Below are 57671 nucleotides of genomic sequence, written 5' to 3' on the forward strand. Positions count from 1 at the left end.
CAGGCTTACAGCGGCTCAACCCTCGTCGCTGTCCTCGTCATCCCCGCCGTCGACCTTCATCCCCAACTCCTTGATCTTGCGCGTCAGGGTGTTGCGGCCCCAGCCCAGCAGCACGGCGGCGTCGCGGCGGCGGCCGGCGGTGTGCTTGAGGGCGGTCTCGATCATGATCCGCTCGAAGCTCGGCACCGCGCTGTCCAGCAGGCTCGACTGGCCGCGTGCCAGGGCCTGGTCGGCCCACTGGCGCAGGGCCTGCTCCCAGTTGGTCACCGGCGCCGAATCCTGCGGCAGGCTCAGCAGCTCCGGCGGCAGGTCGCTGATATGCACCTCGCGACCCGAAGCCATCACGGTGATCCAGCGGCAGGTGTTCTCCAGCTGACGCACGTTGCCGGGCCACGGCAGGTTCTTCAGGTATTCCTCGGTCTCGCTTTTCAGCAGCTTGGGCTCGACGGCCAGCTCCTGGGCGGCGCGGCTGAGGAAGTGCTTGGCCAGGGTCGGGATATCTTCGCGACGGTCCGACAGGCGCGGGATATGGATGCGGATCACGTTCAGGCGGTGGAACAGGTCCTCACGGAACTTGCCGGCGTGCACCAGGGTTTCCAGGTTCTGGTGGGTCGCGGCGATGATGCGCACATCGACCTTGACCGGCGTATGCCCGCCGACCCGGTAGAACTCGCCGTCGGCCAGCACCCGCAGCAGGCGGGTCTGGGTGTCGGCCGGCATGTCGCCGATCTCGTCGAGGAACAGGGTGCCGCCGTCGGCCTGTTCGAAGCGTCCGCGCCGCAGGTTGGCCGCGCCGGTGAAGGCGCCTTTTTCATGGCCGAACAGCTCGGACTCCATCAGGTCCTTGGGGATCGCCGCCATGTTCAGCGCGATGAACGGCGAAGCCGCGCGCGGGCTGTGGCGGTGCAGGGCGTGGGCCACCAGCTCTTTACCGGTACCGGACTCACCGTTGATCAGCACGGTGATGTTGGAGTGGCTGAGGCGACCGATGGCGCGAAATACCTCCTGCATCGCCGGCGCTTCACCGATGATTTCCGGGGTGCGGGCCAGCGCCGGGATCACTTCCAGGCCTTGCTGCTCCTGGGCGTGCTGGTTGGCGCGCTTGACCAGGGACACCGCTTCGTCGACATCGAACGGCTTGGGCAGGTACTCGAAGGCGCCGCCCTGGTAGGAAGCGACAGCGCTGTCCAGGTCGGAGTGCGCGGTCATGATGATCACCGGCAGGCGCGGGTGCTGCTCGCGGATCCGCGCCAGCAGGTCCAGGCCACTGGCACCCGGCATACGGATATCGGAGATGATCACGTCCGGTTGCTGGCGGGCCAGGCGACTCATCACACCATCGGCGCTATCGAAGCTCTGGGTGGTCATGCCTTCCTGTTGCAAGGCCTTCTCCAGAACCCAACGGATAGAACGGTCGTCATCGACGATCCACACGGTTTCACTACGGCTCATGTCGATGGGGCTCCTTGTTCCAGTGGCAGAAAGATCGAGAACGTGGTGTGGCCGGGATGGCTGTCACACTCGATCAGGCCCTGGTGCTGGCTGATGATGTTCTGGGTAATGGCCAGGCCCAGCCCGGTACCGTCCGGACGGCCGCTGACCATGGGGAAGAAGATGGTTTCCTGAAGTTCCGCGGGGATCCCCGGGCCGTTGTCGATGATCTCGATCTTGGTCACCAGGCGGTGGCGCACGTGGCCGATGGTGAACTGGCGCATGGTGCGGGTACGCAGGCAGATGCGCCCCAGGCGCAGCTCGTTCTGGCTGCTGATGGCCTGCATCGCATTGCGCACGATGTTGAGCACCGCCTGGATCATCTGTTCGCGGTCGATCAACACATCGGGAATGCTCGGGTCGTAGTCGCGCACCAGGGTGATGCAGCCCTGACTTTCGGCCTCCACCAGGCTGCTCACGCGCTCCAGCACCTCGTGCACGTTGCACAGGGCCAGCGACGGCAGCTTGTTGGAGCCGAGCATGCGGTCCACCAGGTTCCGCAGGCGGTCAGCCTCTTCGATGATGACGTTGGTGTAGTCCTTGAGGTTCTCGTCCGGCAGTTCGCGGGCCAGCAACTGGGCGGCGCCGCGAATCCCGCCGAGGGGGTTCTTGATCTCGTGGGCCAGGCCGCGCACCAGCATCTTGCTGGTTTCCTGCTTGGACAGCTGGGCCTCTTCCTTGGTGATCCGCAGCAGGCGGTCACGGGGGTGGACTTCCAGCAACAGCAGGGTGTCGCCATTGCTCAGGATCGGCGTCACGGCATAGTCCACGGTCAGGGTCTGGCCGGTCAGCGCGGTGAGCATGGCCTCGCGCTTGGTGAACGGGTGCGCCTGTTGCACCGCCTGGCGCAGGGAGCTCAGGGCTTCGGCCGACTCGGTGAACAGTTCGCTGATGAATTGCCCATGGCTGCGCTGGCCGCTGATAGCCAGCAACATCTCCGCCGCCGGGTTCATGTACTCAAGGCGCAGGTCGGCGTTGAGCAGGATGGTCGCGGTGGTCAGGTTGTCGAGTAGCAAACGGTGCAATTGATCGCTGATGGTCATTAGGACCTCTTTTGGAGCATGGCGCGCGCGTGGACAGAGCGCTGTCATCGGGAAAATGCAAAAACCAAACCAAGGCTCCGAAAAGAAGCGCCCGCGCCCTGAAACAGCCGTTTGAAGTGCTGTTTCGCAGTGTTTTGCCGGCTTGGCTGGGTACTTTCGAACCAAAATGGGCTGCGGATGAATGAAGGTGCAGCTTGATGCACCAATATAGTGCGATTTCTTTAGCGGTGCGCTAAAGAATGGCCAGGGTCAAAGGTGCAGAGCCAACGCAAAAAGGCCCGCTTGCGGGCGGGCCTGGAAGAATGCGGCGGATGGCGTATCAGTGGGCGGGCTGCGGGTCCTTGTCGATACCCTGCTGTGGCGTGATCGGCTCCTCGTTCGGCGGCGTGGCGTGGGGTTCCCGGGCCAGTTCGTCGGCGTCCGCCTGCTCGGCGGTGGACAGGTCGGCGGCGTTGTGGCCGATGCGCTTGAGCAGCAGGAGCATGCACACCAAGGACACCAGGGCGTAGCAGGCAGAGGCAATGGCCACGCCGACAATGCTCCCGGTGTTGTTGAGAATGCCCTGGGCCAGGACCGGCGTGGCACCGCCCACCAGCAGGGAGCAGAGCTGGTAGGAAATCGACAGGCCGCTGTAGCGCACCTTGGTCGGGAAGGCACGGGCCAGGATGCCGCCGACGGCGCCATAGAACATCGAGTGCGGCACGGTGGCCAGGCACATGCCGAGCACGGCGATCCAGTAGACGCCGGTTTCCACGGCGAAGAACATCGCCGGCATCAGGAAGAACTCCGGCAGCACCATCAGCACCACCGCCTTGCGCATGTCCATCCGGGAAACCAGCAGCGCGCCCAGGGGCTGGGTGATGAACTGCACCACCAGGGCGATGACGATCACGCTGAGAAAGCTGCTCTGGCTGTAGCCCAGTTCCTTGGTGGCCCAGGACAGGGCGAAGGTGCTCTTGAAGTAGGTGACATGGATGATCGGCAGCACGCCGGCCCCCAGCAGCACGATCTGCCAGTGGTTGCGCAGGACCTCCAGGATCGGCAGCTTGACGGTCTTTTTCTGCTGGATCAGGCGCTTCATGTCGTCCGACTCTTCGAGCTTGAGGCGAATCACCATGCCCACCAGGACCAGTGCCGCCGAGAGCAGGAACGGAATGCGCCAGCCCCACAGCAGGAAGTCCGGCGCGGGCAGGGCGCTGAGGCCGAAGAACACCAGGGTCGCCAGCAGGTTGCCGGCTGGCGAGCCCTGTTGGGCGAAGGCCGCGTAGAGGATGCCTTTGCCCTTGGGCGCGCTTTCGCTGGCGATGAGGATGGCGCCGCCCCATTCGCCGCCCACCGCGATACCCTGGATGATGCGCAGCAGCACCAGGGCAATCGGCGCCCAGATACCGATCTGCAGGTAGCTGGGCAGCAGGCCGATGCAGGTGGTGGCCACGCCCATCATGATCAGGGTGATCACCAGGGTGGTCTTGCGCCCGATCTTGTCGCCCAGGTGGCCGAAGATGATGCCGCCGATGGGGCGGGCGATGAAGCCGGCCCAGAGGGTCAGGAACGACAGCAGGGTGGCGGTGCCCGCCGGCAGGTCGGCGGGGAAGAACACCTTGCCGAAGACCAGCGCGGCGGCGATCCCGTAGGCGTAGAAGTCATACCATTCGATGGTGGTGCCGATGAACGAGGCGATTCCCGCCTTGCGGGCTTTCTTGTGCGCGGCAGCGTGCTGGGCGGCATTCATATTCAATTCCTGCAGTTGTTATTGTTATTTGCGCCGCGGGAGGTCGTCTGGCGACCGCTCCGGATACTCGTTGCACGAACAGGCGCATCACGCATTTGCAAGGTCCGACGGCACGGAGCCTATACAGGCAGGAATTAAAAAAATAATGATTAAATCTTATTGTGTGATACGGGATTTCGTATGGTCGCCGGCCCTCAAAGCCCCGGCGCCACGGGCTGTTGCAGGGCCTTGAGGACAGTCAGGAAACTCTCCGCGGCGGCCGATGGTTTGTCGGCATGACGGATGGCGTGGACCTCGGACAACGCCCCGTCGCCGCTGATTTCGCAGTAATGCACACCCTCCTTCCAGGTGCCGGCCAGGGTCTGCGGCACCAGGGCCACGCCCATTTCGTAGGCGACCATCGCCACCACCGTTTGCCACAGCCGGGTTTCGTGACGGATGCGCGGGCTGAAGCCGGCCGCCACGCAGCGGGCGATGATCAGATCGTGATAGTGCGGCGAGACGTTGCGCGGAAACAGGATGAAGTCGTCGTTGGCCAGTTGCGCCAGGTCGATGCGCGACTCGCCCGCCAGCCGGTGGCCCTGGGGCAGGCAGCAGAGGAAGGGTTCGGCGAGGACCGGCTCGCAGCGGATGCCCTCGGGAAAGTGGCTCCAGTGCACGAAGCCGATATCGATCTGCCCGCGTTGCAGCGCCTGGGCCTGTTCGGCGCTGTTCATCTCCATCAGCACGATCTCGGTGTCCGGGTGATCCTGCTCGAAGGTCCGCACCGCCTGCGGCAAGCCGCGATGCAGGATCGAGTTGACGAAACCGATGCTCAGCCGGCCGACGAAACCCTGGGCCGAGCGCAGGGTCAGGCGCCGCGCCTGCTCGGCCCGCAGCAGCAGGTAGCGGGCTTCGTCGAGCAGCACCTGGCCGGCGTTGGTCAGGCTCACCGACTTGTTGTTGCGGGTCAGCAACTGCACGTCCAGCTGGCTTTCGAGCTTCTTGATATCGAAGCTCAGGGCCGGCTGGGAGATGAACAGGCGAGCGGCGGCCCGGCCGAAATGCAGCTCTTCGGCGACCGCGACGAAGTAACGAAGCTGTTTGAGATCCATGCTGGCGTCCTCGCTTTACGATCTGTTTTTCTTATCGTAGTTGATTGATTTTGTATTAGATACTTATCGATGGCGACTCTAGTCTCGGGGCAAAAGAGCCTGGAGAGACGCCATGACTGCCTTGCCTGAACCCGCCCAAGACATCCTGAATATCCCCGATAGCCGGGGCTTGAACCTGTTCGACTGCGATGCCGGACTGGCAGCCCTGCTCAAGGTCTACCTGCCGCCGCAGCTGTTCGCCCAGTGGTTGCCGACCTTGCGCCAACTCGGTGGGCGGGCCGGTGGCGAGCTGGATGTGCTGGCGCTCTCGGCGGACAAGAACCCGCCGCAACTGCTGCCGCGCACCCGTCGTGGCGAAGACCTGCAGAGCATCCACAAGCACCCGGATTTCATCGCCCTGGAGCGCGCCGCGTATGCCGAGCTGGGCCTGGCCTCCATGAGCCATTGCGCCGAGCCGGTGCTGCCGCTGGTCAAGTACGCCCTGACCTTCCTCTTCGTGCAGGCCGAGTTCGGCCTGTGTTGCCCGGTGAGCATGACCGACTCGCTGACCCGCACCCTGCGCAAGTACGGTTCGCCGGAGTTGGTGGCGCGCTACCTGCCGTCCCTGGCTTCGCGGGATTTCGAGCGGTTGTTCCAGGGCGCGATGTTCATGACCGAACAGGCCGCCGGCTCCGACGTGTCGCGCACCGAAACCCGCGCGCGCCTGGAGAACGGCGAGTGGCGGCTGTTCGGCGACAAGTGGTTCTGCTCCAACCCGGACGCCGACCTGGCCATGGTCCTGGCCCGTCCGGAAGACGCTCCGGAGGGCATGAAAGGGGTCAGCCTGTTCCTGCTGCCCAAGCTCCGCCCCGATGGCTCGCGCAATGCCTATCGGATCCTGCGCCTGAAGGACAAGCTGGGCAGCCGCTCCATGGCCAGTGGCGAAATCAGTCTGGACGGCGCCAGCGCCTACCTGATCGGCGAGGTCGGTCGCGGCTTCCAGCAGATGGCCGACATGATCAACATGTCGCGTCTGTCCAACGGGGTGCGGGCCGCCGGGCTGATGCGCCGTGGGGTCAATGAGGCGCTTTATGTCGCCCGCCATCGCCGGGCCTTTGGCCGCCATCTGATCGAGATGCCGCTGATGCAGCGCCAGCTGCTGAAAATGATGCTGCCCGCCGAGGAGGCCCGGTCGATGTTCATGCAGATCGCCACGCTGCTGCCCAAGGCCGATGCCGGCGACGAGGCGGCGCGCAAGTGCGTGCGCATCCTCACGCCGCTGATCAAGTTCCGCGCCTGCCGCGATGCGCGGCGGGTCACCGGGGACGCCATGGAAGTACGCGGCGGGGTTGGCTACATCGAGGAGTGGAGCGACGCGCGGCTGGTGCGCGATGCCCACCTGGGCTCGATCTGGGAGGGCACCAGCAACATAGTCGCGCTGGATATTGCCCGCGCCGTGACCCGCGAGCAGGCCCTGGAGCCGCTGCGGCATTACCTCGCCGGGCTGCTCGCCGAGGCCGACCTGCCGGCGGCCAGCCAGCGCCTGTTCGAGACAGTCCTGCAACGCGCGGTCGCGGCCATCGAAAAGGTCGCGCAAGAGCGCCGCGACGATCAGGTGCGCCTGGCCGGCAGCGCCCTTTATCACAGCGCCACGGCGATCTTCATGGCCTGGGAAGCGAGCCGCCAGGCCCCCGATTACCGGCGCCTGGCCCTGGCCCATCTGCTGCTCCAGCACAAGCTGCTGCCCCGCGATCCGCTGCGTCCGGAGCCAGCGCTCGAACATGAGTTGCTGGCGCTCCTGGCCAATGAAGGCCCGTTGTCGAAAGCCGACGCGATGCAGCTGTTGCCGGCCTGAACGGCCCTGCCCATTTTTCAGAGAACTGCCATGAACCATTCAAAAGGGGCCCTGGACGGCCTGAAAGTGATCGACCTCAGCCGCGTGCTGGGCGGGCCCTACTGCTCCCAGGCCCTGGCCGACCACGGCGCCGAAGTGATCAAGCTGGAACCCTTGAGCGGCGACGAGACTCGCGGCTGGGGCCCGCCTTTCGAGGGCGCCGACGCGTCGTACTTCAGGGGCGTAAACCGCAACAAGCAGGGGATCGCCGTGGACCTGTCCCGGCCCGCGGGCATCAGGCTGCTGATGCGCCTGCTGGAAGATGCCGATGTGCTGATCGAGAACTTCAAGCCCGGCACCCTGGAGCGTTGGGGCATAGGTTATGCCGAGGTGCTGAGCCAGCGTTTCCCGGCACTGATCCACTGCGCGGTTTCCGGTTTTGGCAGCGACGGCCCCTTGGGTGGGCTGCCCGGCTACGACGCGGTGATCCAGGCGATGGCCGGGCTGATGAGCGTGAACGGCGAAGCCGACAGCGGCCCGCTGCGCATCGGCCTGCCGATCGTCGATATGGTCACCGGGCTCAATGCCCTGGCGGGGATTCTGCTGGCGCTCAACGAACGCCATCGCAGTGGCCTGGGGCAGTCCCTCGACATCACCCTGTACGACTGCGGCGTGTCCCTGCTGCACCCGCATCTGGCCAACTATTTCGCCGCCGGCAAGACCCCGCAGCGCACCGGCAACGCCCATCCGAATATCGCTCCCTACGACAGTTACCGCACCGGCACCGAGCCGATCTTCCTGGCGGTCGGCAACGACCGCCAGTTCGCCAAATTGTGCGAGCAGCTGGACGCCGGCGCCTTGCTGGACGACCCGCGCTTTGCCGACAACGGTTGCCGCTCGGTCAACCGCGAGGCGCTGAAACAGGCGCTGGAGGCGCGGCTGGCCGAGCACGACGGTACGTTCCTGGCGCAGCGCCTGATCCGCCTGGGCGTGCCCTGCGGCTCGATTGCCTCGATCGACAAGGTGGTCGAGCACCCGCATACCCGGCATCGCGGCCTGCTGGTGGAGATCGGCGACTACCGCGGCGTCGGCTCGCCGGTGAAGCTGTCGCGGACCCCGGCCAGCTATCGCAGTGCCCCGCCAGCGCTGGGGGCCAATACCCGCGAGGTGCTCGAGGGCCTGGGCCTCGACGACCAGACGATCGAAAACCTGTTCGAGCGCGGCATCGTCCGCGAGTGAAGGGCGGCGCCAGAGGCCCGGTCGGGTCGCTGGCGTGCTTCTCAGGTTCCTATCTGCATCAGGAGATTCCATGAGTCCCGAGTCCGTTAGCCCTCAACCCCTGGTCCTGCTGAAACAACCCGCGCCGGGCGTGGCGCTGCTGCGGCTGAACCGCCCGCAAGCGCTCAACGCGTTGAACATGGCGCTGCGCGAGGAGCTGGCCGAGCACTTTCGCCGCCTGGATGCCTGCCCCCAGACCCGGGTGGTGGTGCTCACCGGCGGCGATAGGGTGTTTGCCGCCGGCGCCGACCTCGGTGAGCTGGTGAACGCCAGCGCGCTGCAACTCTATGCCCGGCATGCCGAGCGCCACTGGCAAGCCATCTCGGCATGCCGCAAGCCGGTCATCGCCGCGGTCAACGGTTACGCCCTGGGCGGTGGCTGCGAGCTGGCGATGCATTGCGACCTGATAGTCGCCGGCCACTCGGCGCGTTTTGCCCAGCCTGAAATCAAGGTCGGGGTGATGCCGGGGGCGGGCGGCACCCAGCGCCTGCTGCGCGCGGTCGGCAAGTTCCAGGCGCTGCGCCTGTTGCTCACCGGTTGCCAGGTGCCGGCTGACGAGGCGCTGCGCCTGGGCCTGGTCAGCGAGGTGGTGGCGGACAGCGAGACCCTGCCGCGGGCCCTGGCCCTGGCTACCAGCATCGCCGGCATGCCGCCGCTGGCGGTGGCGCAGATCAAGGAGGTGGTGCTGGCCGGCATGGACCTGCCGCTGGAGCAGGCGCTGGTGCTGGAGCGCAAGGCGTTCCAGCTGCTGTTCGGCTCCCATGACCAGCGCGAAGGCATGCAGGCCTTTCTTGAGAAACGCAAACCGGAGTACCAGGGGAAATGACCACGCAACCATTGCAGCGCATCGGTCTGGTCGGCACCGGAGCCATGGGCCGGGGCATCGCCCAGGTCATGGCCATGGCCGGGCTCAAGGTGTTTTTGTTCGATGCGCGCCCGGGTGCCGCGGGCACGGCCCGGGAACAGCTGGCGACGATCTTCGCCCAGCAGATCGAGAAGGCCCGCATTACCCCGCAGGACGCCACGGCGGCCATGCTCAACCTGGAAGTGGTCGACAGCCTGCAAGCGCTACATGACTGCCAGCTGGTGATCGAGGCGATAGTCGAGGACCTGGAGGCTAAGCAACAGCTGTTTCGGCAACTGGAGGATGTACTGGCGCCGAGCGCGATCCTGGCCAGCAATACCTCGTCGCTGTCGATCACCGCGATTGCCTCGGTGTGCCGTCATCCGGAGCGCGTCGCCGGGTTGCATTTTTTCAATCCGGTGCCGCGGATGCGCATTGTCGAGGTGATCGACGGCCTCGCCACCAGCGTCGGCGCCCGCTTGCAGGCACTGGTACGCGCCATCGGCTACTACCCGGCGCGGGCCAAGGATTCTCCCGGCTTTATCGTCAATCATGCCGGGCGGGCCTTTGGCACCGAGGCGCTGCGCATCCTCAGCGAGGGCGTGGCCCCGGCGTGGCGGATCGATGCGCTGCTGCGCGACAGCGCCGGTTTCGCCATGGGGCCGTTCGAGCTGCTCGACCTGATCGGCCTGGATGTCAGCGTGCCGGTGATGGAGTCGGTCTACCGGCAGTTCTATGAGGAGCCGCGTTATCGGCCGCACCCCGTGCTGCGGCTGATGCAGGCGGGTGGGCGCCTGGGGCGCAAGAGCGGGCAGGGCTTCTACCTCTACGACGAGCCCGGCGATACGCGGCGCCCGCCACAGGCGGTGCCCCATTGCGCGGCGCTGCCGCCGGTGTGGATCGCCGCCGACGACGAGGTCGGCCGGCTGCGCCTGCTGGACCTGCTCGAACGCCTGGGGGCCAAGGTCGAGAACGGCCTGCGACCTTCCTCTTCGGCCTTGTGCCTGGTGGCGCCGCTGGGCGATGACGCCAGCGAAGCGGCCTTGCGCCATGCCACAGACCCGTCGCGCACGGTGGCGATCGATACCCTGACCACGCTCGACAGCCAGCGCTGCCTGATGCTCAACCCGGCAACCCGCGAAGACATGCAGCACGCCGCCCACGCGCTGTTCAGCGCCGACGGCGGCACGGTGACGCTGATCCGCGACAGCTGCGGCTTCATCGTCCAGCGCACCCTGGCGTCGATCGTCAACCTGGCCTGCGATATCGCCCAGCAGGGCATCGCCTCGGTGGCCGATATCGACGCGGCGGTGCGCCTGGGTCTCGGCTACCCGCTGGGGCCGCTGGAGTGGGGCGACCAACTGGGCCCCGAGCGCCTGCTGCAGATCCTCGAGCGCATGCACGCGCTCACTGGCGATCCGCGTTATCGCCCCAGCGGCTGGTTGCGCCGTCGGGCCCTGCTGGGCCTGTCCCTGCGCCAGCCGGAAAACCCGATGCCGGCCTGAGGCCTGCCGATCCCTACCTCTGCGAGAGTCTTTTCATGCTTGATGCCTATATCTACAGCGGCTTGCGAACCCCCTTCGGCCGTCATGGCGGCAGCCTCGCCAGCGTGCGTCCGGACGATCTGGTGGGGCCCTTGCTGGTGCGTTTGCTGGAAACCTCGGGGCTACCGGCCGAGGCGCTGGAAGAGGTGATCCTCGGTTGTACCAACCAGGCCGGCGAGGACAGCCGCAACCTGGCGCGCAATGCCTTGCTCAGCGCCGGGCTGCCTTGGCGCGTGCCGGGGCAGACGGTCAACCGCCTGTGCGCCAGCGGCCTGTCGGCGGTGATCGATGCGGCCCGGGCGATCACCTGCGGCGAAGGCCGGCTGTACCTGGCCGGCGGCGTCGAAAGCATGTCCCGGGCGCCCTTCATCATGGCCAAGGCCGAGAGTGCCTACAGCCGGACCCTGGAGGTGGCCGACAGCACCATTGGCGCGCGCTTCGCCAACCCGCGGCTGGTGGAGCGCTACGGCAACCACAGCATGCCCGAGACTGGCGACAACCTGGCCCGCCGGTTTGCCATCAGCCGCGAGGACGCCGACCGCTTCGCCGCCGCATCCCAGGCGCGTTACCAGGCGGCCTTGCTGGCCGGGGTGCTGGACGACGAAATCATGGCCGTCGAGGTGCCGATCGGGCGCAAGGGCCAGTCCTTGACCGTGTGTGATGACGAACATCCGCGGCCCGGCTCCGACCTGGCGGCCCTGTCGCGATTGCCGACGCTGTTCGCCGAGGGCGTGGTGACCGCCGGCAACGCTTCGGGGATCAACGATGGCGCGGCGGTGTTGCTGCTCGGCAGTCGTGAGATCGGCATGGAGCATGGGGTCGCGCCCATGGCGCGGATCCTCTCGTCGGCCTCGGTCGGCGTGGAGCCGCAGTTCATGGGCATCGGCCCGCACAGGGCGATTCTGCTGGCGCTGCAGCGGGCCCGCATCGGCCTGGAGCAGCTCGACCTGATCGAGATCAACGAGGCATTCGCGCCGCAGGTGCTGGCCTGCCTCAAGGCCCTGAACCTGGATTTCGACGATCCGCGGGTCAACCCCAATGGTGGCGCCATCGCCATCGGCCACCCGCTGGGCGCGTCCGGGGCCCGGCTGGTGTTGAGCGCCTGCCGCAGCCTGCAACGCAACAACCAGCGTTACGCCGTGGTCAGCCTGTGCGTGGGCGTTGGCCAGGGCGTGGCCATGGTGATCGAGCGCGCCTGAGCCATTCAGGCCGCTCATCCTCGAAGGGGCGCATTCGACGCTCCTCGGTCGGTTCGGAGAGCTTCATGAATAACAATAAGAACGTAAAAGCCCTGCTCTTGGGTGCCCTGGTGGGCAGTGATGTTGCGCAGGTCCTGGCCGAGGGGTTTGTGCCAGACAGCAAAGCCAGCGTGATGGCCCGCAACTTCTACATGAATCGGGATTTTCGCGACGGCGCCGGGCGCTCGAAGGCCGATGAGTGGGCCCAGGGTTTCCTGTTCGACTACCGCTCCGGCTACACCGCCGGGACCTTCGGTTTCGGCCTGGATGCCCTGGGCAAGCTGGGCCTCAAGCTGGACTCCAGCCCCGACCGCAGTGGCACCGGCCTGTTGCCGGTGCAGAGCGACGGGCGCGCGCCGGACAGCTATTCGCGGCTCGGCCTGACGGCCAAGGTGCGGGTTTCCCGCAGCGAACTGAAAGTCGGCAGCCTGGTTCCCAGGCTGCCGATCCTGCAACCGAATTTCGGGCGGCTGTTCCCCCAGGCGTTCGAAGGCGGCCTGCTCACCTCCAGCGACATAACCGGCCTGACCCTGAACCTCGGGCGGCTGGAGGAAGTCAGCCAGCGCAACGAGTCGGGCACCAGTGATCTGGCGTTGTTCAACCGCGATAGGCGATTTGCCGCGGCGGCCACGGCGGGGCATTTCGACCTGGCCGGACTGGATTACCAGCTCGCCCCGGGCTGGATCGCCAGCTATCACTACGGTGAACTGGACAAGGTCTATCGCCAGCATTTCTTCGGCCTGAAAAGCCAGCGCCGCCTGGGCATCGGCACCCTGGAAAGCGACTTGCGGCTGGCCCTCAGCCAGGACGTCGGGCAGGCCCGGGGCGGCGAGATCGACAACCGCGCGCTGAACGGCCTGTTCACCTATCGCCTGCCCACGGGTCATGCCTTCGGCCTCGGTTATCAGCGCATGAGCGGCAGCAGTGCCTATCCCTACCTGGCGGGGACCGATCCTTACCTGACCAACTTTGGCCAATACAACGATTTCGCCAGCGCCAAGGAAGTCTCCTGGCAGTTGCGTTACGACTACGATTTCGCCGCCGCGGGGCTGCCCGGCCTGACGTTCATGACCCGTTACTTCAACGGTCGTGACGCGGCCCTGGCGAACGGCGAGAGCGGACGCGAATGGGAGCGCAACCTCGATATCCAGTACGTGCTGCAAAGCGGCCCGCTGAAGGACCTCGGCCTGCGCTGGCGCAACGCGACCTATCGTTCCAGCTTCAGCCGCGATGTCGATGAAAACCGCCTGTACCTGACCTACAGCATCGCGCTGTTCTAGTCGGCTGTTGGCTCGGGGGGCCGTTGGCGAATCAACGCCTGATTTGCGGCGGCATCCGCTGCGGCGCTGCTCTACAGTGCACAGACATTCCCCTCTGCTGCTGGAGACGGCCATGGACAACGCCCCCTTGCTGTTCCAACTGCCTGACGACGACACCCTGTACCGCGCCCTGCTCGAACGCGACCCGGCCTATGACGGCTTTGCTTTCGTCGGGGTCAAGAGCACGGGAGTGTTCTGTCGGCTGACTTGCGCGGCGCGCAAGCCCAAGCGCGAAAACACGGTGTTCTTCAGTTCGATCAAAGCCTGTGTCGAGGCCGGTTTTCGCGCCTGCCTGCGCTGCCGTCCGCTGGAGCAGACAGGTGCCCAGGAGCCCCTGGTCAAACAGCTGCTGGCCTTGCTGGAAAACAATGCCGACAAGCGCTGGTATGAAGGCGACCTGGTCGAACTCGGTTTCGACCCTTCCACGGTGCGCCGGGCCTTCAAGCGCCACTTTGGCGTGACCTTCCTGGAAATGGCCCGGCTGCGGCGGATCGGCGACGGCATGCAGCAACTGGCGGGCGGCGCCAGCGTGATCGATGCGCAGATCAGCGCCAGTTTCGATTCCGACAGCGGCTTTCGCAGTGCCTTCACCCGGCTGCTCGGCCAGCCGCCGTCGAACCTGCGGGGTTGCGAACTGCTCAAGGCCGATTGGCTGCAAACCCCGATCGGCGTGATGCTGGCGGTGGCCGATGCACAGGCCCTGCATCTGCTGGAGTTCTTCGACCGCCCGGCCTTGGCCACTGAGCTGAAGCGCCTGCAAGGGAACACCGGCTCGACCATCGGCTTCGGACGTTTTGCCCCCATCGACCAGATCGAGAGCGAGTTGCGGCGATTTTTCGCCGGGGAGTCGGCAAGCTTTGCCACACCCCTGGCGCTGAATGCTTCGGCCTTTACCCGCACGGTGTGGCAGGCCCTCAGGGCGATACCGCCAGGCGTTACCCGCAGTTACGTCGAGGTGGCGAGCAGCATAGGTTCGGCCTCCGCCGTGCGGGCCGTGGCCCGGGCCAATGGCGCCAACCAGATCGCCATAGTGATTGCCTGTCACCGGGTGATAGGTTCCGACGGCTCGCTCACCGGTTATGGCGGCGGGCTGTGGCGCAAACGCTGGTTGCTCGAACATGAGCGGCGCCTGTATTCGCAGCTTCAGGCGCGACACAACCTCAGGGCTGACGAACCCGTTGCAGGGTGAAGGTCAACGGCGGGCTTTGCTGGATCACCCGCTCGCCATCGAGCACCTGCACTGCCAGGCGATGCTCGCCGCGATCGATGTTCACCAGTTGCAGGCTCGGCACATTGCCGGGTTGGCCATAGGCTTGGTCGTCCAGCAGCAGGCGCAGGCGATGCTCGTTGTGCAGGGGCGGTTGCAGGCGGACCTCGACCTTGAAGCTGCCGTTATTGGCCCGCACCACACCGCCATCCGCTACGCCACTCAGCTCCAGGGTGGTGTAGGCCGGTGAGCGGGTGGGTGGCGTTTGTACTGGATCGACGCCGGGCGGCATGAGCGGCCTGGGCGCCTCGATGCGGTTCAGCGGCGCCAGCTCGACGGCCTGGCCGGGCACACCGGCCGGCGGCTGGTCGCTGTAGGCGGTGTTGCCGTGGGCGTCGGTGTAGCGATAGATCTGCGCGGCGGCCGGCAGGGCGGCCAGCAACAGCAGGTAGAGACAGTGCACACGCATGGTGGCTTTCCTGGGAGCTTGGGTCGGCGGCTTCAACGATGAAACTGCCTCCAGCATAGAGCCGCGGACCGGGCCCAGGTTCGCCGCTTCAACCTTTGAACACACAAAGCTCGGCGGTGGCACGGATCAGCGCCAGTTGGCGCAGTGGTGCCCGATCACCTCCGTGGGTGGCCTGGGCCAGCCATTGTGGGCACTGCGGGTCGTTGCGGTAGGGGCTGAAATCCGCCAGTTGCTGCAGCAGGCGTTTTTGTAACTGATCAAGTTGCGGGCGGATCTGCCCCACCAGGTCCGGACGCGGTGCGTCCGGTGCCTGGCCTTGCAGGGTCCACTCGGACAGATGGGCGTACTGCACCAGCTTGTTGGCCTCGATCTGCGCGGCGAAGAACTGTTCCACCGCCGCGCCGTCGAGCTTGTAGGCCGGTGCCTGGGCCACCGCGCCGGCAATCACCTCGCGCTCGCGCGGGCGGTCTTCCACCGGTTTGTGGCTGTCCCATTTGCTCAGGGCCACCTGGTCGGCGATGGCCAGGCGTTCTTCGATACTGGCCAACAGAGGGCTGAGGGTGGCAGGGGCGGCGCAGGCATTGCCGGCCAGCAGCAGGGTCAACAGGGCAAGGCAGAATCGTGAAGTCATGGAGGGTCTCGGCTTTTTGGGGACAAGTCGGCGGCCATGATGCACGTAAAACTGCAGTGCCTGGCAAGACTCGGGCATCAGGTGGGTCATTGGCTGGCCGCGGCGGTCGCGGGCGCCCCGCAATTGGTTGGGCTGGAAGACAGTCGCTTGCCGCTTTCGTCATAGACGATCCGGCAGGCGCTCAAGCCGTTGTCGATCAGCTCGCGGCTCTTGATCGCGCCGTTGCGGTGATAGCACAGCTGTTCGCCAGTCAGTTGGCCGTCGGATTCATGACTTTTCACCTTTTGCTGGTTGACGGTCATCCAGGTGAAGCCCACCGAGTTTTTCTGGCACTCGATCTGCCCGTTGTCGTAGTAGGTGCGCTGAGTGATTTGGTCATTGTCGCCGATGATCTTCTCGCGGATCTTTTGGCCTGTTTCATAGTTGTACTCGATGGAGCCTTGGGGGCTGCCAAAGAGAAAGTCCGTTTCCCAGGACAGCTTTCCGTGGGTGAACCGCCGTTGTTTTCCACAGCGTTCGACGGTTGGGCCGCGCTTGTCGAAGCGGCACCAGTTGGCTTCCTCATAAAGCACTTCGTCCTGATCGTATTGTTTCATCAGGCCGACAAAGCGCCCTCCCTCGAAGCGCCCGACCGTGGCCGGCGTCCCGTCGCGCAGGAAGGTCAGGTGAGGGCCTTCGTACCTATCGTTGTGCCAGGAGATATCGCTGATCAGCTTGCCGTCTTCGCTGTAACCCAGTGAGCGGCCTTCCCGTTTGCCATTCTCATAGTGCTGCGAGTACTGCAGTTTGCCGCTGGGGCTGTAGCCTTCGCGGGTACCGGACAGCACATCTGCCTTGTAATGCTCGACCAGGAGCAGCACGCCGTTGGCATCGGTTTCGCGCAACTCGCCCTCTTTTTTATCGGCGACGAAGTTCAGGCTCTGGTTATGGCCCTTGTCTGTCTTGAGTATCCACGGGCCGCTTTTCAGGCCGTTCTCGAAGTTGCCGCGACCTGCCTGGGTCACCCATGGCCCTTCGCGTTTGTTGTTGCGATAGCTGCCGCTTTCTGTGAAACCGTCCACTTTCTCTTCGCTCGGACCCTCGAGCACACCCTGGACATAGGTCTGGAAGCCGGTGACGGCGGATTCGCCTCCTTCGTTACTGGACAGCTCCCAGCGTCCCTCGCGCAGATCGTCCCGGTATTCGCCGGTAGCGGTTTGCCAGCCGTTGGACTCAGTCCACTGGCCTTGGCGTTTGCCATCGACAAAACGGCCGTGGGTCCAGCCATCGTCCGGGTTGGAAAAACTCCATTCGCCGGTGCGTTGGCCGTGGGCATAGGCACCCTGGGCGATGACGGCTCCGCCGAAACTGGAGTACTCCACGTAGGCCCCGTCCTCGCTGCCAGTGAAGCGCTGCGGCTCGGTTTCCCAGGCGATGTGGCTGGCCCGGTAGTTGTACAGCAGGGGCTCGCCTTCCAATGCGGGCTCGTCACCGCGCCAGTAGGTGGCGGTGAGAAAGCGTCCGTTCTTTTCGGCAAAGGTCTTTTTGTAGCGGTACTGGTCGGCTCCGGGCGGATTGGCGGTGATGGGCTGCCCGTCAGCGTCGAAATAGCCCACCAGGGTGCCGGCCGAATGGTCGATCCGGTCGAATTCGTCGATACCCGAGTCTTGGTAGAAGTAGCTGTAGTTCAGCGGTGTCAGCTGGCGCAGGGCCTGTTTCACCGTCAGGGCATCGAGTTTCTTGCGGTCTTTGGCGATGCGCTCCAGGGCGGGCTGCAGTTTGTCCAGGCGCCGGTAGAGGTGGTCGTTTTCGTCATAACGGTAGGCATGCACGCGATACTGGCCGCTCTGCTTGAACAGCACCAGGCGGGTCGGGGACTCGCTGTCCAGGGCGATGTTGAACACCGACTCAATGGTGGCATTGCCGAAGTCATCCAGCAGTTGCGGCTGGCTCTCGTCCGGGTCGAGCGAGTAATAACCTTTGACGCCGCCGGCCTGCTTGATAAAGGCCAGGGTCGCCTGGCTTTCCGTCAGGCCGATGATCGGCGGGTGGGCCAGGGATTTGCCGGCATAGAAAGGAGCCGCCTGGGTGCTGCCGAACGCCAGGCAGGCGATCAGGCCGAGAGAACGAGTCCACTGCATACGAATCCCTTCGTCGAGGCGCCGGACAGAGGGCGCGAGAGGCGCGGATTATCCATGGATGAATAGCCCGGGGGAATGCTCCGGGGCTATGGGCGGGCAATAAAAAAGGCCTCCCGAGGGAGGCCTTTTCTTGTCACGCCGTGCGTGGCGGCGCTACCGGATCAGCAGCTGTAGTACAGCTCGTATTCCAGTGGGTGTACGAAGGTACGAACCTTGATTTCTTCTTCGCTTTTCAGAGCGATGTAAGCGTCGATGAAGTCGTCGCTGAAAACGCCGCCTTTGGTCAGGAACGCACGACCTTTGTCCAGCTCTTCCAGGGCTTCTTTCAGGCTGCCGCAAACTTGTGGGATCTCTTTGGCCTCTTCAGGCGGCAGGTCGTACAGGTTTTTGTCAGCGGCGTCGCCAGGGTGGATCTTGTTCTGGATACCGTCCAGGCCGGCCATCAGCAGGGCAGCGAAGGCCAGGTATGGGTTGGCAGCCGGATCCGGGAAGCGCGCTTCGATACGGCGGGCTTTAGGGCTCGACACGTAAGGAATACGGATCGAAGCGGAACGGTTGCGAGCCGAGTAGGCCAGCATCACTGGAGCTTCGAAGCCTGGCACCAGACGCTTGTAGGAGTTGGTCGCCGGGTTGGTGAAGCCGTTCAGGGCCTTACCGTGCTTGATGATGCCGCCGATGAAGTACAGGGCGGTATCGGACAGGCCGGCATAACCTTCGCCAGCGAAGGTGTTCTTGCCGTCTTTCCAGATCGACATGTGGACGTGCATGCCCGAACCGTTGTCGCCATACAGAGGCTTAGGCATGAAGGTAGCGGTACGGCCGTAGGCGTCGGCAACGTTGTGCACGACGTACTTCAGGGTCTGGGTTTCGTCGGCCTTCTTCACCAGGGTGTTGAACTTGACGCCGATTTCGTTCTGGCCGGCAGTCGCCACTTCGTGGTGGTGGACTTCGACGGTCAGGCCCATTTCTTCCAGTGCGTTGCACATGGAGGTACGGATTTCGTGGTCGTGGTCGAACGGTGGAACCGGGAAGTAGCCGCCCTTGACGCCTGGACGGTGGCCCTTGTTGCCGCCTTCGATGTCCTGGTCGGACATCCACGAACCTTGCTCGGAGTAGATCTTGAACATCGAGCCGGAGATGTCGGACTTGAACTTCACCTGGTCGAAGATGAAGAACTCAGGCTCTGGACCGGCGAATACGGTGTCGCCGATACCGGTGGCTTTCAGGTGCTCTTCGGCGCGCTTGGCGATCGCGCGAGGGTCGCGGTCGTAGCCCTGCATGCTCGAAGGCTCGATGATGTCGCACACCAGGATCAGGGTCGGCTCTTCGGTGAACGGATCCAGCACGGCGGTTTCGTCGTCTGGCATCAGGATCATGTCGGAGGCTTCGATGCCTTTCCAGCCAGCGATGGAGGAACCGTCGAACATCTTGCCGACTTCGAAGAAGTCGTCATCCAGCGCATCACGGGCCGGCATGGTCACGTGGTGCTGAGTGCCTTTGGTGTCAGTGAAGCGCAGATCAATCCATTTGACGTCATGATCTTTGATGAGTTGAACCGACTTCGACATAGTGTCCTCCGGGTGGCTTCGGGCGGGTGTTGGTGTGCCCTTAGAATGTGGGTGATGCCGGCGCAGATACTCGGCCATGGCAACCTGCCTCACAAGGGAGCAAATTGCATGCCAGTGCCCCGAGTTGGGTTTTATGCCCCAAACTCACGCATTCCGGGAGGTATTTGGGGCAAATCGGTAAAGTGGCGCACCGCAATGTTGCGCTTTTATCTCTTGTTGACCCATTTTGGTGCACGAAAAACCAGATGCACATTAATTGGTTAAACCTTGAGCAATTTCCGCTATAATCCGCGCCCCCCTTTTTCGGCTGGCCCAGCGCGCGCTGTTTTCATGAAACTAATCGTTAAAGTTTTCCCGGAAATCACCATCAAGAGCCGCCCGGTACGGACGCGTTTCATCCGTCAGCTGGCCAAGAACATCCGTGCCGTGCTCCGCGATCTGGACCCGGCTGTGGTGGTCAATGGTGTGTGGGACAACCTCGAGCTGGAAACCGCCGTCAGCGAGCCGAAAGCCTTGAAGGAGATGACCGAGCGCCTGAGCTGCATGCCGGGCATCGCGCATTTCCTGCAGGTCGATGAATACCCGCTGGGCGACTTCGACGACATAGTCGCCAAGTGCAAGCAGCACTTTGGCGAGGCCCTGGCGGGGAAAGTTTTCGCCGTGCGCTGCAAGCGCGCCGGCAAGCATGAATTCAGCTCCATGGACGTGGAGAAATACGTCGGCAGCCAACTGCGTCGGCAGTGCGGCGCCGCCGGAATTTCCCTGAAAGAGCCGGAAATCGAAGTGCGGATGGAAATTCGCGACCAACGGTTGTTCGTGATCCACAGCCAGCACAACAGCATCGGCGGTTATCCGCTGGGCGCCCTGGAACAGACCCTGGTGTTGATGTCCGGCGGTTTCGATTCCACGGTGGCGGCCTACCAGATCATGCGCCGCGGCCTGATGAGCCACTTCTGCTTCTTCAACCTGGGCGGGCGTGCCCATGAATTGGGCGTGATGGAAGTCGCGCACTATATCTGGAAGAAGTACGGCAGCTCCCAGCGTGTGCTGTTTGTCAGCGTGCCGTTCGAGGAAGTGCTCGGCGAAATCCTCGGCAAAGTCGACAACAGTCATATGGGCGTCATTTTGAAGCGTATGATGTTGCGTGCCGCGTCGAGCATCGCCGACCGCCTGCACATCGACGCGCTGGTCACCGGCGAGGCGATTTCCCAGGTGTCGAGCCAGACCCTGCCGAACCTCTCGGTCATCGACTGCGTAACCGACAAGCTGGTGCTGCGCCCACTGATCGCCAGCCACAAGCAGGACATCATCGACCTGGCCAACGAAATCGGCACCGCCGACTTCGCCAAGCACATGCCGGAGTACTGCGGGGTCATCTCGGTGAACCCCAAGACCCACGCCAAGCGCCATCGCGTGGAGCATGAAGAGAAAGAATTCGACATGGCGGTGCTCGAGCGTGCGATCGAGCGGGCCAAACTGGTGCCGATCGATCGGGTGATCGACGAACTGGGCCAGGATTTGCAGATCGAAGAAGTCAGCGAGGCGCTGGCGGGCCAGATCGTGATCGACATCCGGCATCCGGATGCTCAGGAAGACGACCCGCTTACGCTTTCTGGCATCGAGATAAAAGCGCTGCCGTTCTATGCATTGAACGCTCGCTTCAAGGAACTGGACCCTACTCGCCAGTACCTGCTGTATTGCGACAAAGGCGTCATGAGTCGCCTGCATGCTCACCATCTGCTCAGTGAGGGACATGCCAATGTGCGCGTTTATAGACCGAGCTAAGTGCCCGGGGCTGTTTGCCTGTGGCTTGCGTCACCGGCCCCCCGACGCCACCGTCAAGCTGTAACGGCCTTGCCGGACTCTATTGTTAATCGCTGCCAGCAGTTGTCAGCACACCGAATCCTCTGATCGAGATACACAAGTGATCGAAAATCTACGTAACATCGCCATCATTGCTCACGTTGACCACGGTAAAACCACCCTGGTAGACAAACTCCTGCGTCAATCCGGCACCCTGGAGCGCAACGAGCTCAACGACGAGCGCGTGATGGACTCCAACGACCAGGAAAAAGAGCGCGGTATTACCATCCTGGCCAAAAACACCGCCATCAACTGGAACGGCTACCACATCAACATCGTGGACACCCCGGGCCACGCCGACTTCGGCGGCGAAGTTGAACGCGTAATGTCGATGGTCGACTCCGTTCTGCTGCTGGTCGACGCCCAAGACGGTCCTATGCCGCAAACCCGTTTCGTGACCAAGAAGGCTTTCGAAGCCGGCCTGCGTCCGATCGTGGTAATCAACAAGGTCGACCGTCCAGGCGCGCGTCCTGACTGGGTTCTGGACCAGATCTTCGATCTGTTCGACAACCTGGGTGCCACCGAAGAACAGCTGGACTTCAAAGTCGTCTACGCCTCGGCCCTGAACGGTATTGCCGGTCTGGACCACACCGACATGGCTGAAGACATGACCCCGCTGTACCAGTCGATCGTCGACAACGTTCCGGCTCCAGCCGTTGACCGTGACGGTCCGTTCCAGATGCAGATCTCCGCTCTGGACTACAACAGCTTCCTGGGTGTGATCGGCGTTGGCCGTATCGCTCGCGGTCGCGTCAAGCCGAACACTCCGGTTGTCGCTATCGACACCGAAGGCAAGAAGCGCAACGGCCGTATCCTGAAGCTGATGGGCCACCACGGTCTGCACCGTGTGGACGTTGAAGAAGCAGCTGCCGGCGACATCGTCTGCATCAGCGGTTTCGACGAGCTGTTCATCTCCGACACCCTGTGCGATCCGACCGCTGTCGAAGCGATGAAGCCGCTGACCGTCGACGAGCCAACCGTTTCCATGACCTTCCAGGTCAACGACTCGCCATTCTGCGGTAAAGAAGGCAAGTTCGTGACCAGCCGTAACATCAAGGAACGTCTGGACAAAGAGCTGCTGTACAACGTTGCACTGCGCGTTGAAGAAGGCGACTCGGCCGACAAGTTCAAGGTTTCCGGCCGTGGTGAGCTGCACCTGTCGGTACTGATCGAAACCATGCGTCGCGAAGGTTTCGAAATGGGCGTTGGCCGTCCTGAAGTGATCATCCGTGAAGTCGACGGCGTGAAGCAGGAACCGTTCGAAAACGTCACCATCGACATCCCTGAAGAATCCCAGGGCAAGGTCATGGAAGAAATGGGTCTGCGTAAAGGCGACCTGAGCAACATGGTTCCGGATGGCAAGGGCCGTGTACGCCTGGAATACAACATTCCAGCCCGTGGTCTGATCGGTTTCCGTAACCAGTTCCTGACCCTGACCAACGGTGCAGGCATCCTGACCTCGATCTTCGATCGCTACGCTCCGATGAAGTCCGGCCACATGTCCGGTCGTCAGAACGGCGTACTGGTTTCGGTTGAAACCGGCAAGGCTCTGACCTACTCCCTGGAAACCCTGCAGGCGCGCGGCAAGCTGTTCGTCGAGCACGGCCAGGAAATCTACAACGGTCAGATCGTTGGTCTGAACAGCCGTGACAACGACCTGGGCGTGAACCCAACCAAAGGCAAGAAGCTCGACAACATGCGTGCTTCGGGCAAGGACGAAACCATCGCCCTGGTTCCGCCGGTTCGTTTCACCCTGGAACAGGCTCTGGAATTCATCCAGGACGACGAGCTGTGTGAAGTGACTCCTAAGTCCATCCGTCTTCGCAAGAAGATCCTGGACGAAGGCGAGCGTACCCGCGCTGCCAAGAAAGCCAAGAACTGATCTTTTAGTTCAGGCTGAATAGAAACGCCCCCGGTCGAAAGGCCGGGGGCGTTTTTTTTGATCTGCGAAAAAGGTGCTGCTTACCGCCTGTAGCCGCTGCCGAGGCACGAGGCTGCGATCGGCTGCGCAGCAGTCGTAATACGGCCACCGCCGAGTTTCAGGTGTACCGCGTCGTATGGTTTTGCGGNCTACAGGGCTACAGGGCGGTAGGGTTATGCGGGGAGCGGGGTTATAGGCGCAGGCCTGGGCTCAGAAGCGTTCCAGGGTCCGGCTGCTGGTGTTGGTCGGGCGCTCGACCGGCTTGGGCTTGTATGCGCAATAGCCCGGGCGCGGGCCGATCTTCGGGTGGTTGCGGCAGGTGTCGGGGCGCTTGTCATAAATGGTGCACAGGCGGCTCTTACGATCCAGATACAGGCAGTCGTTGTTGCTCATGCGCTGCAGGGTGAAGATCTCGGACTTCTGGTTGTAGCGCTCGACGATGCCTTCCTTCTGCAGGCGCTTGGCGATGTTCTTCGCCGGCTCGCCGCGCTCGAATTCGTCGACGATGCCGATGCGGATCAGATCCTTGATCTTGACCTCCACCGGCAGGGTGCAGCAGCTGGACATGCAGGAGCCGCACATGGGCGCGGAATACTTGGCCCAGGTATCGAGTCGGTCGATTTCCGCGGCGGCGATCAGGTTGGACTTCATCAGGCGTGTTTCCAGCGTGTGTATCAGGGCGCGCGATCATACCGGTACTGGTGGATTTTTGAACAACCATTTAACGGAATTTACGCCTGTCCAGGGGGATTGTAGGGTCGGCACGGCATCTGCATCATTTTTACCAGCTGCCGCGGGAGACGCCGCCTTTGTTCGGGCAATTGCAAGACGCACCGAACCAGAGACTTTGGCTCCTGTCAGACCGACTAGGCTCAGACAATTCCATGCTCACTGTCTATCTCGCTCGAGGTCGTATCCATGACTGAGGAACTGCAGGTTCGTGACGCTGAGGTGGCCGCTTTTCGCGACGCCGTGTTGAACAAGCTCACCTACGCGGTGGGCAAGGACCCGGACCACGCCTTCGACCATGACTGGTTCGAGGCCATCGCCCTGGCGGCGCGCGATCACATGGTCGAGCACTGGATGGACCATACGCGGCAGATCTACCGCAAGGGCCAGAAGCGCGTTTATTACCTGTCCCTGGAGTTCCTCATCGGCCGCCTGCTCTTCGACAGCCTGAGCAACCTCGGGCTGCTGGACGTGGCGCGCGATGCGCTGAGCGATCTGGGCGTCGACCTGGAGCGCATCCGCCTGCTGGAGCCGGACGCGGCGCTGGGCAACGGTGGCCTCGGCCGCTTGGCGGCGTGCTTCATGGAAAGCATGTCGACCCTGGGCATTGCCGGCCACGGCTACGGCATCCGTTACGAACACGGCCTGTTCCGCCAGGCCATAGTCGATGGCTGGCAGCAGGAGCAGACCGAGCACTGGCTGGACTTCGGCAACCCCTGGGAGTTCGAGCGCCCCGAAGTGATCTATTCGATCGGCTTCGGTGGCAGCGTCGATACCGTCACCGACGAGGCCGGCCACACCCGGCAGGTCTGGTGGCCGGCGGAAACCGTGCGCGCGGTGGCCTACGACACGCCGGTGGTCGGCTGGCGCGGCGCCAGCGTCAACACCCTGCGCCTGTGGCGGGCGCGGGCCATGGAAGACCTGCACCTGGAACGCTTCAACGCCGGCGACCACCTCGGCGCGGTGGCCGAGGTGGCCCGCGCCGAGAGTATCTCGCGGGTGCTCTACCCGGCGGACAGCACCGAAGCCGGGCAGGAGTTGCGCCTGCGCCAGGAATACTTCTTCGTCTCCGCGTCCTTGCAGGACCTGCTGCGCCGGCACAAGAACATGCACGATTCGGTGCTCAGCCTCGGCGAGCATGCGGCGATCCAGCTCAACGACACCCACCCGTCGATCGCCGTGGCCGAGCTGATGCGCCAGCTGGTGGACCTGCACGGCATCGCCTGGGAAGCGGCCTGGCAGATCACCGTCGAGACCCTGGCCTACACCAACCACACGTTGCTGCCTGAAGCCCTGGAAACCTGGCCGGTGGGCCTGATGGAGCGCATGCTGCCGCGGCACATGCAGATCATTTACCTGATCAACGCCCAGCACATCGATTCGCTGCGGGCCAAGGGTATTCATGACTTCGACGTGCTGCGCGCAGTGTCGCTGATCGAGGAAGACAACGGCCGCCGGGTGCGCATGGGCAACCTGGCGTTTCTCGGTTCCCACAGCGTCAACGGCGTGTCCGGCCTGCACACCCAGCTGATGCGCAGCACGGTGTTCTCCGAGCTGCACAAGCTGTATCCGGAGCGGATCAACAACAAGACCAACGGCATCACCTTCCGCCGCTGGCTGTACCAGGCCAACCCCAAACTGACGGCGATGCTGGTCGAGGCCGTCGGCCCGGAGCTGCTGGACAACCCTGAAGAGCTGTTGCTCAAGCTCGAACCCTTCGCCGAGAAACCGGCCTTTCGTAAGCAGTTCGCCGAGCAGCGCCTGCACAGCAAGCGCGCGCTGGCGGCGATCATCCATGAGCGCCTGGGCATCGCGGTCAATCCGGCGGCGCTGTTCGACGTGCAGGTCAAACGGATCCACGAGTACAAGCGCCAGTTGCTCAACCTGTTGCACACCGTGGCGCTGTACCAGGCGATCCGCGCCGAGCCGGAGATCGACTGGGTGCCGCGGGTGAAGATCTTCGCCGGCAAGGCCGCGGCCAGTTATCACCAGGCCAAGCTGATCATCAAACTGAGCAACGACATCGCCCGCACCGTGAACAACGACCCGACCGTGCGCGGCCTGCTCAAGGTGGTGTTCCTGCCCAACTACAACGTCAGCCTGGCCGAAAGCATCATCCCGGCGGCCGACCTATCGGAGCAGATCTCCACCGCCGGCTTCGAGGCCTCGGGCACCAGCAACATGAAGTTCGGCCTCAACGGCGCCCTGACCATCGGCACCCTGGACGGCGCCAACGTCGAGATGTGCGAGCGGGTCGGCGCCGAGCACATGTTCATCTTCGGCCTCAGCGCCCAGCAGGTGGAGGCGCGCAAGCGCAATGGCGAGTTCAGCGCGGTGCCGGATATCGCTGCCTCCCATCGTCTCAACGATGTGCTGCAGGCGATTCGTGGCGGGGTGTTCTCGCCGGACGATCCGGCCCGCTACACCGGTCTTATCGATTCGCTGATCGACTATGACCGCTTCCATGTGTGCGCCGATTTCGACTCCTACTGGAATGCCCAGCTGCATGTCGAAGAGCGCTGGCGCGACAGCAATCAATGGTGGCGCTCGGCGGTGCTCAACAGCGCGCGCATGGGCTGGTTCTCTTCGGACCGGACCATTCGCGAGTACGCCACGCAGATCTGGAAGGCTCTGGAATAGGCTGCTCGCGGGCCCCCTAGGGGCGAAAGGGCGCAGGCCAGCGCGGCCTGCGCCAGCGGCTACAGGTCGGATTTCGGGCTACGCTCAACCCCAGGCATGAACTCTCTATGGCGGATCTCGTCTCATAGGAGGAAATGCACCCCGACTCGCGCTAAACTGCGCGGGTTTTTTACCCCCCATTCCTCCGGAGCCTTCCATGTCCCGCGTTACCCTGAGTCGCTATTTGATTGAGCAGACCCGCAGCAACAACACTCCTGCCGATCTGCGCTTCCTGATCGAAGTGGTGGCGCGTGCCTGCAAGGAGATCAGCCACGCCGTGTCCAAAGGCGCCCTGGGCGGTGTTCTGGGCAGTATGGGCACTGAAAACGTCCAAGGCGAAGTGCAGAAGAAGCTCGACGTGCTCTCCAACGAGATCCTGCTCGAAGCCAACGAATGGGGCGGCCACCTGGCCGGCATGGCGTCCGAGGAAATGGACAATGCCTACCAGATCCCGGGCAAATACCCGAAAGGCGCCTACCTGCTGGTGTTCGACCCACTGGACGGTTCGTCGAACATCGATATCAACGCGCCGGTCGGTACCATCTTCTCCGTGCTGCGTTGCCCGAACGAATACCTGAGCCAGAACGAAGCCCTGAACGAAAAGGCCTTCCTGCAACCAGGCACCCAGCAGGTAGCCGCCGGCTATGCCATCTACGGCCCGCAGACCATGCTGGTGCTGACCCTGGGCGATGGCGTCAAGGGCTTTACCCTGGACCGTGAAATGGGCAGCTTCGTGCTGACCCACGAAGACCTGACCATTCCTGAGAGCACCCAGGAATTCGCCATCAACATGTCCAACCAGCGTCACTGGGAAGCGCCGGTCGCGCGCTACGTGAGCGAGTTGATGGCCGGCGAGGAAGGCCCGGTGAAGAAGAACTTCAACATGCGCTGGGTCGCCGCGATGGTGGCCGACGTGCACCGCATCCTGACCCGTGGCGGCGTGTTCATGTATCCACGCGACAGCCGCGAGCCATCGAAGCCGGGCAAACTGCGCCTGATGTACGAAGCCAACCCGATGTCGTTCCTGGTTGAACAGGCCGGCGGCGCAGCCACCGACGGTCACCAGCGCATTCTCGACATCCAGCCTGAAGGCCTGCACCAGCGCGTAGCGGTGTTCCTCGGCTCGAAGGAAGAAGTCGCCCGCGTCACCTCCTACCACAAGGAATGAATCATGGCCGCGCCCTGGCAGCCCCTGCTCGACTGGTGGTTCGGCTCTGCCGAGAAACCTGCGGACATCCGAGCTGAAAAGGGCGGGCTGTGGTTTGGCAAGCGCGACAGCCAGGACCTCGAAGCGCGCGAGCGTTTCGGGGATCTGGTGGAACAGGCGCTGGCCGGCGGATTGACCGAGTGGGCGCAACGCCCGCAAGGCTGGCTGGCCCTGGTGCTGCTGCTCGACCAGCTGCCGCGCATGCTGTATCGCGAAACCCCCAAGAGTTTTTCCGGCGACCTGCGAGCCCAGGCATTGGTGGCCCAGGGCATCGCCGCGGATTTCGACCGGCAACTGCCGGCGATGCAGCGCAGTTTCATCTACCTGGTGTTCGAGCATTGCGAGAATCTGGCGGTGCAGAACGAAGCGATCTCCAGGTTCGCCGCGTTGCAGGACGAACAGCCGCCGGAAGATCGACCGGTGTTCGCCGACCAGCTGGATTACGCCGAACGGCATCAGAAAATCATCGCCCGCTTCGGGCGCTTCCCCCATCGCAATCGGATTCTCGGGCGTGAATCGACGCCGGAGGAACTGGCATTCCTGCGCGAGCCGGGTTCCAGCTTCTAAATCTGCTGAGCAGCATCAAAAGCTATCGCGGGCAAGCCTCGCTCCTANCCCGCGATGCTTTTCAGATCCGGAAACTGCCCACCAGATGCTTCAACCGCGCCGCCTGTTGCTCCAGATCGGCGCAGGCACGCAGGGTCGCCTGCAGGTTTTCCACGCCTTCCTGGTGGAGGGTGTTGATCTCGGTGATGTCGACGTTGATCGACTCGACCACGGCGGTCTGTTCTTCGGTGGCGGTGGCCACGGACTGGTTCATGCCGTCGATCTCACCGATGCGCTGGGTCACACTGCCCAAGCGCTGACCGGCCTGGTTGGCGATGCCGACGCTGCTTTCGCTCTCGCGCTGGCTTTCGGTCATGGTGTTCACCGCCTGGCGGGCGCCGACCTGCAGTTCCTCGATCATCTTCTGCACTTGCTGCGCCGAGTCCTGGGTGCGGTGGGCGAGGTTGCGCACTTCATCGGCGACCACCGCGAAACCGCGGCCGGCCTCACCGGCGCGGGCGGCTTCGATGGCGGCGTTGAGGGCCAGCAGGTTGGTCTGCTGGGAGATGCTGGTGATGACTTCGAGGATCTGCCCGATGTTCACCGTGTTGCTGTTCAGGGTTTCGATATTGCCGCAGGAGTCGCTGATCTTCGCCGACAGTTGCTGCATGGCGGCGATGGTCTGGTCCACCACGGCCTGGCCTTCGCTGGCCAGGTTGCGCGCATCGCTGGAGTGCTGCGACGCCAGGGCGGCGTTCTGGGCGATTTCCTGGGCGGCGGCGCCGAGCTGGTTGATCGCCGCGGCGACGCTGCTGGTGCGCGAGGCCTGCTGGTCGGAGTTGAACATCGACGAGTTCGAGGCACTGACCACCCGCAGGGCGACTTCGTTGACCTGGCCGGTGGCCGAGGCGACTTCGCGGATCGAACCCTGAACCCGTTCGACGAAGCGGTTGAACGACGCGCCCAGGGTGCCGAATTCGTCGTGGCCATGGATGGTCAGGCGCTTGGTCAGATCGCCTTCGCCCTCGGCGATGTCGTGCATGGCGCGGCCCATCAGGTGCAGCGGTTGCATCAGCACGCGGATCAGCATGCCCAGCAGGCTGATGATGATCACCACGGCAATCAGCATGGCAATGATCGCCGAGGTGCGGAACTCGCTGAGCATCGAGAACGCGGTGTCCTTGTCCAGCACCAGCGCCACGTACCAGTCCGCCGAGGGTACGCCGTTGACCCGGGTGAAGGAGATGAACTGGGTCTTGCCGTCCAGCTCGACTTCCTTCAGGCCCGGGCTGACCTGCGGGGCGCCATTGGGGTAGGCGTCGCTGAGGTTCTTGAGCACCAGCTTGCTGTCCGGGTGGATCAGGATCTTGCCGCCGGCGCTGACGATGAACGCCTGACCATGGCCGCCGAAGTTCAGCGAGTTGATGATGGCGCTGACGTTGGACAGGTCGATGTCGGCCCCGGCGATGCCGATGAAGCTGCCCTGGTGCTGGACCGGGGTGGCGACGGTGATCACCAGCTTGCCGGAAGAGGCGGCGATGTAGGGTTCGGTGACGATGGTCTGTTGGGCCGAGTTGGCCGCCTTGTACCAGCCGCGGGCGCGCGGGTCGTAGTCGGGCGCGCGGTTGCCCGCCGGGACCGAGAACATCGCGCCGTCCTGGCCGCCGAAGTAGCTGAGCTGGAAGTTGCTGGCGTAGGCGGGGAGGCCGACGCTGCGTTTCAGGCCGTCGGCGCCGCTGCCGTCCACGGCGATCTGCTGGGCCAGGGTGTGCAGCAACTGGATGCGGCTTTCCAGCCAGGTCTGGATGTTGCTGCTGGTCAGGCTGCCGAGTTCCTGCATGGAGGACTCGTTGCTGCTGCGCAGGGCCTCGCGCTGTCGATAGTCGTTGAACAGGATAAAACAGGCGAACGCAACGGCGACCACAAGAGCGGCGGCAAGCAGGATCTTATGGCTGAATTTCATGTTTCTGGTCATTAGGTGAACTACCGCGAGAGGGTGGTCAGCGAGGGGGCGTCAATTTGCCATAACGGCGGCTTTTGCGCTGCTTTTATGTCGACTGGCCATCATGAAAGATTAGGCGCGCCGAGCGCTGTCCGACGAAATGCTTTTTGCTCCTGCAAAGTGATTGATTCCGGAGGAAATGCTGGGCGCTGCGTCACAATAAATAGGCGCCTGGCTGGGGAACCAGACGGGGCTTTTCTCTTCTAAGCTTCTGGTTGGCAGCATGCCATCCCCCCGTCCGTCCAGGAGTTTCACCATGTCCCTGCGTTCTCTCGCTCTGTTGTCGTTCTGCGTGCTGTTGGCTGCATGCGGCAAGGTCAATCAGGAAAACTATTCCAAGCTGTCGGCCGGCATGCCCAAGGCCGAAGTTGAAAAACTGCTGGGCAAACCGACCGACTGTTCCGGCGCGCTGGGCATGTCCAGCTGCACCTGGGGCGACAAGAACAGCTTTATCAGCGTGCAGTACGCCGGTGACAAAGTGCTGATGTTTTCCGGGCAAGGCCTGAAGTAAAAAAAACCGGGGCCACGTGCCCACGGGAGAAAAATAATGATGCGTTTGGTAGTCACTCTTCTGGCCGGCCTGTTGTTGGCCGGCTGCGCCACTTCCCGGGACGATTCACTGGCGCCCAAGACCGTTAATCACGTCGATCTAAAGCGTTACCAAGGGACCTGGTACGAGTTGGCGCGTTTGCCGATGTATTTCCAGCGCAATTGCGCGCAATCCGAAGCCCGCTACACCCTGCTGCCCGAAGGCAATATGGCGGTACTCAACCGCTGCCTGACCGCCAACTGGCAATGGGAAGAGGTGCGGGGCACGGCAACGCCGCAGGCGCCGGATAAAACCGACAAGCTGTGGGTCGAGTTCGATACCTGGTTTTCCCGGTTGATACCGGGCCTGGCCAGGGGCGACTACTGGGTGCTGTACGTGAGCGACGACTACAAGACCGCCATTGTCGGCAACCCGGATCGTCGATACCTGTGGCTGTTGTCGCGCCGGCCGAATGTCAGCGAGGCGGTTCGCGAGGACCTGCTGAGCAGGGCGCGTCAGCAAGGATATGACACCACCCGCCTGATCTGGCGCGTGTCGGACAAGGCGATGGCCAAGACCTCGAAGTGAATCCATACAGGAGCCAGCAAAGCTGGCTCCTGTGGTAACGGGTTTCAGCCGAGCAGGTCGCGCAGCACCTGGGTAAAGGCCCGGTTGCTTTCTTCCTCGCCTGCGTGACGTCCGTCGCGCACGACCCACTGTCCGTTGACCAGCACATCGCGCACCTGACGATCGCCGCCAGCGAACAGCCAGCGGTTGAGAATGCCGTCGCCCTCGGCGGTGGCCAGGTAAGGATCGCTGCCGTCGAGCACCAGCCAGTCGGCGCGCTTGCCCACTTCCAGGGCGCCGATCGGCTGCCCCAGGGCCTGGGCGCCGCCGTCCAGCGCGGCGTCATACAGGGTGCGGCCAACCATCGGCTGGTCGTTGCGATACAGGCGGTTGCGGCGTTGATCGCGCAGACGCTGGCCATATTCCGCCCAGCGCAATTCCTCCACCACGCTCAGCGACACATGGCTGTCGGAACCGATGCCCATGCGGCCGCCCTGGGCGAGGAAATCCACTGCCGGGAAAATCCCGTCGCCGAGGTTGGCTTCGGTGGTCAGGCACAGGCCGGCAATCGCCCGGCTTTGCGCCATGAGGCTGACTTCTTCGGCATTGGCGTGGGTGGCGTGGACCAGGCACCAGCGCTGATCGACCTCGGTATTTTCATACAGCCATTGCAGCGGCCGACGCCCGCTCCAGGTCAGGCAGTCGTCGACTTCCTTCTGCTGTTCGGCGATGTGGATATGCACCGGGCACTGCTTGTCGCTGGCGGCCAGCACCTCGCTGATCTGCTGCGGGGTGACCGCGCGCAACGAGTGGAAGCACAGCCCCAGTTGCTGGGCCGGTTGCCGGGCCAGCAGCGGTTGCAGGCGGCTTTGCAGCTTGAGGTAGTTTTCCGTGCTGTTGATGAAGCGGCGCTGGCCTTCATTGGGTGCCTGGCCGCCGAAGCCGGAGTGGCTGTACAGCACTGGCAGCAGGGTCAGGCCGATGCCGGCGGCGCTGGCGGCCTGGCTGATACGCAGCGACAGCTCGGCCGGGTCGGCGTAGGGCTGGCCGCTGGTGTCGTGATGCACGTAATGGAATTCGGCGACCGAGGTGTAACCGGCCTTGAGCATTTCGATGTACAGCTGACGGGCGATGATGCCCAGCTGGTCCGGGCTGATCTTGCCCACCAGGCGATACATCAGGTCGCGCCAGGTCCAGAAGCTGTCGTTGGGGTTGCCGGCCACTTCCGCCAGCCCGGCCATCGCCCGCTGGAAGGCGTGGGAGTGCAGGTTGGGCATGCCCGGCAGCAGCGGGCCCTGTAGCCGTTCGGCGCCTTGCGCGCTGGCATTGGCCTGGATGTGGGTCAGCAGGCCGTCGGCGCTGACCTCGAGACGTACGTTGTTGGCCCATCCGTTAGGCAGCAGTGCGCGTTCGGCAAAGAAGGCGGACATGGTTCAAGCACCCCGTCGTGTGTTATTTGTATATACATATACAGACGTTTGCCTGCTCGGTAAACTCCGGCAAGCTAGTCACTTTCTTCGACCAACAAGGATTTCCCGTGCCGACTCCGCCCGCCAACTCCCCGCTGGCCGCCCATCTGGGCGATAGTCCGGCGCCCCTGTACGCCCGCGTCAAGCAGATGATCACTCAGCAGATCGAGAGCGGAAACTGGCCGCCGCACTACCGTGTGCCCTCGGAAAGCGAGCTGGTCAATCAGCTGGGTTTCAGCCGCATGACCATCAATCGCGCCCTGCGCGAGATGACCGCCGAAGGCATGCTGGTGCGCATGCAGGGCGTGGGGACTTTCGTCGCCGAACCCAAGAGCCAGTCGGCCTTGTTCGAGGTGCACAACATCGCCGACGAGATCGCCTCGCGCGGCCATCGCCACACTTGCAAGGTCATTACCCTGGGTGAAGAGGCGGCCGGTTCCGAGCGCGCCGTGGCCCTGGAAATGCGCGAAGGGCAGAGGGTCTTCCACTCGCTGATCGTGCATTTCGAGAACGATATCCCGGTGCAGATCGAGGACCGTTTCGTCAACGCGCTGGTGGCGCCGGATTACCTCAAGCAGGATTTCACCCTGCAGACCCCATACGCCTACCTGAACCAGGTCGCGCCGCTGACCGAGGGCGAGCACGTGGTCGAGGCGATTCTGGCCGAGCCGGAAGAATGCAAGTTGCTGCAGATCGAGCGCGGCGAGCCGTGCCTGCTGATTCGCCGCCGGACCTGGTCCGGCCGCCAGCCGGTGACCGCCGCGCGCCTGATCCACCCGGGTTCTCGTCACAGCCTGGAAGGGCGGTTTCATAAGTAGTAAGGGGCATCAATGACTCAGTTGAACGTTTTGCGCGCGGCCAACTACCCGCGTATGCCGTGGAAAAACGGCGGCGGCAGCACCGAAGAGATCACCCGGGACGCCGGCGTCGGCCTGGAAGGTTTCGGCTGGCGGCTGTCGATTGCCGATATCGGTGAGTCCGGCGGTTTCTCCAGCTTCGCCGGCTACCAGCGCATCATCACCGTGCTGCAAGGCGCGGGCATGACCCTGACGGTGGATGGCCAGGACACCCGCGCACTGTTACCGCTGGACCCCTTTGCCTTCAGTGGCGCCAGCCAGGTCGCGTGCACCCTGATCGATGGGCCGATTCGCGACTTCAACCTGATCTACGCGCCGGATCGCTACAGCGCCCGCTTGCAATGGTTGCAGGGTGGCCAGCGCTTCTTCACCCAGGCCAGTACGGTGCTGGTGTTCAGTGTGGCCGACGAAATGCGCGCCGACCTGGGTGGCGGTGTCGCCGCCTTGCTGGAGCGCCATGACTGCCTGCAACTGCTCGATAACCCCGGTTTGCGGGAAGTCAGCGTCAGCGGCGCTTGCTGCGTGATCGAACTGACTGCCATCTGACCTGTAGCCGCTGCCGCAGGCTGCGATAAGGCTCGAAGAGCCTTCCGAGGCCTGCAAGAGCGCGTCTCCTTCGGAGCCGATCGCAGCCTTCGGCAGCGGCTACAACGCTCTTTGTTTCTCTCCCTCCACAATGTTGTTTCCCTCGCGCACCAATTTGTTACCGAACGCCCCAGCATGGCGCAAGGCCATGTCGAAGTAACAGCTGCGACCTCCTCGTGTCTCATCCTCCCCGAAAAAATAATCGACGCTGAAACCCTTGATCCAAAGGCCTTTGCGCCATTCCTGCGATTTTCTTGAGGGTTCATTCAACGAGTTGGCCGCTTGATTGCATATGCTTGTATGTACAAGTAAAGACGTATGCGTATAAGTCGCCACGTCCCCCCTGATTCGCTTGCTGCGCAGCGCACTGCGCGCAGGCACGCTCGCCCACTGCCTGGGTTGGTTTGGATTGATCGCTGAGGAGTTTTTTCGTGACTGAGAATAAACCTACGAAATACCGGAACGTCGAAATTCGCGCTGCCCGCGGCAACAAGCTGACCGCCAAGAGCTGGCTGACAGAAGCGCCGCTGCGCATGCTGATGAACAACCTCGATCCGGAAGTCGCCGAGAACCCGAAAGAGCTGGTGGTCTACGGTGGCATCGGCCGCGCCGCGCGCAACTGGGAGTGCTACGACAAGATCGTCGAGAGCCTGACCAACCTGAATGACGACGAGACCCTGCTGGTGCAATCCGGCAAGCCGGTCGGCGTGTTCAAGACTCACAGCAATGCACCGCGCGTGCTGATCGCCAACTCCAACCTGGTCCCGCACTGGGCCACCTGGGAACACTTCAACGAACTGGATGCCAAGGGCCTGGCCATGTACGGCCAGATGACCGCCGGCAGCTGGATCTACATCGGCAGCCAGGGCATCGTCCAGGGCACCTACGAAACCTTCGTCGAAGCCGGTCGCCAGCACTACAACGACAACCTCAAGGGCCGCTGGGTCCTGACCGCCGGCCTCGGCGGCATGGGCGGCGCCCAGCCTCTGGCCGCGACCCTGGCCGGTGCCTGCTCGCTGAACATCGAATGCCAGCAGACCAGCATCGATTTCCGCCTCAAGACCCGCTATGTCGACGAGCAGGCCAAGGACCTGGACGACGCCCTGGCGCGTATCGCCAAGTACACCGCCGAAGGCAAGGCGATCTCCATCGCCCTGTGCGGCAACGCGGCTGAAATCCTTCCGGAAATGGTCCGTCGCGGCGTGCGTCCGGACATGGTCACCGACCAGACCAGCGCCCACGACCCGCTCAACGGCTACCTGCCGGCCGGCTGGACCTGGGAGCAGTACCGCGAGCGCGCCAAGACCGAGCCTGCGGCAGTGGTCAAGGCGGCCAAGCAATCGATGGCCGTGCACGTCAAGGCCATGCTCGACTTCCAGAAGCAGGGCATCCCGACCTTCGACTACGGCAACAACATCCGCCAGATGGCCCAGGAAGAAGGCGTCGAGAACGCCTTCGACTTCCCAGGTTTCGTACCGGCCTATATCCGTCCGCTGTTCTGCCGCGGCATCGGTCCGTTCCGCTGGGCCGCGCTGTCGGGCGATCCGCAGGACATCTACAAGACCGACGCCAAGGTCAAGGAACTGATCCCGGACGACGCTCACCTGCACAACTGGCTGGACATGGCGCGCGAGCGCATCAGCTTCCAGGGCCTGCCGGCGCGTATCTGCTGGGTTGGCCTGGGCCTGCGCGCCAAGCTCGGCCTGGCGTTCAACGAAATGGTGCGCAGCGGCGAGCTGTCGGCGCCGATCGTCATCGGTCGCGACCACCTGGACTCCGGCTCGGTATCCAGCCCGAACCGCGAAACCGAATCGATGCAAGACGGTTCCGACGCCGTGTCCGACTGGCCACTGCTCAACGCCCTGCTGAACACCGCCAGCGGCGCGACCTGGGTGTCCCTGCACCACGGCGGCGGCGTCGGCATGGGCTTCTCCCAGCACTCCGGGATGGTGATCGTCTGCGACGGTACCGACGAAGCGGCCGAGCGTATCGCCCGTGTGCTGCATAACGACCCGGGTACCGGTGTCATGCGTCACGCCGATGCCGGTTACCAGATCGCCATCGACTGCGCCAAGGAACAGGGCCTGAACCTGCCGATGATCACTGGCAAGTAAGCTCCCGGCGGTTTGCCGCCAGGATCAGGGAAGGAGCCGTCGCACGCTGTCATGCGGCGGCTCGGTCCATGTAGCAGAGCTTTGACATGATAAGAATCTCCCGGGAGAACAATAACGATGTCCACGGCCAGCGATAGCTCCAAACCACTGATCGAACGGCGGTCGATCAACTACATCCCCGAAACCGAACGCCACGGCAAGCTCTACAGCCAGTTCACCCTGTGGTTGGGGGCTAACCTGCAGATCACCGCCATCGTCACTGGCGCTCTGGCGGTGGTGCTGGGCGGTGATGTGTTCTGGTCGTTGATCGGCCTGCTCATCGGTCAGCTGCTGGGCGGCGGTGTGATGGCGTTGCACGCGGCGCAAGGGCCCAAGCTCGGCCTGCCGCAGATGATCTCCAGCCGGGTCCAGTTCGGTGTCTATGGCGCGGCCATTCCGATCGTCCTGGTGTGCCTGATGTACCTGGGCTTCACCGCCACCGGCACCGTGCTTTCCGGCCAGGCGCTGGGCCAGCTGTTCGGCGTCAGCGACAGCGTCGGCATCCTGATCTTCGCCAGCGTCATCGTGCTGGTCACTGTGCTTGGCTACCGGGTGATCCATTTCATCGGTCGCGCCGCCAGCGTCATTGGCGTGATCGCCTTCGTTTATCTGTTCAGTCGCCTGATGAGCCAGACCGATATCGGCGCGCTCCTGGAAATCCGCCACTTCAGCTGGAGCAGCTTCCTGCTCGCGGTGTCGCTCGCCGCGTCCTGGCAGATCGCTTTCGGCCCCTACGTGGCTGACTATTCGCGCTACCTGCCGAGCAAGACCTCCTCGGTGAAAACCTTCCTCGCCGCTGGCGCAGGTTCGGTGATCGGCGCGCAGGTGGCGATGATCCTCGGCGTGTTCGCCGCGGCCATGGCCGACGGACAGTTCGCCGGCCACGAAGTGGCCTACATCGTTGGCCTGGGCGGCAGCGGTGCCACCGCCGCGCTGCTGTACTTCAGCATCGCCTTCGGCAAGGTCACCATCTCGACGCTGAACTCCTACGGCAGCTTCATGTGCATCGCCACCATCATCAGTGGCTTCCGTGGCCATCTGGAAGTGACGCGCTTGCAACGCCTGGTGTTCGTACTGGTCATCGTCGGTACCGCGACCCTGATCGCGTTGCTCGGCCAGCACTCGTTCCTCGGTGCGTTCAAGTCCTTCATCCTGTTCCTGCTGGCCTTCTTCACCCCGTGGAGCGCGGTCAACCTGGTGGACTACTACTGCATCACCCGCGAGAACTATGACGTGCCGGCGCTGGCCGATCCGAACGGTCGTTATGGCCGCTGGAACATCCTCGGGATCAGCGTCTATGTGATCGGTGTGCTGGTGCAGCTGCCGTTCATCGCTACCAAGTTCTACACCGGTCCGCTGGTGGAAGCCCTGGGTGGCGTGGATATCTCCTGGATCGTCGGCCTGGTGGTTCCCGCAGCGCTGTATTACGTCTGCGCGAAAAAATGGCATGGCGCTGTACCCGATCGCCTGATCCTGCCGGTAGAGCAGGACTCGATCACAGAACAAAAGCTGAGTGGGGCAGGCCGCGCTACTGCGGTCTAGACCTGATTGGACGTGGACGGGCTGGATGCCTCTTGACTGCCGTAATCCATTTCAATGATTGGGAGCGTCACACAATGAAAATGAATAAGACCCTGCTGACCACTTTGCTTTCCATGGGCCTGCTGGCCAGTGCCGGCGCTACCCAGGCAGCCGGCTGGTGCGAGTCCGGCAAACCGGTGAAATTCGCCGGCCTGAACTGGGAAAGCGGCATGTTGCTGACCGACGTGCTGCAAGTGGTCCTGGAAAAAGGCTACGGCTGCAAGACCGACAGCCTGCCAGGCAACTCCATCACCATGGAGAACGCCCTGAGCAGCAATGACATCCAGATTTTCGCCGAGGAATGGGTCGGTCGCAGCGAGGTCTGGAACAAGGCCGAGAAGGCCGGCAAGGTGGTCGGCGTCGGCGCCCCGGTGGTGGGCGCCATCGAAGGCTGGTACGTGCCGCGCTACGTGATCGAGGGCGACGCCAAGCGCAAGCTGGAAGCCAAGGCCCCGGACCTGAAGAACATCGCCGACCTGGGCAAGTACGCCGCTGTGTTCAAGGACCCGGAAGAGCCGAGCAAGGGCCGTTTCTACAACTGTCCGGCCGGCTGGACCTGCGAGCTGGACAACAGCGAGATGCTGAAAAGCTACGGCCTGGAAAGCAGCTACACCAACTTCCGCCCAGGCACCGGCCCGGCACTGGATGCCGCGGTGCTGTCGAGCTACAAGCGTGGCGAGCCGATCCTGTTCTACTACTGGTCGCCAACCCCGCTGATGGGCCAGGTCGACCTGGTGAAGCTGGAAGAAAAGCCGGGCGTGGACAAGAGCGTGACCATCAAGGTCGGCCTGTCCAAGACCTTCCACGAGGAAGCGCCTGAGCTGGTGGCCGTGCTGGAAAAGGTCAACCTGCCGATCGACCTGCTGAACCAGAACCTGGGCCGCATGGCGAAGGAACGTATCGAGTCGCCGAAACTGGCGAAAATCTTTCTCAAGGAACATCCTGAAGTCTGGCACGCATGGGTGAGCGACGACGCAGCCAAGAAAATCGACGCGGCCTTGTAGGTAGAGCCTTCCCGGCTGCCTGAGCGGTAGCCGGGAGCTTCACCACAACCCACTTGATCGAGAGTCTCTTTATGTTTCCTGAAAGCTTCACCTTTTCCATCGCCGACTGGGTCAACGGTTGGGTCGATTCGCTGGTAACCAACTACGGCGATGTGTTCCGCCACATCTCCGATACCCTGCTGTGGGCCATCGTCAACCTCGAAGGCCTGCTGCGCCTGGCGCCCTGGTGGCTGATGCTGGCGATCGTCGGCGGCATCGCCTGGCATTCGACCCGCAAGCTGGTGACCACCGCGGTGATCGTCGGCCTGTTGTTCCTGGTGGGCGCGGTCGGCCTGTGGGACAAGCTGATGCAGACCCTGGCGCTGATGCTGGTGGCGACCTTCATTTCGGTGCTGATCGGCATTCCTCTGGGCATCCTCTCGGCGCGCAGCAATCGCCTGCGTTCGGTGCTGATGCCGCTCCTGGACATCATGCAGACCATGCCGAGCTTCGTGTACCTGATCCCGGTGCTGATGCTGTTCGGCCTGGGCAAGGTGCCGGCGATCTTCGCCACCGTGATCTACGCCGCGCCGCCGCTGATCCGCCTGACCGACCTGGGCATTCGCCAGGTCGACGGCGAAGTCATGGAAGCGATCAATGCCTTCGGCGCCAACCGCTGGCAGCAACTGTTCGGCGTGCAACTGCCGCTGGCCCTGCCGAGCATCATGGCCGGGATCAACCAGACCACCATGATGGCCCTGTCGATGGTGGTGATCGCCTCGATGATCGGTGCCCGTGGCCTGGGCGAAGACGTGCTGGTGGGAATCCAGACCCTCAACGTCGGCCGTGGCCTGGAAGCCGGCCTGGCGATCGTGATTCTGGCCGTGGTCATCGACCGTATTACCCAAGCCTATGGTCGTCCACGCCATGAGGTGAGCAAATGAACAACGCAACCGTAAGCAAGATCGAAGTCAAAAACGTCTTCAAGATTTTCGGCAACCGTTCGGCCGACGCGCTGAACATGATTCGCCAGAACAAGACCAAGGACCAGGTGCTGGCCGAGACTGGCTGCGTGGTCGGGGTCAACGACCTGTCGCTGAGCATCGGCACCGGCGAGATCTTCGTGATCATGGGCCTGTCCGGCTCCGGCAAGTCGACCCTGGTGCGCCACTTCAACCGCCTGATCGACCCGACCAGCGGCGCGATCCTGGTGGATGGCGTGGACATCCTGCAATACGACATGGAAGCCCTGCGCGAATTTCGCCGGCACAAGATCAGCATGGTGTTCCAGAGCTTCGGCCTGTTGCCGCACAAGACCGTGCTGGAAAACACCGCCTATGGCCTCAAGGTGCGCGGCGAGAGCAAGGAAGTCTGCGCCGAACGCGCGCAGCACTGGATCAACACCGTGGGCCTCAAGGGCTACGAGGCCAAGTACCCGCACCAGCTGTCCGGCGGCATGCGCCAGCGCGTCGGCCTGGCCCGCGCCCTGGCGGCGGACACCGACATCATCCTGATGGACGAGGCCTTCAGTGCCCTCGACCCGCTGATCCGCGCCGAGATGCAGGACCAGTTGCTGGAGCTGCAAAAGACCCTGCACAAGACCATCGTCTTCATTACCCACGACCTCGACGAGGCCGTGCGCATCGGCAACCGCATCGCGATCCTCAAGGATGGCCGGCTGATCCAGGTCGGTACGCCGAAAGAGATCCTGCATTCGCCGGCGGACGAGTACGTCGACCGCTTCGTGCAGCGGCGCGCAGCGGTGGTTTAAAGGCTTGGGGCGGGCCTCTTGCTCTGTAGGAGCGAGGCTTGCCCGCGAAGGCGGCGGTAAAGCTGCATCAATGTTCAGGTTGTACCCGTGAGGTCGAAGATGTCGCAGGCTGAAAAAATCGTTATCGCCGACGCCCCGCTGCGTTGGCAGGATGTGGTCGCGGTGGCGCGGCATGGCGCGCAGCTCGAGCTGTCGGCCCAGGCCTGGGCGCGTATCGAGAATGCCCAGGCCATCGTCCAGCGCATCGTCGTCAGCGGCGAACGCGCCTATGGCATCAACACCGGCCTTGGCGCGCTGTGCAACGTTTCGCTGCAGGACGAACAGCTCAGCCAGCTGTCGCGCAACACCTTGCTCAGCCATGCCTGTGGCGTGGGTGCGCCGCTGGCCGACGAGCAGACCCGGGCGATCATCTGCGCCGCTATCGTCAACTACAGCCACGGCAAGTCCGGCCTGCATCGCCGGGTGGTCGAGGCGCTGCTGGCCCTGCTCAATCGCGGTATCACCCCGCAGGTGCCGTCCCAGGGGTCGGTGGGTTACCTGACCCACATGGCCCATATCAGCATCGCCTTGCTCGGTGTCGGCCAGGTCAGCTATCGCGGGCAGGTCGTATCGGCCGAGCAGGCGCTGGCGGCGGAAGGCCTGAAGCCGGTGCAACTGGGTGCCAAGGACGGTCTGTGCCTGGTCAACGGTACGCCGTGCATGACTGGCCTGAGTTGCCTGGCCCTGGCCGATGCCACGCGCCTGCTGCAGTGGGCCGATGTGATCGGCGCCATGAGTTTCGAGGCGCAGCGCGGGCAGATCGCCGCGTTCGACGCCGAGATCATCGCGCTCAAGCCGCACCCGGGCATGCAGCAGGTCGGCATCAACCTGCGCGCCTTGCTCGACGGCAGCGAAGTGATTGCCGCCAGCAAAGGCATCCGCACCCAGGATGCCCTGAGCATCCGTTCCATCCCGCAGGTTCACGGCGCCGCCCGCGATCAGTTGGCGCACGCGACGCAGCAGGTCGAAACCGAGCTCAACTCCGTCACCGATAACCCGATGGTGCTGGGTACTCCGGACAACTACCGGGTGATGTCCCAGGCCAACCCCCACGGCCAGTCGGTGGCATTGGCAGCGGACCTGCTGGCGATCGCCATGGCCGAGATCGGCTCGATTGCCGAGCGGCGCCTGGATCGTTTGATCAACCCCCATGTCAGTGGTCTGCCGGCGTTCCTGGTGAGCAACCCCGGGGTCAACTCCGGGATGATGATCGTCCAGTACGTCGCTGCCTCGCTGTGTGCGGAAAACCGCCAGCTGGCGCAACCGGCGGTGCTCGACAACTACGTCACCTCCGGCCTGCAGGAAGACCACCTGAGCCTGGGCACCAACGCCGCGCTGAAGCTGCACCGCGCGCTGGAGAACTGCACCCAGATCCTCGCTATCGAATACCTGCTGGCCGCCCAGGCCTTCGAATTCCTCAAGGAACAGCGTTTCGGCGCCGGCACCGAGGCGGCCTGGAAGCTGCTGCGTCAGCGGGTTCCGGCCTATGACCAGGATCGTTGGCTGGCCCCGGACATCGCCAGTGCGGCGGCGCTGCTCAAGGCTCCGGCCTTGCTGCAGGAGGTTTTACCGGGCGTGCACTGAGCAACGCCCTGCAAGAACAGGATTTTCCAAGACAACGGTTTCCACGAAAAACCAGCGTGCCAAGGCGCCACTCGCTCACAAAAGGCGGGCTGCGACGGACAACGGAAGCTTCCGGAGCGACTGGTAGTTAATAACAAACTCTCAAAAGGAGCATAAATGTGACTGCGCTAAATCTGATTCCCGGCCAACTGACCCTGGCTCAACTGCGAGCCGTCTACCAACAGCCGGTAACCCTCAGTCTCGACAACAGCGCCACGGCGCAGATCGACGCCAGCGTCGCCTGTGTCGAGCAGATCCTCGCCGAGAACCGCACCGCCTATGGCATCAACACCGGTTTCGGCCTGCTGGCCTCGACCCGCATCGCCAGCGCAGACCTGGAAAACCTCCAGCGCTCCCTGGTGCTGTCCCATGCCGCCGGTGTCGGCGCGCCGATCGACGACGCCCTGGTGCGCCTGATCATGGTGCTCAAGGTCAACAGCCTGAGCCGTGGCTTCTCCGGTATCCGCCGCCAGGTGATCGACGCGCTGATCGCCCTGGTCAACGCCGAGGTCTACCCGCATATCCCGCTCAAGGGCTCGGTGGGCGCTTCCGGCGACCTCGCGCCGCTGGCCCATATGTCCCTGGTGCTGCTGGGTGAAGGCAAGGCCCGTTACAAAGGCCAATGGCTGGAGGCTACCGAGGCCCTGAGCGTGGCCGGCCTCAAGCCGCTGACCCTGGCGGCCAAGGAAGGCCTGGCGCTGCTCAACGGCACCCAGGTTTCCACCGCTTTTGCCCTGCGCGGCCTGTTCGAGGCCGAAGACCTGTTCGCCGGTGCCCTGGCCTGTGGCGGCCTGACCGTCGAGGCGGTGCTGGGCTCGCGTTCGCCGTTCGATGCGCGGATTCATGCCGCCCGTGGCCAGAAAGGCCAGATCGATACCGCCGCGGCTTACCGCGACCTGCTGGGCGACAGCAGTGAAGTCTCCAAGTCGCACCAGAACTGCGACAAGGTGCAGGACCCGTACTCCCTGCGCTGCCAGCCGCAGGTCATGGGCGCTTGCCTGACCCAGTTCCGCCAGGCCGCCGAGGTGCTGGTGGTCGAAGCCAACGCCGTGTCGGACAACCCGCTGGTGTTCGCCGCCGAGGGCGACGTGATCTCCGGCGGTAACTTCCACGCCGAGCCGGTGGCCATGGCCGCCGACAACATCGCCCTGGGGATCGCAGAAATCGGCTCCCTGAGCGAGCGTCGCATCTCGCTGATGATGGACAAGCACATGTCCCAGCTGCCGCCGTTCCTGGTGGCCAATGGCGGGGTCAACTCCGGCTTCATGATCGCCCAGGTGACGGCCGCGGCACTGGCCAGCGAAAACAAGGCGCTGGCCCATCCGCACTCGGTGGACAGCCTGCCGACTTCCGCCAACCAGGAAGACCATGTGTCCATGGCGCCCGCCGCTGGCAAGCGCCTGTGGGAAATGGCCGACAACACCCGTGGCATCCTCGCCGTGGAATGGCTGGCGGCCTGCCAGGGCCTGGACCTGCGTGAGGGCCTGAAGACCTCGACCAAGCTGGAAAAGGCTCGCGCCACCCTGCGCAGTAAAGTGCCGTACTACGAGAAGGACCGCTTCTTCGCGCCGGACATCAACGCCGCGAGCGAGCTGCTGGCATCCCGCTGCCTGAACGAGCTGCTGCCGGCCAAGTTGCTGCCGAGCCTGTAACGACCATGCCTGTAGCCGCTGACGAGGCACGAGGCTGCGATGGCCTGCGCAGCAGCCCCCGAGGGCGGTCCTGCGGACCGCTTCGCAGCCTCGTGCCTCGGCAGCGGCTACAGGTGGTTTCGGTTTTCTCCGATAAAAATAATTAGGAACGAGAAATGCAACAGCAAGCTCAAGGATTGAAACGCGGGCTGTCCGCCCGACATATTCGCTTCATGGCGCTGGGGTCGGCGATCGGCACCGGGCTGTTCTATGGTTCTGCCTCGGCCATCCAGATGGCCGGTCCCGCGGTACTCCTGGCCTACCTGATCGGTGGCGCCGCGGTGTTCATGGTGATGCGCGCGCTGGGCGAGATGGCCGTGCACAACCCGGTGTCCGGCTCGTTCGGCCACTACGCCAGCAATTACCTGGGGCCATTGCCGGGTTTTATCCTCGGCTGGACCTATGCCTTTGAAATGATCATCGTCTGCCTGGCCGACGTCACGGCCTTCGGCATCTATATGGGCTTCTGGTTTCCGGAAGTGGCGCGCTGGGTCTGGGTGCTCGGCATCGTGTTCCTGATCGGCGGCCTCAACCTGTGCAACGTCAAGGTCTTCGGCGAGATGGAGTTCTGGCTGTCGCTGCTGAAAGTCGGCGCGATTGTCGCGATGATCCTCGCCGGCTTCGGCATCATGCTGTTCGGCATCGGTTCGGCCAGCAGCGAGCAGGCCACCGGGGTGGCCAACCTCTGGGCCCACGGCGGTTTCATGCCCAACGGTATCGGCGGCCTGATCGCTTCGTTCGCGGTGGTGATGTTCGCCTTTGGCGGTATCGAGATCATCGGTATCACCGCCGGTGAAGCCAAGGACCCGCAGCGGGTGCTCCCCAAGGCGATCAACGCGGTGCCGATGCGCATCCTGCTGTTCTATGTGCTGACCCTGTTCGTGTTGATGGCCATCTATCCATGGCCGCAGATCGGCAGCCAGGGCAGCCCGTTCGTGCAGATCTTCGACAACCTGGGCATCGGCTCGGCGGCGACCATCCTCAATATCGTGGTGATCTCGGCGGCGGTATCGGCGATCAACAGCGACATCTTCGGCGCCGGGCGCATGATGTACGGCCTGGCCCAGCAAGGGCAGGCGCCAAAAGGCTTTGCCCAACTGTCGAAACACGGCGTGCCGTGGATGACCGTGGTGGTCATGGGCGCCGCGCTGCTGGGCGGTGTGCTGCTGAACTACCTGATTCCGGAAAACGTGTTCCTGCTGATTGCCTCGATCGCCACTTTCGCCACGGTCTGGGTCTGGCTGATGATCCTGATCACCCAGGTGGCCATGCGTCGCTCGATGAGCGCCGAGCAGGTCGCCCAACTGAAATTCCCGGTGCCGTTCTGGCCCTGGGCGCCGGCAGCCGCGATCCTGTTCATGCTGTTCGTCTTCGGCGTGCTGGGTTACTTCCCGGAAACCCAGGCCGCGCTGGCGGTGGGGGCGGTGTGGATAGTGCTGCTGGTGATCGCTTATCTGTTGTGGGTCAAGCCGGCCGCCGGTCAGGCGGTCCAGGCGAACCGCGACCCTTCTTTGTCCCATCGATAACTAACGGAGGCCTCGGATGAAAACTCTCTGGCAACACTGCCACGTCGCAAGCATGGCGCAAGGCGCTTACTCGATCATCGAGGATGCCGCCATCGTGACGTCAGGAGCGCTCATAGAGTGGATCGGCCCGCGCGACCAGGTTCCGGCCGGCGACTATGCCGAGCTGCATGACCTGGCGGGGGCCTGGGTCACCCCGGGCCTGATCGACTGCCACACCCACACGGTGTTCGGCGGCAACCGCAGCGGCGAATTCGAGCAACGCCTGCAAGGGGTGAGCTACGCCGAAATCGCCGCGGCCGGTGGCGGTATCGCCAGCACCGTGCGGGCCACCCGCGCGGCGAGCGAGGACGAACTGTTCGACAGCGCCCGCAAGCGCTTGAAAAGCCTGCTGCGCGATGGCGTGACCAGTGTCGAGATCAAGTCCGGCTACGGCTTGGACCTGGCCAGCGAGCGCAAGATCCTGCGGGTGGTCCGGCGCCTAGGCGCCGAACTGCCGGTCAGCGTGCGTAGCACCTGCCTGGCGGCCCACGCCTTGCCGCCGGAATACGCCGAGCGCGCGGACGACTACATCGAGCACATCTGCGCCGAAATGCTCCCGGCCCTGGCGGCCGAGGGCCTGGTGGACGCGGTGGATGCGTTCTGCGAATACCTGGCGTTCTCGCCGGAGCAGGTGGAGCGGGTGTTCATTGCTGCACAGAAGCTCGGCCTGCCGGTGAAGCTGCACGCCGAGCAGCTGTCGTCGCTGCATGGTTCCAGCCTGGCGGCGCGTTATCACGCGTTGTCGGCCGACCACCTGGAGTTCATGACCGAGGAAGACGCCATCGCCATGGCCAAGGCCGGCACCGTCGCCGTGCTGTTGCCCGGCGCCTTCTATTTCCTGCGCGAAACCCAGCTGCCGCCGATGGACGCACTGCGCAAGCACGGGGTGAAGATCGCCGTGGCCAGCGACCTCAACCCCGGCACCTCGCCGGCGCTGTCCCTGCGCCTGATGCTGAACATGGCCTGCACCTGTTTCCGCATGACCCCGGAAGAAGCCCTGGCCGGCGTGACCCTGCATGCGGCCACCGCGCTGGGCATGGAGCGGACCCACGGTTCGCTGGAGGTCGGCAAGGTGGCGGACTTCGTCGCCTGGCAGATCGATCGTCCCGCCGACCTGGCCTACTGGCTGGGCGGCGACCTGGAAAAACGCGTCGTGCGCCACGGCGTTGAAGTGGATTTATAGGAGAAGGCTTGTGGATAAGGTTCTGAACTTCAAACAAGGCCGGGTGCCGCTGCTGATCAGCATGCCCCACGCCGGCCTGCGCCTGACGCCGGCGGTCGAGGCCGGGCTGATCCCCGAGGCGCAAAGCCTGCCGGACACCGACTGGCATATTCCGCAGCTCTATGACTTCGCCGAGGAGCTGGGCGCCAGCACCCTGGCCGCCGAATATTCGCGTTTCGTCATCGACCTCAATCGCCCGTCCGACGACAAGCCTTTATATGTCGGCGCCACCACCGGGTTGTACCCGGCCACGCTGTTCGATGGCGTGCCGCTGTTCCGTGAAGGGCTGGAGCCGTCGAAGCAGGAGCGGGCCACTTATCTGGAGAAGGTCTGGACGCCCTATCACAGCACCCTGCAGCAGGAGCTGGCACGGCTGAAGGCCGAGTTCGGTTATGCCTTGCTGTTCGATGCGCACTCGATCCGCTCGCTGATTCCGCACTTGTTCGAAGGCAAGCTGCCGGACTTCAACCTGGGCACCTTCAATGGCGCCAGTTGCGATGCCGAGCTGGCCAGCCAGCTGGAAGCGATCTGCGCCCGTCACGCCGACTACAGCCATGTGCTCAACGGCCGCTTCAAGGGCGGCCATATCACCCGGCACTACGGCAACCCGGCCGAGAACATCCATGCCGTGCAACTGGAGCTGGCGCAGAGCACCTACATGGAAGAGTTCGAGCCGTTCCGCTACCGCGACGATCTGGCGGCCCCGACCCAGGTGGTACTCAAGCAACTGCTGCAAGGGCTGCTGGCCTGGGGGCAGAAGCGCTACGGGCGCTGACCCTGTAGCCGCTGCCGCAGGCTGCGATAAGGCCGAAGGCCTTCAGCGATCTCAAGATCCTGCGCCTGCTGCGCAGTCGAGCGCAGCCTTCGGCAGCGGCTACAGGTGTGCCTGGCTTTCCGGGGGGAACAACCGCATTTTTTCCAAGGACATGCTCATTCCGTAATTCGGGTTTATGATGCCGGACGGCAGAATAATTGAAGTCCCCCCAGGGATGACCTCGACCCCTTACGGAGCGCGCAATGCAGACTTTGTACCCGCAGATCAAACCCTATGCCCGGCACGATCTGGCTGTCGACGAACCCCATGTACTCTATGTCGATGAGAGCGGTTCCCCGGAAGGCTTGCCGGTGGTGTTCATCCACGGTGGTCCGGGAGCCGGGTGCGATGCCCAGAGTCGCCGTTACTTCGACCCCAACCTGTACCGCATCATCACCTTCGACCAGCGCGGTTGCGGGCGCTCCACCCCGCACGCCAGCCTGGAAAACAACACCACCTGGGACCTGGTCGCCGACCTCGAGCGGATCCGCCTGCACCTGGGCATTGAGAAATGGGTGGTGTTCGGCGGCTCCTGGGGCTCGACCCTGGCCCTGGCCTATGCGCAAACCCATCCTGAGCGTGTCCATGGTCTGATTCTGCGTGGGATCTTTCTGTGCCGTCCGCAGGAAATCGAATGGTTCTACCAGGAAGGCGCCAGCCGTCTGTTCCCCGACTACTGGCAGGACTACGTGGCGCCTATCCCGCTGGACGAGCGCGACGACCTGCTCAGTGCCTTCCACAAGCGTCTCGTCGGCAACGATCAGATTGCCCAGATGCATGCGGCCAAGGCCTGGTCGATCTGGGAAGGGCGTACCGCCACCCTGCGGCCGAACCCGCTGGTGGTCGATCGTTTCTCCGAGCCGCAGCGCGCGCTGTCGATCGCCCGGATCGAATGCCATTACTTCACCAACCATGCGTTCCTCGAGCCGAACCAGCTGATTCGCGACATGGGCAAGATTGCCCACCTGCCGGGGGTGATAGTGCATGGTCGCTACGACGTGATCTGCCCGCTGGACAATGCCTGGGAATTGCACCAGGCCTGGCCGAACAGCGAATTGCAGGTGATCCGCGATGCCGGTCACGCCGCGTCCGAACCGGGCATCACCGATGCCCTGGTGCGCGCCGCTAATCAGATGGCCCGGCGCCTGCTCGACCTGCCGCCCGAAGAAGCATGAAGGGGCTGTTGCAGCGCGTGCGCGGCGCGCGGGTCGAAGTGGCGGGGGAAATCGTCGGTGCGGTGGACCAGGGTTTGCTGGTGCTGGTAGCGGTGGAGCCCGAGGATACCCGGGCCAGTGCCGACAAACTGCTGCACAAGCTGCTTAACTATCGGGTATTCAGTGATGCCGAGGGCAAGATGAACCTGTCCCTGGCCGATGTGGACGGCGGTTTGCTGCTGGTCTCGCAGTTCACCCTGGCCGCGGACACCAAAAACGGCCTGCGCCCGAGCTTTTCCACAGCGGCGCCGCCGGCTCTTGGCGAAGAACTTTTTGACTATCTGCTATGCAAGGCGCAGCAGTTGCATGGCAAAGTAGCATCAGGGCGCTTCGGGGCGGATATGCAGGTCCATCTGGTCAATGATGGCCCGGTAACCTTCCTGTTACAGACCTGAAAGTGCTTGAAACATCTTTTTCGGCCGGAACCGGCCGAAAATAGGCGTTTTTCGCGATAAATACTTGGTCGCCCCTGATGCGTTGTAACGCGGGCTACTAGATAATCGCGCGCTACGGGGATCAGCGTTCGTTGGTCCGTTTTTGACTTAGGTAGAGCCTTGTTCGGAACCGTTTGGGGAATCATTTAGCCCCATCGGAGTCGGAACAATGCTCGCCAACCTGGCATATAGATAGCTGGCCGTTGGTTTTTTGATCTGTTTTCGGCGAGGGTTGCTCGTGATTGTTAGTCCCTGTAATGCACCAAAATTGTCTGCCAAACGGTTACGAAACGCACTGGTGACGGGCTCTGCGCTGCTTTGCCTGCTGAGCGCCGGCCAACTCTGGGCATTCAATCTGGATGATGTATCGGCCAAGGCTAAGGATCTGGCCGGGCAGAAGTACGAGGCTCCGCGCAGTAACCTGCCGAACGAATTTCGTGAGATGAAGTTCGCGGACTATCAGAAAATCCGCTTCCTGCCTGAAAAGGCCGAGTGGGCCAAGCAGAAAACCCCATTCAAGCTGTCCTTCTATCATCAGGGCATGCATTTCGACACGCCGGTGAAAATCAACGAAATCACCACGAACACCGTCGAAGAAATCAAATACGACTCGACTCGCTTCGACTTCGGCGACCTCAAGTTCGATCCCAAGGCCACCGAGCAGTTGGGCTACGCCGGTTTCCGCGTGCTGTACCCGATCAACAAGGCGGACAAGCAGGACGAAATCATGACCATGCTCGGCGCGAGCTACTTCCGCGTCGTCGGCAAGGGTCACGTCTATGGTCTGTCGGCCCGTGGCCTGGCCATCGACACCGCGCTGCCGTCCGGTGAGGAATTCCCGCGCTTTACCGAATTCTGGATCCAGCAACCCAAGCCAACCGATAAGCACCTGGTGATCTTCGCCCTGCTGGACTCGCCGCGCGCCACTGGCGCCTATCGCCTGACCCTGCGTCCGGGCAGCGACACCATCGTCGACGTCAAAGCCCGGATGTTCCTGCGTGACAAGGTCGGCAAGCTGGGCATCGCCCCGCTGACCAGCATGTTCCTGTTCGGCGCCAACCAGCCGTCGAAAGTCCTCAACTACCGTCGCGAGCTGCACGACTCCAGCGGCCTGTCGATCCATGCCGGCAACGGCGAGTGGATCTGGCGTCCGCTGAACAACCCGAAACACCTGGCCGTGAGCAACTTCTCGGTAGAGAACCCGCGTGGTTTCGGCCTGCTGCAGCGTGGCCGCGACTTCAGCCACTACGAAGACCTCGACGACCGCTACGACAAGCGCCCAAGTGCCTGGATCGAGCCGAAGGGCGACTGGGGCAAAGGCACTGTCGACCTGGTAGAGATCCCGACCGCGGACGAAACCAACGACAACATCGTGGCGTTCTGGAGCCCGGAAAAGCAGCCTGAGCCAGGCCAGGCGTTCGATTTCGCCTATCGCCTGCACTGGACCATGGACGAAGCTTCCATACATTCGCCGGACAGCTCCTGGGTCGAGCAGACCCTGCGTTCCACCGGTGACGTCAAGCAATCCAACCTGATCCGCCAACCGGACGGCAGCGTGGCTTACCTGGTGGACTTCGAAGGTCCATCCCTGGCGGCATTGCCGGAAGACACCGAGGTGCGCAGCCAGGTCAGCGTCGGCGACAACGCCGAGCTGGTGGAAAACAGCGTGCGCTACAACCCTGAAACCAAGGGCTGGCGCCTGACCCTGCGGATGAAGATCAAGGACCCGAGCAAATCCACCGAGATGCGTGCGGCCCTGGTCAAGAACGCCACCCCTGTCGAGCCGGCCAAGGCCGTGTCGCCAGCCTCCAGCGCCTCCATTGCCAAGGCCGACAAGGTCGCCGCCAAGCAGCAGGAGAAGAAAGAGGCGGATGCCAAGCAAGCCGACGCCAAGCCGGCCAAGGACGCCAAGAACCACAAAGACGCCAAGCAGCCTGCTGCTGCCGAGGCGGCCCCAGCCACACCGGAATCTGTCCCGACCGAGCAAGTCCTGACCGAGACCTGGAGCTACCAGTTGCCTGCCGATGAGTAACTCTCAAGTACAGCCAGAGACTCTTGCCGAGTATCTGGCGCACCTGCCAATGACCGATGAGCAGCGCGCGGAACTCGCGGGCTGCAAGTCCTTCAGTGAACTGCACGAACGCCTGTCGTCGGCGACGTTCGACGCGCCTGCCGATGCCGCCCAGGCCTCGGTGGGCCGCCGGCTGGCCCTGAGTTCCGCCGAGGAACTGATCGATGCCGAGATGCTGGCGCTCGACGCCAGCGGTCGTGTTTGCCTCAAGGCCACGCCGCCGATCCGGCGGACCAAGGTGGTTCCCGAGCCCTGGCGCACCAATATCCTGGTGCGTGGCTGGCGGCGCCTGACCGGGCGCACCAACCCGCCGGCACCGAAGAAGGATGAGCGGGTGCTCCCGGCGGCGCGCTGGCGCACCGTGGGCTCGATCCGTCGTTACATCCTGCTGGTGCTGATGCTCGGCCAGACCATAGTGGCCGGCTGGTACATGAAAGGCATCATGCCGTACCAGGGCTGGTCGTTCGTCGACCTGGAAGAAGTCATGCATCAGCCATTGATGCAGACCGCCACCCAGGTACTGCCGTACGCCCTGCAGACCAGCATCCTGATCATGTTCGGCATCCTGTTCTGCTGGGTCTCGGCCGGTTTCTGGACCGCGCTGATGGGCTTCCTCGAGCTGCTCACCGGGCATGACAAATACCGTATTTCCGGCAAGAGCGCCGGCAACGAGCCGATTCCGCAAGACGCGCGCACCGCACTGGTGATGCCGATCTGCAACGAAGACGTGCCGCGGGTATTCGCCGGCCTGCGGGCGACCTTCGAGTCGGTCGCGGCCACCGGTGACCTGGACCGCTTCGACTTCTTCGTGCTCAGCGACAGTAACGACACCGATATCTGCGTGGCCGAGCAACAGGCCTGGCTGGATGTCTGCCGGGAAACCAAGGGTTTCGGCAAGATCTTCTATCGCCGCCGTCGCCGTCGGGTGAAGCGCAAGAGCGGTAACCTCGACGACTTCTGCCGTCGTTGGGGCGGTGACTACAAGTACATGGTGGTGCTCGACGCCGACAGCGTGATGAGCGGCGAATGCCTGACCAGCCTGGTGCGCCTGATGGAAGCCACGCCGGACGCGGGCATTATCCAGACCGCGCCGAAAGCCTCGGGCATGGACACCCTGTATGCGCGCATGCAGCAGTTCGCTACCCGCGTCTACGGCCCGCTGTTCACCGCCGGCCTGCACTTCTGGCAGCTGGGCGAATCCCACTACTGGGGCCACAACGCGATCATCCGTATGAAGCCGTTCATCGAGCACTGCGCCCTGGCGCCGTTGCCCGGTAAAGGCGCCTTCGCCGGTGCGATCCTGTCCCACGACTTCGTCGAAGCGGCGCTGATGCGTCGCGCCGGCTGGGGCGTGTGGATTGCCTACGACCTGCCGGGCAGCTACGAAGAGCTGCCGCCGAACCTGCTGGACGAGCTCAAGCGTGACCGGCGCTGGTGCCACGGCAACCTGATGAACTTCCGCCTGTTCCTGGTCAAGGGCATGCACCCGGTGCACCGCGCGGTGTTCCTCACCGGGGTGATGTCCTACCTGTCGGCGCCTTTGTGGTTCTTCTTCCTGGTGCTGTCGACGGCCCTGCTGGCGGTCAACACCCTGATGGAGCCGCAGTACTTCCTGGAGCCGCGCCAGCTGTATCCGCTGTGGCCGCAATGGCATCCGGACAAGGCGATCGCGCTGTTCTCGACCACTATCGTGCTGCTGTTCCTGCCGAAGCTGTTGAGCATCATCCTGATCTGGGCCAAGGGCGCGAAAGAGTTCGGCGGCAAGTTCAAGGTGACCCTGTCGATGCTGCTGGAGATGCTGTTCTCCATGCTGCTGGCGCCGGTACGGATGATCTTCCACACCCGTTTCGTGCTGGCTGCGTTCCTCGGCTGGGCCGCGACCTGGAACTCGCCGCAACGTGACGACGACTCCACGCCGTGGAGCGAAGCGGTGCGCCGCCATGGTCCGCAGACCCTGCTGGGCTTCTTCTGGGCGCTGCTGGTGATCTGGCTGAACCCGAGCTTCCTCTGGTGGCTGGTGCCGATCGTCGGTTCGCTGATGCTGTCGATCCCGGTGTCGGTGATTTCCAGTCGCGTCGGCCTGGGCCTGAAGTCCCGTGACGAAAGCCTGTTCCTGATCCCCGAGGAATACGCGCCGCCACAGGAGCTGCTGTCCACCGACCAGTACACCCATGAAAACCGTTGGCACGCACTGAACGACGGTTTCATCCGGGCGGTGGTCGATCCGCAGCAGAACGCCCTGGCCTGTGCCCTGGCGACGTCCCGCCACGGCCTGGCCGAGCCGATCGAGTGGCTGCGTATCGAACGTGTCCGCCACGCCCTGAAAGTGGGGCCGGCGGCGCTGAACAACGGCGAGCGCCTGGCGCTGCTGAGCGATCCGGTGGCCCTGGCCCGCCTGCACGAGCAGGTCTGGAGCGAAGGCCATGCCGACTGGCTGAGCGCCTGGCGGCAATCGGTGGATGAAGATCCTCATGCACCCTTGTTGCCGTTGCGACCGCAAACGGCAATCGCCCAACCGGCCTGATGACAACGCCCTTGAGAGCACTCTCAAGGGCGTTGTTGTTTATGGGCCCGCCTGTGTAGCNTGCGATCGACAGCGCAGCGCAGCGCAGCTTCGCGTCGATCGCAGCCTGCGGCAGCGGCTACAGGGAGATTGTCGCCCCCCTCTGTAACAACAAATCCTGGTCAAACCCTTGTGCAAACGGACGGGTGAGTTAGCATCGCACCCCGAATTGCTGCGAGCGGGCATTCCTGGTGCCCGTATCCGTCGGTTTTCCAGGGAAAACCTGTCGCGGGTTCGCCTCACAATAAAATGGGTTCAGGGGACTTGAAGATGAAGAAGTATCTCTCGATGCTGCTGCTCGGCGTCACGGCAATGGTGGCGGTCAATGCAGCCCAGGCTGGCGCCATCGATGATGCGGTCAAGCGCGGCACGTTGAAAGTCGGCATGGACCCGACCTACATGCCGTTCGAGATGACCAACAAGCGCGGCGAGATCATCGGTTTCGAGGTCGATATCCTCAAGGCCATGACCAAGGCGATGGGCGTCAAGCTGGAGCTGGTTTCCACCGGCTACGACGGCATCATCCCGGCCCTGCTGACCGACAAGTTCGACATGATCGGCAGCGGCATGACCCTGACCCAGGAACGCAACCTGCGCCTGAACTTCAGCGAACCCTTCATCGTGGTCGGCCAGACGCTGCTGATCCGCAAGGAGCTGGAAGGCACCATCAAGTCCTATAAAGACCTGAACACCGCCGACTACCGCATCACCTCCAAGCTGGGCACCACCGGCGAGATGGTCGCCAAGAAGCTGATCGCCAAGGCCAAGTACCACGGCTACGACAACGAGCAGGAAGCCGTGCTCGACGTGGTCAACGGCAAGGCCGATGCCTTCATCTACGACGCCCCGTACAACGTGGTGGCGCTGAGCAAGGTCGGCAACGGCAAGCTTACGTTCCTCGACAAGCCCTTCACCTACGAGCCTCTGGCTTTCGGCCTGAAGAAGGGTGACTACGACAGCCTCAACTTCATCAATAACTTCCTGCACCAGATCCACGAAGACGGCACCTACGATCGTATCCATGACAAGTGGTTCAAGAGCACCGAGTGGCTCAAGGACATGGAATAACCCTCGGTCAGACAGACCGAGTCGCCCCATTCGCGGGCAAGCCTCGCTCCTACGGATTCACGCAATCCCTGTAGGAGCGAGCTTGCTCGCGATGGCGTCCTGATCGGCAACACCGAACCTCCCCGCTGCAAACAGCTGGAACCTGCAAAGTGATCAAACATAAAAAAGCCCAATGGCCCTGGCACGTACTGACCGTGCTGGTGCTGATCGGCCTGGCCGGCGCGTTGTATTACGCCACCTCGCTGATGTCCTACGAATGGCGTTGGAACCGCGTACCGCAGTACTTCGCCTACCAGGCCGAGGAATCGCAGCGGGCGGCGGACATATCCACCGTCAGCGAGCTGGTGCGCAAAGGCGGCAAGGCCGAAGTCACGCTGCGCAACGACGCGGGTGACGAGCAACTACTGAGGGTCGACGAGAACAGCCTGCAAGTCGCCCGTGGCGACGATGTGGCCGAAGGCGATGTGATCGGCGTGACCCGTCACTGGGCGGCCGGGCCGCTGCTGCTGGGGTTGTGGACCACCTTGTGGCTATCGGTGGTGTCCGGGGTGCTGGGCCTGTTCATCGGTCTGGCGACCGGGCTTTGCCGGCTGTCGAACAACCCGACCCTGCGGGACCTGTCGACCATCTACGTTGAACTGGTGCGTGGCACGCCACTGCTGGTGCAGATCTTCATTTTCTATTTCTTCATCGGCACGGTGCTGAACCTGTCCCGCGAGTTCGCCGGGATCGCCGCGCTGTCGCTGTTCACCGGTGCCTATGTGGCGGAAATCGTCCGCGCCGGCGTGCAGTCGATCGCCCGTGGCCAGAATGAAGCGGCCCGCTCCCTGGGCCTGAACGCCAGCCAGTCGATGCGCCATGTGGTATTGCCGCAGGCTTTCAAGCGCGTGCTGCCGCCGCTGGCCGGGCAGTTCATCAGCTTGGTGAAAGACACCTCGCTGGTGTCGGTGATCGCCATCACCGAGCTGCTCAAGAGCGGACGTGAAGTCATCACCACCTCGTTTTCGCCGTTCGAGATCCTGTTCTGCGTGGCGGCCCTGTACCTGTTGATCAACCTGCCGCTGTCGAAGATGGCCAGCCGGCTTGAGCGGAGGCTCGCGCAAAGTGATTGAAGTCCGCGATCTGGTAAAAGTCTTCGACACCCGGGGCCAGGTGGTCCGCGCGGTGGATAACGTCACCACCAGCGTGGCCAAGGGCGAAGTGTTGGTGGTGATCGGCCCGTCCGGCTCCGGCAAGTCGACCTTCCTGCGCTGCCTCAACGGCCTGGAGCAGTTCGATTCCGGTTCGGTGAGCATCGACGGCCTGCAACTGGCCGATCCGAAGACCGATGTGAATGCCTATCGCCGCGAAGTCGGCATGGTGTTCCAGCACTTCAACCTGTTCCCGCACATGACCGTGCTGGAAAACCTCTGCCTGGCGCAGAAGGTGGTGCGCAAGCGCGGCAAGCAGGAGCGCGAGGCCAAGGCCCTGGCGTTGCTGGAGAAGGTCGGTATCGCGCAGAAGGCCAATGAGTTCCCGTCGCGCCTCTCCGGCGGCCAGCAGCAGCGTGTGGCCATCGCCCGGGCGCTGGCCATGGAACCCAAGGTCATGCTGTTCGACGAGCCGACCTCGGCGCTGGACCCGGAAATGGTCGGCGAAGTGCTGGACGTGATGAAGACCCTGGCCCTGGAAGGCATGACCATGGTCTGCGTGACCCACGAAATGGGTTTCGCCCGGGAAGTGGCGGATCGGGTGCTGTTCTTCGATCACGGCAAATTGCTGGAAGACGCCTCGCCAGCGGCGTTCTTCGATGCGCCCCAAGACCCGCGGGCCCAGGCGTTTCTGCGTCAGGTCCTGTAGGTTTTCCACCGGCTGAAACCCATCGCGGGNTGTAGGAGCGAGGCTTGCCCGCGATTGTTTCACCCCGATATCAAGCGAAACCGGCTCGGATCAAACCCGGAAGCGCCCGACCAGGGTCTGCAGATGGGTCCCCAGGCGCGCCAGCTCGACGCTGGAGGCCGCCGTCTCTTCACTGGCTGCCGAGGTCTGCTCGGACACGTCGCGCACGTTCAGCACGCTTCTGTTGATTTCCTCGGCCACCGCGCTCTGCTGTTCGGCCGCGGCGGCGATCTGCTGGTTCATCGCCTGGATCGCCGAGACGGTGCGGGTGATGTTTTCCAGCGAGCCACCGGCACGGCGGGTCAGTTCGACGCTGCTGTCGGTCAGGTTGCGGCTGTTGTCCATGATGTTGGCCACTTCCTGGGTGCCGTTCTGCAGGCCGACGATCAGCTCCTCGATCTCTTCGGTGGACTTCTGGGTGCGCTGCGCCAGGCTGCGCACCTCATCGGCGACCACCGCGAAACCGCGACCGGCTTCACCCGCGCGGGCGGCTTCGATGGCGGCGTTGAGGGCCAGCAGGTTGGTCTGCTGGGCGACCGACTTGATCACGTCGAGCACGCTGCCGATCTTGTCGCTTTCCTGCTTCAGATGGCCCATGGCGACGGTGGAGTTGCCGACCTCGGCGGCCAGGCGTTCGATCTGCGCGATCGCCTCGC

45 protein-coding genes and 1 pseudogene (1 of these 46 running past the window's edge) are annotated in these 57671 nt (G+C 63.5%); 33 read left to right on the plus strand and 13 right to left on the minus strand.

Features of this window, described 5'->3' with window-relative positions:
• Positions 1-15: 15 nt before the first annotated feature.
• From ntrC to ACTJKT_RS13655, 4 genes are all read right to left on the minus strand, one after another.
• A complete protein-coding gene (gene ntrC / locus ACTJKT_RS13640; protein WP_025808272.1) occupies positions 16-1452 on the minus strand; it encodes a nitrogen regulation protein NR(I) in 1437 nt (478 codons plus the stop codon).
• A complete protein-coding gene (gene glnL / locus ACTJKT_RS13645) occupies positions 1449-2534 on the minus strand; it encodes a nitrogen regulation protein NR(II) (protein ID WP_025808271.1) in 1086 nt (361 codons plus the stop codon). Before glnL ends, ntrC begins: the two co-directional genes overlap by 4 nt.
• Positions 2535-2853: 319 nt before the next feature.
• Positions 2854-4266 (minus strand): MFS transporter, encoded by a 1413-nt coding sequence (locus tag ACTJKT_RS13650; protein WP_440787478.1) that lies wholly within the window; start codon positions 4264-4266, stop codon positions 2854-2856.
• 194 nt (positions 4267-4460) lie between these two features.
• Positions 4461-5360 carry a LysR substrate-binding domain-containing protein gene (locus ACTJKT_RS13655; RefSeq protein WP_440787479.1) on the minus strand — a complete coding sequence of 300 codons (900 nt, stop codon included), beginning with the start codon at positions 5358-5360 and terminating at the stop codon, positions 4461-4463.
• Between the two features lie 112 nt (positions 5361-5472).
• On the opposite strand from ACTJKT_RS13655, the gene ACTJKT_RS13660 reads away from it, so the two are divergent.
• From ACTJKT_RS13660 to ACTJKT_RS13690, 7 genes are all read left to right on the plus strand, one after another.
• A complete protein-coding gene (locus tag ACTJKT_RS13660; protein WP_440787480.1) occupies positions 5473-7194 on the plus strand; it encodes an acyl-CoA dehydrogenase family protein in 1722 nt (573 codons plus the stop codon).
• A gap of 30 nt (positions 7195-7224) precedes the next feature.
• Positions 7225-8412: a CaiB/BaiF CoA transferase family protein gene (locus tag ACTJKT_RS13665; protein WP_440787481.1), complete on the plus strand. Its 1188-nt coding sequence runs from the start codon at positions 7225-7227 to the stop codon at positions 8410-8412.
• Positions 8413-8482: 70 nt separating this feature from the next.
• The gene (locus ACTJKT_RS13670; protein WP_440787482.1) at positions 8483-9277 is read left to right on the plus strand and encodes an enoyl-CoA hydratase; all 795 of its coding nucleotides are present in this window, start codon (positions 8483-8485) and stop codon (positions 9275-9277) included.
• Positions 9274-10800, plus strand: coding sequence for a 3-hydroxyacyl-CoA dehydrogenase (locus ACTJKT_RS13675; protein ID WP_440787483.1), 1527 nt, complete (start codon positions 9274-9276; stop codon positions 10798-10800). The genes ACTJKT_RS13670 and ACTJKT_RS13675 overlap by 4 nt, the downstream gene beginning before the upstream one ends.
• Before the next feature lie 35 nt (positions 10801-10835).
• Positions 10836-12038 (plus strand): 3-oxoadipyl-CoA thiolase, encoded by a 1203-nt coding sequence (locus tag ACTJKT_RS13680; RefSeq protein WP_440787484.1) that lies wholly within the window; start codon positions 10836-10838, stop codon positions 12036-12038.
• A gap of 65 nt (positions 12039-12103) precedes the next feature.
• Positions 12104-13357: an OprD family porin gene (locus ACTJKT_RS13685; protein WP_440787485.1), complete on the plus strand. Its 1254-nt coding sequence runs from the start codon at positions 12104-12106 to the stop codon at positions 13355-13357.
• Between the two features lie 112 nt (positions 13358-13469).
• Positions 13470-14585 carry a bifunctional transcriptional activator/DNA repair enzyme AdaA gene (locus tag ACTJKT_RS13690; protein ID WP_440787486.1) on the plus strand — a complete coding sequence of 372 codons (1116 nt, stop codon included), beginning with the start codon at positions 13470-13472 and terminating at the stop codon, positions 14583-14585.
• On the opposite strand, the gene ACTJKT_RS13695 is transcribed toward ACTJKT_RS13690, so the two are convergent.
• The 4 genes from ACTJKT_RS13695 to glnA form a co-directional block, all read right to left on the minus strand.
• Positions 14557-15072, minus strand: coding sequence for a DUF4124 domain-containing protein (locus ACTJKT_RS13695; RefSeq protein WP_440787487.1), 516 nt, complete (start codon positions 15070-15072; stop codon positions 14557-14559). The genes ACTJKT_RS13690 and ACTJKT_RS13695 overlap by 29 nt on opposite strands.
• An 88-nt stretch (positions 15073-15160) precedes the next feature.
• Positions 15161-15703, minus strand: a complete 543-nt coding sequence (locus ACTJKT_RS13700; protein ID WP_440787488.1) for a chorismate mutase — start codon at positions 15701-15703, stop codon at positions 15161-15163.
• Between the two features lie 86 nt (positions 15704-15789).
• Positions 15790-17823: a hypothetical protein gene (locus ACTJKT_RS13705; protein ID WP_440787489.1), complete on the minus strand. Its 2034-nt coding sequence runs from the start codon at positions 17821-17823 to the stop codon at positions 15790-15792.
• 161 nt (positions 17824-17984) lie between these two features.
• Positions 17985-19391: a type I glutamate--ammonia ligase gene (gene glnA, locus ACTJKT_RS13710; RefSeq protein WP_426188936.1), complete on the minus strand. Its 1407-nt coding sequence runs from the start codon at positions 19389-19391 to the stop codon at positions 17985-17987.
• Positions 19392-19721: 330 nt separating this feature from the next.
• On the opposite strand from glnA, the gene thiI reads away from it, so the two are divergent.
• A complete protein-coding gene (thiI, locus tag ACTJKT_RS13715; RefSeq protein WP_062823930.1) occupies positions 19722-21176 on the plus strand; it encodes a tRNA uracil 4-sulfurtransferase ThiI in 1455 nt (484 codons plus the stop codon).
• 139 nt (positions 21177-21315) lie between these two features.
• Positions 21316-23136, plus strand: a complete 1821-nt coding sequence (typA, locus tag ACTJKT_RS13720) for a translational GTPase TypA (RefSeq protein ID WP_009046549.1) — start codon at positions 21316-21318, stop codon at positions 23134-23136.
• Between the two features lie 249 nt (positions 23137-23385).
• Here the strand turns inward: typA and ACTJKT_RS13725 are convergent, their stop codons facing one another.
• The gene (locus ACTJKT_RS13725; RefSeq protein WP_007925937.1) at positions 23386-23826 is read right to left on the minus strand and encodes a YkgJ family cysteine cluster protein; all 441 of its coding nucleotides are present in this window, start codon (positions 23824-23826) and stop codon (positions 23386-23388) included.
• Between the two features lie 267 nt (positions 23827-24093).
• On the opposite strand from ACTJKT_RS13725, the gene ACTJKT_RS13730 reads away from it, so the two are divergent.
• The 3 genes from ACTJKT_RS13730 (at position 24094) to ACTJKT_RS13740 (ending at position 28357) form a co-directional block, all read left to right on the plus strand.
• A complete protein-coding gene (locus tag ACTJKT_RS13730) occupies positions 24094-26544 on the plus strand; it encodes a glycogen/starch/alpha-glucan phosphorylase (protein ID WP_440787490.1) in 2451 nt (816 codons plus the stop codon).
• A gap of 196 nt (positions 26545-26740) precedes the next feature.
• A complete protein-coding gene (locus tag ACTJKT_RS13735) occupies positions 26741-27751 on the plus strand; it encodes a class 1 fructose-bisphosphatase (RefSeq protein ID WP_063427854.1) in 1011 nt (336 codons plus the stop codon).
• Positions 27752-27754: 3 nt separating this feature from the next.
• Entirely contained in the window at positions 27755-28357 is a 603-nt protein-coding gene (locus ACTJKT_RS13740) for a DUF924 family protein (RefSeq protein WP_025808246.1), read from the plus strand.
• Between the two features lie 61 nt (positions 28358-28418).
• On the opposite strand, the gene ACTJKT_RS13745 is transcribed toward ACTJKT_RS13740, so the two are convergent.
• Both ACTJKT_RS13745 and ACTJKT_RS13750 read right to left on the minus strand, forming a co-directional pair.
• Entirely contained in the window at positions 28419-29183 is a 765-nt protein-coding gene (locus ACTJKT_RS13745; protein WP_440787627.1) for a methyl-accepting chemotaxis protein, read from the minus strand.
• Positions 29184-29276: 93 nt separating this feature from the next.
• Positions 29277-30311 (minus strand): annotated as a pseudogene (locus tag ACTJKT_RS13750) (HAMP domain-containing protein); the annotation flags it as partial.
• Positions 30312-30594: 283 nt separating this feature from the next.
• Between ACTJKT_RS13750 and ACTJKT_RS13755 the strand changes: the two are divergent.
• Both ACTJKT_RS13755 and ACTJKT_RS13760 read left to right on the plus strand, forming a co-directional pair.
• The gene (locus tag ACTJKT_RS13755) at positions 30595-30849 is read left to right on the plus strand and encodes a lipoprotein (protein ID WP_045886280.1); all 255 of its coding nucleotides are present in this window, start codon (positions 30595-30597) and stop codon (positions 30847-30849) included.
• A 36-nt stretch (positions 30850-30885) separates the two neighbouring features.
• A complete protein-coding gene (locus ACTJKT_RS13760) occupies positions 30886-31455 on the plus strand; it encodes a lipocalin family protein (protein ID WP_097305986.1) in 570 nt (189 codons plus the stop codon).
• A gap of 44 nt (positions 31456-31499) precedes the next feature.
• Here the strand turns inward: ACTJKT_RS13760 and ACTJKT_RS13765 are convergent, their stop codons facing one another.
• Positions 31500-32864, minus strand: coding sequence for a formimidoylglutamate deiminase (locus ACTJKT_RS13765; protein ID WP_440787491.1), 1365 nt, complete (start codon positions 32862-32864; stop codon positions 31500-31502).
• 188 nt (positions 32865-33052) lie between these two features.
• Between ACTJKT_RS13765 and hutC the strand changes: the two genes are divergently transcribed.
• The 19 genes from hutC to ACTJKT_RS13860 all read left to right on the plus strand — a co-directional run bounded on the left by hutC (position 33053) and on the right by ACTJKT_RS13860 (position 56976).
• Positions 33053-33721, plus strand: coding sequence for a histidine utilization repressor (gene hutC, locus ACTJKT_RS13770; RefSeq protein ID WP_440787628.1), 669 nt, complete (start codon positions 33053-33055; stop codon positions 33719-33721).
• Between the two features lie 12 nt (positions 33722-33733).
• Positions 33734-34306, plus strand: a complete 573-nt coding sequence (locus ACTJKT_RS13775) for a HutD/Ves family protein (protein WP_081362919.1) — start codon at positions 33734-33736, stop codon at positions 34304-34306.
• Between the two features lie 470 nt (positions 34307-34776).
• Positions 34777-36459, plus strand: a complete 1683-nt coding sequence (hutU, locus tag ACTJKT_RS13780) for a urocanate hydratase (RefSeq protein WP_009046561.1) — start codon at positions 34777-34779, stop codon at positions 36457-36459.
• A gap of 117 nt (positions 36460-36576) precedes the next feature.
• Positions 36577-38040 carry a purine-cytosine permease family protein gene (locus ACTJKT_RS13785; protein WP_097305980.1) on the plus strand — a complete coding sequence of 488 codons (1464 nt, stop codon included), beginning with the start codon at positions 36577-36579 and terminating at the stop codon, positions 38038-38040.
• Positions 38041-38114: 74 nt separating this feature from the next.
• Positions 38115-39083 carry an ABC transporter substrate-binding protein gene (locus ACTJKT_RS13790; protein ID WP_097305978.1) on the plus strand — a complete coding sequence of 323 codons (969 nt, stop codon included), beginning with the start codon at positions 38115-38117 and terminating at the stop codon, positions 39081-39083.
• 71 nt (positions 39084-39154) lie between these two features.
• The gene (locus ACTJKT_RS13795; RefSeq protein ID WP_009046564.1) at positions 39155-40006 is read left to right on the plus strand and encodes an ABC transporter permease; all 852 of its coding nucleotides are present in this window, start codon (positions 39155-39157) and stop codon (positions 40004-40006) included.
• A complete protein-coding gene (locus ACTJKT_RS13800; RefSeq protein ID WP_053277086.1) occupies positions 40003-40833 on the plus strand; it encodes a quaternary amine ABC transporter ATP-binding protein in 831 nt (276 codons plus the stop codon). The genes ACTJKT_RS13795 and ACTJKT_RS13800 overlap by 4 nt, the downstream gene beginning before the upstream one ends.
• Positions 40834-40932: 99 nt before the next feature.
• Positions 40933-42456: a histidine ammonia-lyase gene (hutH, locus tag ACTJKT_RS13805; protein ID WP_440787492.1), complete on the plus strand. Its 1524-nt coding sequence runs from the start codon at positions 40933-40935 to the stop codon at positions 42454-42456.
• Between the two features lie 158 nt (positions 42457-42614).
• On the plus strand, positions 42615-44147 hold the full coding sequence (gene hutH, locus ACTJKT_RS13810; protein WP_440787493.1) for a histidine ammonia-lyase: 1533 nt from the start codon (positions 42615-42617) through the stop codon (positions 44145-44147).
• Between the two features lie 155 nt (positions 44148-44302).
• Complete coding sequence (locus tag ACTJKT_RS13815; protein WP_440787494.1) at positions 44303-45712, plus strand: amino acid permease; 1410 nt, start codon at positions 44303-44305, stop codon at positions 45710-45712.
• A gap of 16 nt (positions 45713-45728) precedes the next feature.
• Positions 45729-46934 carry an imidazolonepropionase gene (gene hutI, locus ACTJKT_RS13820; protein WP_124323319.1) on the plus strand — a complete coding sequence of 402 codons (1206 nt, stop codon included), beginning with the start codon at positions 45729-45731 and terminating at the stop codon, positions 46932-46934.
• Between the two features lie 10 nt (positions 46935-46944).
• Positions 46945-47748, plus strand: coding sequence for an N-formylglutamate deformylase (gene hutG, locus ACTJKT_RS13825; protein WP_440787495.1), 804 nt, complete (start codon positions 46945-46947; stop codon positions 47746-47748).
• A gap of 242 nt (positions 47749-47990) precedes the next feature.
• Complete coding sequence (gene pip, locus ACTJKT_RS13830; protein WP_053277092.1) at positions 47991-48962, plus strand: prolyl aminopeptidase; 972 nt, start codon at positions 47991-47993, stop codon at positions 48960-48962.
• The gene (dtd, locus tag ACTJKT_RS13835; protein ID WP_007925900.1) at positions 48959-49396 is read left to right on the plus strand and encodes a D-aminoacyl-tRNA deacylase; all 438 of its coding nucleotides are present in this window, start codon (positions 48959-48961) and stop codon (positions 49394-49396) included. The genes pip and dtd overlap by 4 nt, the downstream gene beginning before the upstream one ends.
• A gap of 277 nt (positions 49397-49673) precedes the next feature.
• A complete protein-coding gene (locus ACTJKT_RS13840) occupies positions 49674-51467 on the plus strand; it encodes a glucan biosynthesis protein G (protein ID WP_440787496.1) in 1794 nt (597 codons plus the stop codon).
• Positions 51460-54030 (plus strand): glucans biosynthesis glucosyltransferase MdoH, encoded by a 2571-nt coding sequence (gene mdoH / locus ACTJKT_RS13845; RefSeq protein WP_440787497.1) that lies wholly within the window; start codon positions 51460-51462, stop codon positions 54028-54030. The genes ACTJKT_RS13840 and mdoH overlap by 8 nt, the downstream gene beginning before the upstream one ends.
• Before the next feature lie 309 nt (positions 54031-54339).
• The gene (locus tag ACTJKT_RS13850) at positions 54340-55137 is read left to right on the plus strand and encodes a transporter substrate-binding domain-containing protein (RefSeq protein ID WP_016704434.1); all 798 of its coding nucleotides are present in this window, start codon (positions 54340-54342) and stop codon (positions 55135-55137) included.
• 152 nt (positions 55138-55289) lie between these two features.
• Entirely contained in the window at positions 55290-56249 is a 960-nt protein-coding gene (locus tag ACTJKT_RS13855) for an amino acid ABC transporter permease (RefSeq protein WP_440787629.1), read from the plus strand.
• Positions 56242-56976 (plus strand): amino acid ABC transporter ATP-binding protein, encoded by a 735-nt coding sequence (locus ACTJKT_RS13860; RefSeq protein WP_440787498.1) that lies wholly within the window; start codon positions 56242-56244, stop codon positions 56974-56976. Before ACTJKT_RS13855 ends, ACTJKT_RS13860 begins: the two co-directional genes overlap by 8 nt.
• Before the next feature lie 90 nt (positions 56977-57066).
• On the opposite strand, the gene ACTJKT_RS13865 is transcribed toward ACTJKT_RS13860, so the two are convergent.
• Positions 57067-57671: the 3' portion of a methyl-accepting chemotaxis protein gene (locus ACTJKT_RS13865; RefSeq protein WP_440787630.1), read on the minus strand. The gene runs 268 nt beyond the window's last position; the window shows 605 of its 873 coding nt (coding positions 269-873); its start codon lies off the right edge, out of view — the gene reads right to left on this strand; it ends in the stop codon at positions 57067-57069.

Source organism: Pseudomonas sp. 22526 (assembly GCF_052044735.1).
GTDB lineage: Bacteria > Pseudomonadota > Gammaproteobacteria > Pseudomonadales > Pseudomonadaceae > Aquipseudomonas > Aquipseudomonas piscium.

Excerpts from the sequence above, each read along its gene's own strand:
- ACTJKT_RS13795 (WP_009046564.1), top strand. The coding sequence starts at position 39,155 with ATGTTTCCTGAAAGCTTCACCTTTTCCATCGCCGACTGGGTCAACGGT.
- ACTJKT_RS13665 (WP_440787481.1), top strand. The coding sequence starts at position 7,225 with ATGAACCATTCAAAAGGGGCCCTGGACGGCCTGAAAGTGATCGACCTC.
- ACTJKT_RS13725 (WP_007925937.1), bottom strand. The coding sequence starts at position 23,826 with ATGAAGTCCAACCTGATCGCCGCCGCGGAAATCGACCGACTCGATACC.
- glnA (WP_426188936.1), bottom strand. The coding sequence starts at position 19,391 with ATGTCGAAGTCGGTTCAACTCATCAAAGATCATGACGTCAAATGGATT.
- ACTJKT_RS13745 (WP_440787627.1), bottom strand. The coding sequence starts at position 29,183 with ATGTTCAACTCCGACCAGCAGGCCTCGCGCACCAGCAGCGTCGCCGCG.
- ACTJKT_RS13815 (WP_440787494.1), top strand. The coding sequence starts at position 44,303 with ATGCAACAGCAAGCTCAAGGATTGAAACGCGGGCTGTCCGCCCGACAT.
- ACTJKT_RS13850 (WP_016704434.1), top strand. The coding sequence starts at position 54,340 with ATGAAGAAGTATCTCTCGATGCTGCTGCTCGGCGTCACGGCAATGGTG.
- ACTJKT_RS13695 (WP_440787487.1), bottom strand. The coding sequence starts at position 15,072 with ATGCGTGTGCACTGTCTCTACCTGCTGTTGCTGGCCGCCCTGCCGGCC.
- mdoH (WP_440787497.1), top strand. The coding sequence starts at position 51,460 with ATGAGTAACTCTCAAGTACAGCCAGAGACTCTTGCCGAGTATCTGGCG.
- ACTJKT_RS13655 (WP_440787479.1), bottom strand. The coding sequence starts at position 5,360 with ATGGATCTCAAACAGCTTCGTTACTTCGTCGCGGTCGCCGAAGAGCTG.
- glnL (WP_025808271.1), bottom strand. The coding sequence starts at position 2,534 with ATGACCATCAGCGATCAATTGCACCGTTTGCTACTCGACAACCTGACC.
- hutH (WP_440787492.1), top strand. The coding sequence starts at position 40,933 with ATGTCGCAGGCTGAAAAAATCGTTATCGCCGACGCCCCGCTGCGTTGG.
- ACTJKT_RS13775 (WP_081362919.1), top strand. The coding sequence starts at position 33,734 with ATGACTCAGTTGAACGTTTTGCGCGCGGCCAACTACCCGCGTATGCCG.
- dtd (WP_007925900.1), top strand. The coding sequence starts at position 48,959 with ATGAAGGGGCTGTTGCAGCGCGTGCGCGGCGCGCGGGTCGAAGTGGCG.
- ACTJKT_RS13760 (WP_097305986.1), top strand. The coding sequence starts at position 30,886 with ATGATGCGTTTGGTAGTCACTCTTCTGGCCGGCCTGTTGTTGGCCGGC.
- ACTJKT_RS13785 (WP_097305980.1), top strand. The coding sequence starts at position 36,577 with ATGTCCACGGCCAGCGATAGCTCCAAACCACTGATCGAACGGCGGTCG.
- pip (WP_053277092.1), top strand. The coding sequence starts at position 47,991 with ATGCAGACTTTGTACCCGCAGATCAAACCCTATGCCCGGCACGATCTG.
- ACTJKT_RS13790 (WP_097305978.1), top strand. The coding sequence starts at position 38,115 with ATGAAAATGAATAAGACCCTGCTGACCACTTTGCTTTCCATGGGCCTG.
- ACTJKT_RS13730 (WP_440787490.1), top strand. The coding sequence starts at position 24,094 with ATGACTGAGGAACTGCAGGTTCGTGACGCTGAGGTGGCCGCTTTTCGC.
- ACTJKT_RS13800 (WP_053277086.1), top strand. The coding sequence starts at position 40,003 with ATGAACAACGCAACCGTAAGCAAGATCGAAGTCAAAAACGTCTTCAAG.
- ACTJKT_RS13700 (WP_440787488.1), bottom strand. The coding sequence starts at position 15,703 with ATGACTTCACGATTCTGCCTTGCCCTGTTGACCCTGCTGCTGGCCGGC.
- thiI (WP_062823930.1), top strand. The coding sequence starts at position 19,722 with ATGAAACTAATCGTTAAAGTTTTCCCGGAAATCACCATCAAGAGCCGC.
- ACTJKT_RS13675 (WP_440787483.1), top strand. The coding sequence starts at position 9,274 with ATGACCACGCAACCATTGCAGCGCATCGGTCTGGTCGGCACCGGAGCC.
- hutI (WP_124323319.1), top strand. The coding sequence starts at position 45,729 with ATGAAAACTCTCTGGCAACACTGCCACGTCGCAAGCATGGCGCAAGGC.
- ntrC (WP_025808272.1), bottom strand. The coding sequence starts at position 1,452 with ATGAGCCGTAGTGAAACCGTGTGGATCGTCGATGACGACCGTTCTATC.
- ACTJKT_RS13680 (WP_440787484.1), top strand. The coding sequence starts at position 10,836 with ATGCTTGATGCCTATATCTACAGCGGCTTGCGAACCCCCTTCGGCCGT.
- ACTJKT_RS13690 (WP_440787486.1), top strand. The coding sequence starts at position 13,470 with ATGGACAACGCCCCCTTGCTGTTCCAACTGCCTGACGACGACACCCTG.
- ACTJKT_RS13755 (WP_045886280.1), top strand. The coding sequence starts at position 30,595 with ATGTCCCTGCGTTCTCTCGCTCTGTTGTCGTTCTGCGTGCTGTTGGCT.
- ACTJKT_RS13660 (WP_440787480.1), top strand. The coding sequence starts at position 5,473 with ATGACTGCCTTGCCTGAACCCGCCCAAGACATCCTGAATATCCCCGAT.
- ACTJKT_RS13705 (WP_440787489.1), bottom strand. The coding sequence starts at position 17,823 with ATGCAGTGGACTCGTTCTCTCGGCCTGATCGCCTGCCTGGCGTTCGGC.
- ACTJKT_RS13765 (WP_440787491.1), bottom strand. The coding sequence starts at position 32,864 with ATGTCCGCCTTCTTTGCCGAACGCGCACTGCTGCCTAACGGATGGGCC.
- ACTJKT_RS13740 (WP_025808246.1), top strand. The coding sequence starts at position 27,755 with ATGGCCGCGCCCTGGCAGCCCCTGCTCGACTGGTGGTTCGGCTCTGCC.
- ACTJKT_RS13685 (WP_440787485.1), top strand. The coding sequence starts at position 12,104 with ATGAATAACAATAAGAACGTAAAAGCCCTGCTCTTGGGTGCCCTGGTG.
- ACTJKT_RS13670 (WP_440787482.1), top strand. The coding sequence starts at position 8,483 with ATGAGTCCCGAGTCCGTTAGCCCTCAACCCCTGGTCCTGCTGAAACAA.
- ACTJKT_RS13735 (WP_063427854.1), top strand. The coding sequence starts at position 26,741 with ATGTCCCGCGTTACCCTGAGTCGCTATTTGATTGAGCAGACCCGCAGC.
- ACTJKT_RS13650 (WP_440787478.1), bottom strand. The coding sequence starts at position 4,266 with ATGAATGCCGCCCAGCACGCTGCCGCGCACAAGAAAGCCCGCAAGGCG.
- hutC (WP_440787628.1), top strand. The coding sequence starts at position 33,053 with ATGATCACTCAGCAGATCGAGAGCGGAAACTGGCCGCCGCACTACCGT.